This window comes from Collinsella aerofaciens (assembly GCF_040915545.1).
GTDB classification, from domain to species: domain Bacteria; phylum Actinomycetota; class Coriobacteriia; order Coriobacteriales; family Coriobacteriaceae; genus Collinsella; species Collinsella aerofaciens_BE.
Map to the genome: position 1 here is coordinate 1 of NZ_JBCPDH010000001.1, position 57,671 is coordinate 57,671.

47 protein-coding genes (1 of these 47 running past the window's edge) are annotated in these 57,671 nt (G+C 55.9%); 25 read left to right on the forward strand and 22 right to left on the reverse strand.

Annotated elements, in window-relative coordinates; genetic code table 11:
• Nucleotides 1-12 precede the first annotated feature (12 nt).
• From AB5202_RS00005 to AB5202_RS00015, 3 genes are all read right to left on the reverse strand, one after another.
• Nucleotides 13-651, reverse strand: coding sequence for a class I SAM-dependent methyltransferase (locus tag AB5202_RS00005; protein WP_368143473.1), 639 nt, complete (start codon nt 649-651; stop codon nt 13-15).
• On the reverse strand, nt 638-1,267 hold the full coding sequence (locus AB5202_RS00010; protein WP_368143472.1) for a class I SAM-dependent methyltransferase: 630 nt from the start codon (nt 1,265-1,267) through the stop codon (nt 638-640). The genes AB5202_RS00005 and AB5202_RS00010 overlap by 14 nt, the downstream gene beginning before the upstream one ends.
• An 872-nt stretch (nt 1,268-2,139) precedes the next feature.
• Nucleotides 2,140-2,559, reverse strand: a complete 420-nt coding sequence (locus AB5202_RS00015) for a YjdF family protein (RefSeq protein ID WP_289545766.1) — start codon at nt 2,557-2,559, stop codon at nt 2,140-2,142.
• Between the two features lie 388 nt (nt 2,560-2,947).
• Between AB5202_RS00015 and AB5202_RS00020 the strand changes: the two genes are divergently transcribed.
• Nucleotides 2,948-4,120 carry an ATP-binding protein gene (locus tag AB5202_RS00020; protein ID WP_368143471.1) on the forward strand — a complete coding sequence of 391 codons (1,173 nt, stop codon included), beginning with the start codon at nt 2,948-2,950 and terminating at the stop codon, nt 4,118-4,120.
• A gap of 172 nt (nt 4,121-4,292) precedes the next feature.
• On the opposite strand, the gene AB5202_RS00025 is transcribed toward AB5202_RS00020, so the two are convergent.
• Both AB5202_RS00025 and AB5202_RS00030 read right to left on the reverse strand, forming a co-directional pair.
• A complete protein-coding gene (locus AB5202_RS00025; RefSeq protein WP_368143470.1) occupies nt 4,293-4,661 on the reverse strand; it encodes an SIR2 family NAD-dependent protein deacylase in 369 nt (122 codons plus the stop codon).
• A 128-nt stretch (nt 4,662-4,789) separates the two neighbouring features.
• Nucleotides 4,790-5,671: a hypothetical protein gene (locus AB5202_RS00030; RefSeq protein WP_368143469.1), complete on the reverse strand. Its 882-nt coding sequence runs from the start codon at nt 5,669-5,671 to the stop codon at nt 4,790-4,792.
• Nucleotides 5,672-5,992: 321 nt separating this feature from the next.
• Between AB5202_RS00030 and AB5202_RS00035 the strand changes: the two genes are divergently transcribed.
• On the forward strand, nt 5,993-6,523 hold the full coding sequence (locus tag AB5202_RS00035; protein ID WP_368143468.1) for a flavodoxin family protein: 531 nt from the start codon (nt 5,993-5,995) through the stop codon (nt 6,521-6,523).
• 197 nt (nt 6,524-6,720) lie between these two features.
• On the opposite strand, the gene AB5202_RS00040 is transcribed toward AB5202_RS00035, so the two are convergent.
• Together AB5202_RS00040 and AB5202_RS00045 are read right to left on the reverse strand one after the other, a co-directional pair.
• Nucleotides 6,721-7,095 carry a DUF6508 domain-containing protein gene (locus tag AB5202_RS00040; RefSeq protein ID WP_368143467.1) on the reverse strand — a complete coding sequence of 125 codons (375 nt, stop codon included), beginning with the start codon at nt 7,093-7,095 and terminating at the stop codon, nt 6,721-6,723.
• Nucleotides 7,096-7,104: 9 nt separating this feature from the next.
• Nucleotides 7,105-8,838, reverse strand: coding sequence for a DUF262 domain-containing protein (locus tag AB5202_RS00045; RefSeq protein ID WP_368143465.1), 1,734 nt, complete (start codon nt 8,836-8,838; stop codon nt 7,105-7,107).
• A 270-nt stretch (nt 8,839-9,108) separates the two neighbouring features.
• Between AB5202_RS00045 and AB5202_RS00050 the strand changes: the two genes are divergently transcribed.
• Both AB5202_RS00050 and AB5202_RS00055 read left to right on the forward strand, forming a co-directional pair.
• Nucleotides 9,109-9,414: a flavodoxin family protein gene (locus tag AB5202_RS00050; RefSeq protein ID WP_368143464.1), complete on the forward strand. Its 306-nt coding sequence runs from the start codon at nt 9,109-9,111 to the stop codon at nt 9,412-9,414.
• A 180-nt stretch (nt 9,415-9,594) separates the two neighbouring features.
• Entirely contained in the window at nt 9,595-10,884 is a 1,290-nt protein-coding gene (locus AB5202_RS00055) for an ATP-binding protein (protein WP_368143463.1), read from the forward strand.
• A gap of 99 nt (nt 10,885-10,983) precedes the next feature.
• Here the strand turns inward: AB5202_RS00055 and AB5202_RS00060 are convergent, their stop codons facing one another.
• The 3 genes from AB5202_RS00060 to AB5202_RS00070 form a co-directional block, all read right to left on the reverse strand.
• Nucleotides 10,984-13,224: a DNA gyrase subunit A gene (locus AB5202_RS00060; protein ID WP_368143462.1), complete on the reverse strand. Its 2,241-nt coding sequence runs from the start codon at nt 13,222-13,224 to the stop codon at nt 10,984-10,986.
• Between the two features lie 45 nt (nt 13,225-13,269).
• Nucleotides 13,270-15,267: a DNA gyrase/topoisomerase IV subunit B gene (locus AB5202_RS00065; RefSeq protein WP_368143461.1), complete on the reverse strand. Its 1,998-nt coding sequence runs from the start codon at nt 15,265-15,267 to the stop codon at nt 13,270-13,272.
• A 153-nt stretch (nt 15,268-15,420) separates the two neighbouring features.
• Nucleotides 15,421-16,803: an ATP-binding protein gene (locus AB5202_RS00070; protein WP_368143460.1), complete on the reverse strand. Its 1,383-nt coding sequence runs from the start codon at nt 16,801-16,803 to the stop codon at nt 15,421-15,423.
• Between the two features lie 256 nt (nt 16,804-17,059).
• On the opposite strand from AB5202_RS00070, the gene AB5202_RS00075 reads away from it, so the two are divergent.
• Nucleotides 17,060-17,290, forward strand: a complete 231-nt coding sequence (locus AB5202_RS00075) for a helix-turn-helix transcriptional regulator (protein ID WP_195568536.1) — start codon at nt 17,060-17,062, stop codon at nt 17,288-17,290.
• A 9-nt stretch (nt 17,291-17,299) separates the two neighbouring features.
• Nucleotides 17,300-17,884, forward strand: coding sequence for a hypothetical protein (locus AB5202_RS00080; protein ID WP_368143459.1), 585 nt, complete (start codon nt 17,300-17,302; stop codon nt 17,882-17,884).
• A gap of 114 nt (nt 17,885-17,998) precedes the next feature.
• On the opposite strand, the gene AB5202_RS00085 is transcribed toward AB5202_RS00080, so the two are convergent.
• From AB5202_RS00085 to AB5202_RS00100, 4 genes are all read right to left on the reverse strand, one after another.
• Nucleotides 17,999-22,339 carry a hypothetical protein gene (locus AB5202_RS00085; RefSeq protein WP_368143458.1) on the reverse strand — a complete coding sequence of 1,447 codons (4,341 nt, stop codon included), beginning with the start codon at nt 22,337-22,339 and terminating at the stop codon, nt 17,999-18,001.
• Nucleotides 22,340-22,495: 156 nt separating this feature from the next.
• On the reverse strand, nt 22,496-23,500 hold the full coding sequence (locus AB5202_RS00090) for a helix-turn-helix domain-containing protein (protein ID WP_368143457.1): 1,005 nt from the start codon (nt 23,498-23,500) through the stop codon (nt 22,496-22,498).
• 68 nt (nt 23,501-23,568) lie between these two features.
• The gene (locus tag AB5202_RS00095) at nt 23,569-24,720 is read right to left on the reverse strand and encodes a HAMP domain-containing sensor histidine kinase (RefSeq protein ID WP_368143456.1); all 1,152 of its coding nucleotides are present in this window, start codon (nt 24,718-24,720) and stop codon (nt 23,569-23,571) included.
• Nucleotides 24,717-25,409: a response regulator transcription factor gene (locus tag AB5202_RS00100; protein ID WP_438265651.1), complete on the reverse strand. Its 693-nt coding sequence runs from the start codon at nt 25,407-25,409 to the stop codon at nt 24,717-24,719. The genes AB5202_RS00095 and AB5202_RS00100 overlap by 4 nt, the downstream gene beginning before the upstream one ends.
• A 147-nt stretch (nt 25,410-25,556) precedes the next feature.
• On the opposite strand from AB5202_RS00100, the gene AB5202_RS09975 reads away from it, so the two are divergent.
• From AB5202_RS09975 to AB5202_RS00125, 5 genes are all read left to right on the forward strand, one after another.
• Entirely contained in the window at nt 25,557-25,628 is a 72-nt protein-coding gene (locus tag AB5202_RS09975; protein WP_254179316.1) for a CD1871A family CXXC motif-containing protein, read from the forward strand.
• Nucleotides 25,629-25,653: 25 nt separating this feature from the next.
• A complete protein-coding gene (locus AB5202_RS00110; protein ID WP_438265657.1) occupies nt 25,654-26,523 on the forward strand; it encodes a 4Fe-4S binding protein in 870 nt (289 codons plus the stop codon).
• A gap of 29 nt (nt 26,524-26,552) precedes the next feature.
• Nucleotides 26,553-27,524 carry a TlpA family protein disulfide reductase gene (locus AB5202_RS00115; RefSeq protein ID WP_368143454.1) on the forward strand — a complete coding sequence of 324 codons (972 nt, stop codon included), beginning with the start codon at nt 26,553-26,555 and terminating at the stop codon, nt 27,522-27,524.
• Nucleotides 27,525-27,777: 253 nt separating this feature from the next.
• Nucleotides 27,778-31,032 (forward strand): ATP-binding cassette domain-containing protein, encoded by a 3,255-nt coding sequence (locus tag AB5202_RS00120; RefSeq protein ID WP_368143453.1) that lies wholly within the window; start codon nt 27,778-27,780, stop codon nt 31,030-31,032.
• A 232-nt stretch (nt 31,033-31,264) separates the two neighbouring features.
• Entirely contained in the window at nt 31,265-32,218 is a 954-nt protein-coding gene (locus AB5202_RS00125) for a tRNA dihydrouridine synthase (protein ID WP_368143452.1), read from the forward strand.
• Nucleotides 32,219-32,361: 143 nt separating this feature from the next.
• Here the strand turns inward: AB5202_RS00125 and AB5202_RS00130 are convergent, their stop codons facing one another.
• From AB5202_RS00130 to AB5202_RS00140, 3 genes are all read right to left on the reverse strand, one after another.
• Entirely contained in the window at nt 32,362-32,604 is a 243-nt protein-coding gene (locus AB5202_RS00130; protein ID WP_368143451.1) for a ribbon-helix-helix protein, CopG family, read from the reverse strand.
• An 862-nt stretch (nt 32,605-33,466) separates the two neighbouring features.
• Nucleotides 33,467-33,712 (reverse strand): glutaredoxin family protein, encoded by a 246-nt coding sequence (locus AB5202_RS00135; RefSeq protein ID WP_368143450.1) that lies wholly within the window; start codon nt 33,710-33,712, stop codon nt 33,467-33,469.
• A gap of 51 nt (nt 33,713-33,763) precedes the next feature.
• On the reverse strand, nt 33,764-34,591 hold the full coding sequence (locus AB5202_RS00140; RefSeq protein WP_368143448.1) for a TipAS antibiotic-recognition domain-containing protein: 828 nt from the start codon (nt 34,589-34,591) through the stop codon (nt 33,764-33,766).
• 141 nt (nt 34,592-34,732) lie between these two features.
• Between AB5202_RS00140 and AB5202_RS00145 the strand changes: the two genes are divergently transcribed.
• From AB5202_RS00145 to AB5202_RS00160, 4 genes are all read left to right on the forward strand, one after another.
• Nucleotides 34,733-35,470, forward strand: coding sequence for a tRNA (N6-threonylcarbamoyladenosine(37)-N6)-methyltransferase TrmO (locus tag AB5202_RS00145; RefSeq protein WP_368143446.1), 738 nt, complete (start codon nt 34,733-34,735; stop codon nt 35,468-35,470).
• 112 nt (nt 35,471-35,582) lie between these two features.
• Entirely contained in the window at nt 35,583-36,797 is a 1,215-nt protein-coding gene (locus tag AB5202_RS00150; protein ID WP_368143445.1) for a MalY/PatB family protein, read from the forward strand.
• Between the two features lie 144 nt (nt 36,798-36,941).
• Nucleotides 36,942-37,811: a substrate-binding periplasmic protein gene (locus tag AB5202_RS00155; protein ID WP_368143444.1), complete on the forward strand. Its 870-nt coding sequence runs from the start codon at nt 36,942-36,944 to the stop codon at nt 37,809-37,811.
• Nucleotides 37,808-40,000 carry a hybrid sensor histidine kinase/response regulator gene (locus tag AB5202_RS00160; RefSeq protein ID WP_368143443.1) on the forward strand — a complete coding sequence of 731 codons (2,193 nt, stop codon included), beginning with the start codon at nt 37,808-37,810 and terminating at the stop codon, nt 39,998-40,000. The genes AB5202_RS00155 and AB5202_RS00160 overlap by 4 nt, the downstream gene beginning before the upstream one ends.
• A gap of 69 nt (nt 40,001-40,069) precedes the next feature.
• On the opposite strand, the gene AB5202_RS00165 is transcribed toward AB5202_RS00160, so the two are convergent.
• Together AB5202_RS00165 and AB5202_RS00170 are read right to left on the reverse strand one after the other, a co-directional pair.
• Nucleotides 40,070-40,549, reverse strand: a complete 480-nt coding sequence (locus tag AB5202_RS00165; protein WP_250786950.1) for a pyridoxamine 5'-phosphate oxidase family protein — start codon at nt 40,547-40,549, stop codon at nt 40,070-40,072.
• Nucleotides 40,550-40,646: 97 nt separating this feature from the next.
• Nucleotides 40,647-43,397: an ATP-binding protein gene (locus AB5202_RS00170; RefSeq protein WP_368143442.1), complete on the reverse strand. Its 2,751-nt coding sequence runs from the start codon at nt 43,395-43,397 to the stop codon at nt 40,647-40,649.
• A 198-nt stretch (nt 43,398-43,595) separates the two neighbouring features.
• Here AB5202_RS00170 and AB5202_RS00175 point away from each other — a divergent pair, with 198 nt between their 5' ends.
• The 3 genes from AB5202_RS00175 (at nt 43,596) to AB5202_RS00185 (ending at nt 46,021) form a co-directional block, all read left to right on the forward strand.
• Complete coding sequence (locus tag AB5202_RS00175; protein ID WP_368143440.1) at nt 43,596-44,021, forward strand: potassium channel family protein; 426 nt, start codon at nt 43,596-43,598, stop codon at nt 44,019-44,021.
• Between the two features lie 36 nt (nt 44,022-44,057).
• Nucleotides 44,058-44,591, forward strand: a complete 534-nt coding sequence (locus AB5202_RS00180) for a TIGR00730 family Rossman fold protein (RefSeq protein WP_368143439.1) — start codon at nt 44,058-44,060, stop codon at nt 44,589-44,591.
• A 125-nt stretch (nt 44,592-44,716) separates the two neighbouring features.
• On the forward strand, nt 44,717-46,021 hold the full coding sequence (locus AB5202_RS00185) for a chloride channel protein (RefSeq protein ID WP_346969712.1): 1,305 nt from the start codon (nt 44,717-44,719) through the stop codon (nt 46,019-46,021).
• 463 nt (nt 46,022-46,484) lie between these two features.
• On the opposite strand, the gene AB5202_RS00190 is transcribed toward AB5202_RS00185, so the two are convergent.
• Nucleotides 46,485-46,811 (reverse strand): transposase, encoded by a 327-nt coding sequence (locus AB5202_RS00190; protein ID WP_346969711.1) that lies wholly within the window; start codon nt 46,809-46,811, stop codon nt 46,485-46,487.
• A gap of 402 nt (nt 46,812-47,213) precedes the next feature.
• The gene (locus AB5202_RS00195) at nt 47,214-47,408 is read right to left on the reverse strand and encodes a hypothetical protein (protein ID WP_368143438.1); all 195 of its coding nucleotides are present in this window, start codon (nt 47,406-47,408) and stop codon (nt 47,214-47,216) included.
• A gap of 280 nt (nt 47,409-47,688) precedes the next feature.
• Here AB5202_RS00195 and AB5202_RS00200 point away from each other — a divergent pair, with 280 nt between their 5' ends.
• Both AB5202_RS00200 and AB5202_RS00205 read left to right on the forward strand, forming a co-directional pair.
• Nucleotides 47,689-48,315, forward strand: a complete 627-nt coding sequence (locus tag AB5202_RS00200; RefSeq protein ID WP_346970198.1) for a hypothetical protein — start codon at nt 47,689-47,691, stop codon at nt 48,313-48,315.
• An 8-nt stretch (nt 48,316-48,323) separates the two neighbouring features.
• Nucleotides 48,324-48,605 (forward strand): helix-turn-helix domain-containing protein, encoded by a 282-nt coding sequence (locus tag AB5202_RS00205; RefSeq protein ID WP_346970200.1) that lies wholly within the window; start codon nt 48,324-48,326, stop codon nt 48,603-48,605.
• Nucleotides 48,606-49,678: 1,073 nt separating this feature from the next.
• On the opposite strand, the gene AB5202_RS00210 is transcribed toward AB5202_RS00205, so the two are convergent.
• Complete coding sequence (locus tag AB5202_RS00210) at nt 49,679-49,951, reverse strand: hypothetical protein (protein WP_346970201.1); 273 nt, start codon at nt 49,949-49,951, stop codon at nt 49,679-49,681.
• A 1,633-nt stretch (nt 49,952-51,584) separates the two neighbouring features.
• Here AB5202_RS00210 and lanKC point away from each other — a divergent pair.
• The 5 genes from lanKC to AB5202_RS00235 all read left to right on the forward strand — a co-directional run.
• Nucleotides 51,585-54,158: a class III lanthionine synthetase LanKC gene (gene lanKC, locus AB5202_RS00215; RefSeq protein WP_368143437.1), complete on the forward strand. Its 2,574-nt coding sequence runs from the start codon at nt 51,585-51,587 to the stop codon at nt 54,156-54,158.
• 35 nt (nt 54,159-54,193) lie between these two features.
• Nucleotides 54,194-54,325 carry a hypothetical protein gene (locus AB5202_RS00220; RefSeq protein WP_346969464.1) on the forward strand — a complete coding sequence of 44 codons (132 nt, stop codon included), beginning with the start codon at nt 54,194-54,196 and terminating at the stop codon, nt 54,323-54,325.
• A 286-nt stretch (nt 54,326-54,611) separates the two neighbouring features.
• Nucleotides 54,612-55,337 carry an ABC transporter ATP-binding protein gene (locus AB5202_RS00225; RefSeq protein WP_346969463.1) on the forward strand — a complete coding sequence of 242 codons (726 nt, stop codon included), beginning with the start codon at nt 54,612-54,614 and terminating at the stop codon, nt 55,335-55,337.
• Nucleotides 55,334-56,668, forward strand: coding sequence for an FtsX-like permease family protein (locus AB5202_RS00230; RefSeq protein WP_346969461.1), 1,335 nt, complete (start codon nt 55,334-55,336; stop codon nt 56,666-56,668). The genes AB5202_RS00225 and AB5202_RS00230 overlap by 4 nt, the downstream gene beginning before the upstream one ends.
• A gap of 19 nt (nt 56,669-56,687) precedes the next feature.
• Nucleotides 56,688-57,671: the 5' portion of an ABC transporter ATP-binding protein gene (locus tag AB5202_RS00235; RefSeq protein WP_368143436.1), read on the forward strand. The gene runs 723 nt beyond the window's last position; 984 of the gene's 1,707 nt are visible here — the first part of the coding sequence; its start codon is at nt 56,688-56,690; the stop codon falls past the right edge of the window.

The window sequence follows — 57,671 nt, forward strand, 5'->3', positions numbered from 1 at the left end:
CATCATCGCGGTCTACGGGGTCAACGATATGGCACCGTGGGGACACATGTATGTCAATCCTGGTCTAACAGAGCCTTTCTTTTTGTGTATCTGCACCTCGTGAAAACCCGCCTGCTCCAGACACGCCTTTAATTCAATGTCCTTGTAGATGGCCATGCCGCCGATGATCTGCGTCCACCTTTCGTCCTTGTCCGTATCGCCATTGCTCTCGTTGCAGATAAGAATTGTCCCGCCTGGCTTCAGCGTCCGCCGGACCTCACGGAAGCATTGGGGCAAATCAGGCCAAAAATAGACGGTCTCAAAGGCCGTGACAGCATCGAAACAGCTATCCTCAAACGCCATATCCGCCACACTGCCTTGCAGAACGGCGCAACGCCCCTCCTGAATTGCAGTTCGGTTGAGCTTTCTGGTCTTCTCCACACTGACGGGCGAATAGTCGATGCCCTTGACGACGCCATGCGGGCATTTTTTCAGCAGCCGTTTTATGTTCGCCCCGCCGCCGCAGCCGCAATCCAGCACCTTGGCATTTGGCGCAAGTCGTAGAAATTGAAGTCCCCACCGCGCCACAGGGCCGTGGCCCAGATTCATCATGGCAACCATAAGTTTTCCGCCGGGGCCCACGGGCTTGCGGGTGTTTTCAAAGAACGACATCTGGCCCCTCCGATTTCATGCATTCCGCATAGGTCAACGGGAACGAGGCCTTCAGCACCGCGCTTTTCTGCACCGCCCAGCCGTTTTGACGCAGGAAACGCAGGTATTCCTCGCTTGTCCACCTGCTGTGGAGGGGGAATCCCGCCATACTCATAAAAAAGGCTTTTGCCTTACCGGAAACCGAGCTCCCCGCGTGGGTGAAGGTTGGCGCGATGAGCACGCCGTCGTCCTTCAGCACCCGCCTGATTTCTTGCAGGGCCTTTTCCGGATGCGGCACTATGTGAAGCGCGTTGGACGCGATCACCACTTCGAAGGACTTCTGTGCATAGGGCAGGCGGAACATATCTTGTACGGAAAAGTGCAACTTTGCGGATTGATTGTCCCGCTTTGCTTCAAGGATCATCTTTGCAGAAGCGTCTGTAGCCTCGATGTGCGCCGCCGCATTCACGATGCTCTTTGCGATAAGCCCCGTGCCGGTGGCAACCTCCAGCACGGTTTTTGCTTTCACTACCGGCCGGATCAGCCCATACATCTTTTCATACGCCGCCCGGTCGTTTCGCATGAAACGGTCGTACCGACCGGCATTCTTGTCCCAGAAACCCTTGCGTTCGTGCATGGCTGTCGCCCCCAACAGTTAGAGCCATCTAACTATAACACACGAACCATGCGGTAAGATGAGGCTAACCTTCTTTTCTTGGCTAAGACGCATCTCTCCGGTTTTCGCTTATAACGGCGCGAGTTAGATACTAGGCTGGAGCTGAAGAAGGAGCTTGGCGGGCAGGTAGGTCGATACCGGTTCCCGGAACGGTGATCCAGCCAATTACACCAGGGCTCTAGTCATTGAGTGGGAATAGAAAATTCCTTAGTTATGGGGGTATAAATTTGATTCCCTTTAGGATAAACCCCCATGACTATATGAATTGACCTGCTGACTCCAATGAAGATTGGAGGGTAACGGCCAGGGGTGACGGCCCAGCGAGTGTTATTTTGCGAGCTATGCGCATTGAAAGCGACCTTTCGTGTTATAAACTACTTGCCGGAAGCCGCGGCTTTCAGAGTACGGCTTACGTGTACGTTTAACCTCCGTGGGCGACGGGGCGCCGCAAGGCGTAGAATATCGCCCACCTGTAGGGGCCCGCAGCGATGCGGGCCCCGCTTCGTATGAAGGGGGCGTAGCCGATGAAGATCGTATTCACCCCCAGGACTTCTTCGACCTCGTCGAGGGCAACCGCGAGCTCATGCTTAAGCGCGACCGCCCCTGCATCGTGGTGGTGAGGCTGCGTTTCCACGGAAAGCGCAGGGACTTCGCCGTGCCGCTGCGTTCCAACATCGCCCCTAACGTGCCCAAAGACCAGTACTTTGCGTTGCCACCCCGCCCCACGACGCGCCCCGGCTGCCGCCACGGCATCCACTACATCAAGATGTTCCCCATAACCAAGGCCTACCAGCGCCGCTGCTGTATATGGCTTGCCTTGCTGCAAATAGCGATCAATGCCCGCGATGTTTCTGCTTGCGCTTCAACTTTCGCTGCTCGAAGCGCGCCTCCGCCTCATCCGCGCGACGCTGGCTTCTTGCTTGAGCCGACTCCCGCTTCATCGCTTCCCGCTGTGCCGCGAGAGCCTGTTGTGCCTTGGTGCTCACCGCGGGCCGTTTAAGGGCTTTTGCTGCCTCGCGAGCGCGCCGCTTGGGGTTCTTCGCGGGCTTGCTTGTTTCAGTGGCCTTGTCGCCGAAGAACGAGAGCTTCTCCCATTCGCTTGTAACGAATCGCAGGATCTCCTCATCGGACGGCTCCGCGCCGAAGACGATGCGGGCGACGCCGTACCTTCCGCCCTCGACATGCTCCGCCAGCCCGACCCAGAATTGGCCGTCGTGATATACGGTCAGGGTGGACGACACGCTGATCTGCATGGCTGGTTCCTCCTTTATGTAGATGACCATGCAGAGAAGGGACAACCAAGGAGGCAGGTTACTGATGCGGACTAGCGCACGCCCACGACTACCCGACGGGGACTGTGTTTTCATCTCTGGTGCCCGCATTGTAGCACGCGCGGACGCGCCCTTCATCGCTGCCGACATGACGTGGCTGGGGCTTACCCCTCCGACGCGTCTTTGCGCATATTGCCTTCTCGGTTTCGAAACTAAGTGAGAATAAGTTATCGGTACGCTTTTTTATAAAATGTAAAAAAGTACCCCCATAACTGATAAAATGGACGCTGAAAAAAAGGGGTGCATCTTGCGTATATACCGACGTGAAAAGTATCTGAAGCGAATGCGTGGTTTCTACCACGATGACGGGATGATCAAGGTGATTACCGGTGTTCGCAGATGCGGTAAATCCTGTCTCATGCAATCAATCGCAGACGAGCTTGTGGAATCCGGTGTAGCGAGCGACCATATCATCTATATCGACCTCGACTCACGGGAGAACAGGAAGGTCAAGACGACCGATGAGCTCGAAAATCTGATTGACATGTCGACTCCAGCAGACACTGAGGGGACGAAGTATCTCTTCATCGATGAGATTCAGAACGTAGAGGAATTCGAGCTGCTCATCAACGGCTACCGGACAGATGGCGGTTGGTCCATCTTCATTACCGGTTCGAATTCATATCTGCTTTCTGGGCAGCTTGTTACAAAGCTGACTGGTCGCTATATCGAGTTCGAGGTGTTCCCACTCGACTTTGCGGAATATATCGATATGAAGCGTTTTCTCGGAAAGCCTGTCAATGACCTTCTCGTGGGAGAGTTTACTGAGTATCTGACCCTTGGAGGCTTTCCCAAAGCGCTGGAGTATGAGGGCGAGGATGAAAAGCGCGCCTATATCAAAAGTGTTATTCACGAGATCTTTGAAAAGGACGTCAAACATTCGAACAAGATTAAGAATGTCTCGGTTTTCGATGCCGTCCAGACGTATCTCATCAACAACTTTGGTGCGCCGACGAACCTGAAGAACCTCCTTGCGTACTTCAATGATGTCGAGAAGATTCCCATCAAACGCGAAACGCTCAATCGGTATATCCAGATTCTTGTTGACGCGAAGATCCTTTATCGCTGCTCGAGGTTCGATCTCAAGTCTCGGCGATCGCTTATCCGCGAAGAGAAGTACTACCTGGCTGATCCCGGCTTCTATTTCGCCATGAACACGGATGCGAGGATTAACTACGGGCCGGCGTTGGAGAACGTGCTCTACCTCTATCTTGCATCGCGCGGGTACGAGCTTTCTGTGGGCCGTATTGGGAAGCTCGAGTGTGACTTCATCGCTCGTAGGCGCAATGCTTACGCCTACATCCAGGTCTCTATGTCGATTGCCGACAGAGGCGTCGAGGAGCGCGAGTACAGGCCGTTCGGCCACATCAGGGATGGGTATCCGCGCTACTTGTTCACGCTTGATCCTCTATTGCAGGAGAGGGATGGCGTCAGGCACCTTAACATGGCGTCGTTTATGCAAGATGGCGGTGATCTTATTTGAGCAGCGGCCAGATTCCTTTGGCGGCGTTATCGAACGTGTGCGTTCTCGTAGGCTCCTTTGATCTCTTCCAGCAAATCGTCGGGAATCAGCGCCTTCACCCTATTCTCACTGCCATCTTGAATCGCCTGTTCGTAGTATCAGCATTTGAACCTCAGCATATCCAGCGCACGGTTCATGTCCGCGCCGCCGAGAGCAGTGCGCCCAAATCGGCCTGGATCGCCTCCGCCTTGCTCTCGAGCTGCAGCGGGACCGAGTCGCCCGAGATATTTACGCTCAACAGATGCGCATCCGGCAGCTTCGCGGTCATGCTCCAGAACGGGAGCGTGATGATGCCGGGGGTCATCTCGCCCACGCCAAGCTCCAGCAACAGCACGCGGCAATCGGTGCGCTCGCGCACGAAGCGCTCATATCGTTCGATGCTCTCGCGCCATGCCGCGCCCTGCAGAAATGTGTCATCGCGCACCCACGGCACAAGCTGCCAGCCGCAGTGCGGGCATCGGGGGACATCCTCGCTGCGGACCTCGATGCCCGCACTGCCCACGTGGTTGTAATGATTGGCGTGAAGGCGGCCGTTGGAAAGAAGCTCATTTCTGTGGGGAAGAATCTTCTCGGTGAGTAAAGCTCATCGGAGCGGGGATAGAGCTTTGTCTGCGAGGTACGAAATGCTGACTAGCGGTTGCGACGCCTTGTTGCGGAAATGCCAACTGCCGCGACTACACCACCGGCAACATTCAGGGCTGCCGCCATCGCGCTGTTGTCGCCCGTCGCGGGTAGGGTGGTCTCGGCTGGTTTAACTGCCGTTACTGCCTTGGTGGAAACGGGATTTGCCGTCGGCTTTTTTGCTTCGGGCTGCGGTGTGGGCTCGGGCTTGGTTTCCGGTTCGGGTTTGGAACCGCTCGTATCGGTTGCAATCAAGTGCATGTCGCTGTCGAAGACGTAACGGATGTAGTAATCGTGCCGCGTCTCGTGCATAATTCCCTGCCCGCTGTCGAAGTCACGGTCAACGTGTGTGCCAAGGTGGGTTGAGCTGACAAGGTTCAGTCTGTAAGGGATTTGGTCGTCGGCGTAACTGCCTGTAAAGACTACGGTTGCTCTAACGTGATTGTCGATCATGGTCAGGGCAATAGAGACGCTGGCCTCTTTGGGGTTCTCGGTTTTTATAAGGCTTTCGGTATCGGTGTCGATCTTGAAGAGATGGACGGTGTCGTTAAGCCCGTAGATGAAGTCCTCGGGTTTGTCGGGAAAATCGTATACAAATGCCTCATTCTGGACCAACATGAAGGCAGGAGGGAGCTCCAGGTCATAGTTATGGTCGACAACGGTGGTAGCTGTGAAGTTGCCGTCCGTGTTGGCTTCGCTGCGGGTAATGGGCGTTGCGGCATCGGGTTCGGGCGTTTCGGCCGCTTGTGACGAACCGGGTAGCAAGAGCTGCCCTGACACAAGAATAATCGCTCCGAAGGCGACTATTCTAACGCCCGCATGACGCTTGACGCTGCGGATAAACGAGCCGGTTCGATCGTTCTGGGTTTGTGGTGCATGCTGTCCATACATAAGGCGCTCCTTGTTCGTAGGCCTGTTTCCGCGGATCTATAATGCGCCTGGCCGATGCGGCTAGGCTCTTTCGCGCGAACGCTTACGCGAGCAGGGAGAAAGCTCAAGTTAATTTTCCCACAGTCGATACTTTGCGAGCAACGATTTGCTGTTTAATTCTCGGAGAGAGAATCAAGACAGTCGAGGAGTTATCAGGCAATGAGATTGTGTCTAGAGAACACGAACGAGAGATGTGGTCTGCGGACGACTGAATAGCTCCATCTGTTTTGGTTACAACGAAATGTGTGCTGCGCGCCTGCGGCATGAAGAAGGGAGATTCTTATGAATATCGTTGTATTGAGTGGTAGCCCGCGCAAGGGCGCCAATACCGACACCATGGTCGAGGCGTTTGCTGAGACCGCGCGCGAGGCCGGCCATACAGTCGAGGTCGTCCGCGTTGCCGGCAAGAAGATTGCTGGTTGTCTGGGATGCCAGTACTGCTTTACCCATGAGGGCACCTGTGTGCAGAAGGATGACATGGCCAACGTGATTGAGCCGCTGAAAGGCGCCGACATGGTTGTCTTCGCTTCGCCTATCTACTGGTTCGATATCACCGCGCAGGAGAAGGCCGTTATCGACCGCCTGTACGCCTTCGGCGCTACGGGCTTCCCGTTCACCAAGACGGCCCTTTTGCTCGATAGCCACAGCGAGGGCGTCTATGATGCGGCGATCGCTATGTACAAGTCGGCCTGCGCGTACTGCAAGTGGGAGGACCAGGGCATTGTCACCATCAGCGGCATGGCCGAGCGCGACAGCATGGCATCGTCGCCCAAGTTGGAAGAGGTGCGAGAGCTCGCTCGCAAACTCGCCTAAGGACAAGAAGAACGCATGGCAATCGGTGTTGGTGGAAATGCTTGCTGTCCTTACCAAGAGGGTTACTGATTGCCATGCATAGTTGCTGACATTTTCTTTTGCAACTTTTGCTATTTTTTTTGCAAGTTTTGCTATCAGCTGTAGCTGGCCTTTATCTGAGGAACGCTCCTTGATTTATTGCTTATCGTTGGTAACTGTCACGGTCGAAATGTCTTCGCGGCAGTCGATCGCCCCTCGTCGAGCTCCTTCAGCCGGGAGAGACAGCGGTCCAGAAACCCGCTCCTGGCTTGCGCGGCAAGGAATCCGTCGCAGAAGCGGTCGCCACGAACGCACCACGTGATGCATGCACGTATCAGGTCAATGTCCCCATGGTCGATGTCGCAGCTGTCTATGCCTTCCGAGGTGTCGATGCTATGGCGTTCAAGCGTCTCGAAGTAGCTGGTGTCCGCGAACCCGTCCAGTTCATAGAAATCGTCGACGAAATCTTCGAGTCCGAGCGTCCCGCCCCCAAGCATGACATTCATGTTTCTGTCCGCCAGCCTGCCAGCGTACTTGGTTAGTCTTTCGAACATGTTCGCTACTTAGCTCAAAAGTCCGTTGTCGCCCAGGTAGTCCACGAAGGCATCGATGATCCGTGCCGTGCGAGTCGCGATGTCTATTTCGGTGAAGTCTCCCATGACTTGTGTCAGGCGCTTGAGTTCCGCGATCTTTGTTCCGGCTTTTCGCTTGCCATTGCCGTCGGTGTATCCCTCATAGTACTTGCGCTTGTCGCAGAATCTGTAGTCGGCCGCGCGGATGTTTACACGCTTCTCGAGCAGCGCCTTGTTACCCAGCGCCTCCAGGTTGGATTGGTCGACGAGCGGGTCTATCTCGTTGCGCTTCTTGGCATAGATGTGCTCAATTTCGAGCGTGGTGTCCAGGTCCATGAGCGGTTGATCTGGGTCTGCGTACGCCCACCAAGTGAGCATGGACTTCGTTACAGGCCTGCCGTTAGTGAACACGTAGGTTCGGAATCGCTCAGTAATATTTGCGCGATTGAAGTGGTGGTTAGGAAACTCCACCGGGCGGTGCTCAACGATGTTGATCATCTCGGGATACACTGGCGAACGCAGCGCGTTCACGCCGGGACGCTCGATGGCGTAGGCGAAAATGAATGCCGTGATCTTGTTTAGAAAGCCGTAGAGTGCCTCGTCGTCGAGGACACCCTTGCTGTCGCTGTTGGCAAGGAACCAGACGCTTAGCAGATAGGTCCACATGCCGTTGGGGGCGTAGTTCAGCACGAAGAGCCTGCGGAGCACGCGCTCGCTGAATCCTTCCTGCGCGTCGACGCGTTTCCAGAAGCCGAGCAGGGCCTCAAGATCGCCGAGCGTGGCGTCCTCCTTGAGTATGGCGTAGCCATCGGCACCGAAGAAGTCGCGCAACGATGCGGTGGTCGTGTCGCGGATGCCTTTCTTCGCGCGGCGGTAGTACATATAGCGCGTAAATAGCTCATCGGTTGGTGTACCGCGCATGGGCCGGAAGATAGCGTTCGCTCCCTCCTCGAGCCCCTTCCAGCGACGGATGAACTCATCCTTGCGCCCCGTGTCGGAATAATGCTTGTAGAACTGGCTCTTGAAGATGTCGGCATCCGAGAGAGGCAACCCTCGGTCGTTTAGAGTCGAGAAGATGCGTAGCGCGGTGTCCTGCGACTCCGCTTCAATGGGCAACAGTATCACATTGTTGATGACGCGTGTGGCCATGTAGACGGTGTAGGTGGGCCACTCGCTCACCAGTTGCTCAATTTTTCTCTGGAAGAAAGCAAAGTTGCGGGCATAGGCGCTTTTCCAGCCATCGCCTACATTGCCCTCTCGTAAAATCTCGAGGAATTCATTTTTGTCGTTGTCCGATGCAACCTCGGAGTCGATCTTGAGACGCTCCATGTCGGGCTCGTCGAACTCGTCGGTCTTCCATACACAACGGGCGATTGCCTCGCGCATCTTCACAGACTGCTTATCCTTCATGTTGGTGAACTTGTCGTAGAACGCGCGGAGCAGCAGCATGATGGTGGTGAGGCGTTGCTGGCCGTCAATGATCTCGAGTTGGCCAGAGAGGTTCTTAAAGGTGACGATGGGTCCTAGGAAGTATTCGTCGTTCTCGCTGTCGAAACGCTCGTAGTCATCGCCTGGAAAAGCGAACGAGAACAGGTCATCCCACAGCGTTGCGCATTCATCCTCGCCCCAGGCGTAGGGCCTCTGGTAGTCGGGGATGAGGAAGTCTGATCGCTTATCGGTGAGAAGATCGCGAATCGATCGCTGGTCGATGTTGAGCTTGGACATGAGCTGTACCTTCCGCGCGGGAACAATCAAGATGACACGGATTATATCGCCGAAGTCGTCATTCGCTCTATTGCTGCGAGCTACTGAATCTAGCAACCTCTGGCCAACCCTCTTGGTTTCATGTCGTGATCCATATCGGCGCCGATCAATGCCCGTGATGCTTCTGCTTGCACCTTCTTTGGAGAGCGCGAACGAGAGATGCGATCTACAGACGACTGAATAGCTCCATCTGTTTTGGTTACAACAAAATGCGTGCCGAGCGCCTGCGGCATGAAGGAGGGAGTCTTCGCTTCGCCCATCTACTGGTTTGATATCACCGCTCAGGAGAAGGCCGCCATCGACCGCCTGTACGCCTTCGGTGCCACGGGCTTCCCGTTCACCAAGACGGCCCTCTTGCTCGATAGCCACAGCGAGGGCGTCTATGATGCGGCGATCGCTATGTACAAGTCGGCCTGCGCGTACTGCAAGTGGGAGGACCAGGGCATTGTCACCATCAGCGGTATGGCCGAGCGCGACAGCATGGCATCGTCGCCCAAGTTGGAAGAGGTGCGAGAGCTCGCTCGCAAACTCGCCTAAGGACAAGAAGAACGCATGGCAATCGGTGTTGGTGGAAATGCTTGCTGTCCTTACCAAGAGATAGGAGCGAATTCCCTCAAGTGCCGTATAGAACAATTTTTAAACGCAGAAAAATAACTGAAAACAAATTAATCAGCGTTAAAATATTGTCAAATAGAAGTTCATGAGGGAAGGTTGCGTATGCGTCGTAAGGCAGACGAGCTCCTTAGGGAATGGCGAGACAGGGCTGATAGAAAACCTTTGCTGGTCAAAGGCGTGCGCCAGTGTGGCAAGACCTATCTGCTCAGAACGTACGCCCAGGATCTTTTCGAATCGGTTGTCTACGTTAATCTTGAGAACGACCGGTCGGCGCGAGCGGATTTTTCGGGCGGTCTCGACCCTCATTCGATCGTACGCGCGATCGAGGCTCGTACGGGACAGCGTATCGTGCCTGGCAAAACCTTACTGTTCATTGACGAGATCCAGGCATGCGAGGAAGCGCTCACTTCCCTTAAATACTTTTGCGAAGATGCTCCTGAGTATTACGTTGCGGCTGCTGGGTCGCTTCTTGGGGTTGCCATTAACCATCAGTCGTATTCGTTCCCCGTTGGAAAGACCGACTTGATTGAGATGACTCCACTCGATTTCGAGGAGTTTCTCTGGGCGATGGGGCACGATCGGCTGGTCGACGAGATACGCTCGTCATTCGAGTTAATGGGTCCTCTTGCGCCAAGCCTTCATGAAAAGGCGCTTGGGCTCTATCGACAGTATCTTGTTGTTGGCGGAATGCCCGAGGCGGTCCAAACGTACATCGATGATCAGTCAATCATTGATGTGGCCGAAAAGCATCGGATTATTCTCGACGGATATTCCGCCGACACCAATAAATATGCTGATGAACGCTTGAGCGCAAAGACGCGTGCGTGCTTCGATTCCATTCCACAGCAGCTTGCCAAAGAGAATCGTAAATTTCAATACAAGGTAGTGCGAGCGGGGGGCAATGCGTCTCTCTTTGGAGATGCTCTCGACTGGCTTGTATTGTCGGGTACGGTGGCGCGCTGCAGCCTAGTCGGGCAGATCGAAAGCCCGTTAGAGGCCTTCGTTAACCCTTCTGCTTTTAAAATCTATCAGGCGGATACGGGGATGCTCGTCTCCAAGGCCGGTGCTCAACGCGCCGATATTCTTGCCGGCATCGGCGGCACATTCATGGGTGCACTTACCGAAAACTACGTTGCCCAACAGCTTTCAGCCATGGGCTATCCGCTGCATTATTGGGCGCGAGATAATCGTGCGGAAATCGACTTTGTAGTAGAGAAGCAGGGATGCTTGTCTGCGATTGAAGTCAAGGCGGGGGAGAACACAAGATCTCGAAGCCTGTCCTCACTTAAAAAGACCCATCCGGGCGTGCGTCTTATCAGGCTATCGACTAAGCCCTTTGGAATGAATGATGGACTTATGTCTGTTCCACTTTATGCGGCATTTTGTCTATAGGGATGATGTTGCTGTAATGCATGGGGCCCGGAGCGCGGCATTTACTGCGCTCCGGGCCCCGTTGGTTTGTAAAACCATGACGGTTTGGCCACTGTTGTTTTAGTCAAACAAGCTCGGCATGTCGTTTTCTTTCATGAGGGCACCGGCTGAGGGGAGGCTCTGCGCGGTGAACTTCTCGGCCGAGACACCGGCGCCAAGAATCTCCTCGGTTGTGCCGACAGTGGTGACCGAGCGGCCCTTCTTGGCCGTAAAGGCCTGGACGCCCTGCGTGTTGGTGGTCGTCTTGGTCTTGAGCAACGACGTGTTGAAGTTCATCAGGCGGTAGTCGCTCGAGACCAGCGCGATGTCGCGATCTTCCTTGAGCACCTGGGCATACTGCAGCTTGCTGCCGCCATAGATGGCGTTCTTGAGGCGCTTGCGGTTGGTCTTGGTGACGTATCCAGAAAGCGCGACGCGCACCACGCGGCCGTTCTCAAAGACGAATAGCACGTCGGCCTTGTAGTCCTCGGGGTCGATGACCCAGATGACGCTCTCGTCGGGTTCCATCTCAAGATCGGTCGGCAGGTACGAGCCCAGCTGGGCCGACTTGGTGTCCTCAAACGCTGCGACCTTGCACTTGTACACCTGGCTCTTGTTGGTAAAGACCAGCAGCTCGTGGGTGTTGGAGGACGGGAACTCGATAAAGGGTCTGTCGCCGTCCTTGTACTTGAGCGTGGTCGCCTTCTTGAGCACGCGGTTCGTCATCTTCTTAAGGTAGCCGTCGCGCGAGAGCATGATGGTGACCGGGTACTCCTCGACCTCGGGCTCCAAGCTTACCTCGATAACCTCATGGGGTTCGATTCTGCCCGTGCGGCGCGGCATCACGTACTTCTTGTTGACCGCGGCCAGCTCGTCGCTGATGACCTTCTTGATGTTCTCCTCGCTGGAGAGGATCTCCTCAAGCTCGGCAATCTCGCCCTCAAGCTTGGCAATGTCCTTGGTGCGGTTGAGGATGTACTCCTCGTTGATGTTGCGGAGCTTAAGCTCGGCAACAAACTCGGCCTGGGTCTCGTCGATGTCGAAACCCTTCATAAGGTTGGGCACGACCTCGGCTTCGAGCTTGGTGCCGCGGATGATGGCGATAGCCTTGTCGATATCGAGCAAGATCGCCTCGAGGCCGTGCAGCAGGTGCAGGCGCTCGGACTTTTTGCCCAGGTCAAAGTTAATGCGGCGACGCGTGGACTCAATACGCCACTTGACCCACTCGTGCAGAATCTGGCGCACACCCATAACGCGGGGATAGCCATCGACCAGCACGTTGAAGTTGCACGAGAACGAATCCTGCAACGTGGTCGAGCGATAGAGCTTGGCCATAAGCTTGTCGGGGTCGACGCCGCGCTTAAGGTCGATGGCGATGCGCAGACCCGAAAGGTCTGTCTCGTCGCGGATGTCTGCGATCTCCTTGACCTTGCCCTCCTTGGAGAGCTTGACGATGCGTTCGATGATGACATCGGTCTTGGTGGTGTAGGGGATCTCGTAGACCTCGATGATGCGCTCTTCGGGAATCCAGCGCCAGCGGGAGCGAATCTGGAAGCTGCCAAGGCCGGTCTCGACGATCTTCTCCATCTCCTCGCGGCGGTAGATGATCTCGCCGCCGGTCGAGAAGTCGGGCATGGGCATGTACTCGAGCAAATCGCAGTCAGGATCCTGCAGGTAGTGCATCGTGGCGGTGCAGACCTCGTTGAGGTTGAAACCACAGATGTCGGACGCCATGGCGACGCCGATGCCCTTGTTGGCCGAGACAAGGATGTTGGGGAACGTGGTGGGCAGCAGGCGCGGCTCCTTCATGGCACCGTCGTAGCTGTCGACGAAGTCGACCGGGTCCTTGTCGATGTCCTTGAAGATCTCGGCGCTGATGGGGGAGAGCTTGGCCTCGGTGTAACGCGAGGCGGCGTAGCTCAGGTCGCCCGAATAGTACTTGCCAAAGTTGCCCTTCGACTCCACGAAGGGCGCAAGCAGCGCTTCGTTGCCCGTCGCCAGGCGCACCATCGTCTCGTAGATCGCGGCATCGCCGTGCGGGTTGAGCTTCATGGTCTGGCCCACGATGTTGGCGCTCTTCTGGCGCTCGCCCTTGAGCAGACCCATCTTGTACATGGTGTAGAGCAGCTTGCGGTGCGAGGGCTTAAAGCCGTCGATCTCGGGGAACGCACGCGAGACGTTGACGCTCATGGCGTAGGGCATGTAGTTGACCTCGAGCGTCTGCGTGATCGGCTGGTCGGTGACCTCGGAGTGCAGGCCGATGACGTTTTCGGCGTTAACCTGCTTTTTCTTTGGCTGGTTCTTCGTCTTCTTCTTTGCCACGATATCCTCTTGAACTTCTTATGGGCCGTCGTTATCGATTTACTGCTACTGCAGGTCCAGCTGGTCCAGGTATTCCTTGCCGTGCTCGGAGATATGGCGCTTGCGGCCTGCCTCGTCGTTGCCCAGCAAAAGGTTGAACATAGTTTCCATCTTGGCGACGTCCTCGGGCTCCACCTTGATCAGGCGACGCGTCTCGGGGTTCATGGTGGTGAGCCACATCATGTCCGGATCGTTCTCACCAAGACCCTTGGAGCGGTTGATGGAGCACTTTTGGTCGCCGATCTCCTTAAGGATGCCGTTCTTCTCGAGCTCGGTGTAGGCAAAGTAGGTCTTCTCTTTGCAGTTGATCTCGTAGAGCGGCGACTCGGCGATATACACGTAACCCTCGTCGATAAGTGTGGGCACCAGGCGGTAGAGCATGGTGAGCACGAGCGTACGGATGTGATAACCGTCGACGTCGGCGTCCGTACAGATGATGACTTTGTCCCAGTTGAGGTTGTCCAGGTCGAAGGCGCCGAGGTTCTTGATGCGCTTGTCTTTGATCTCCACACCGCAGCCCAGCACGCGCATGAGGTCCATGATGATGTCGGACTTAAAGATGCGCGGATAATCCTCCTTCAGGCAGTTGAGGATCTTGCCTCGGACGGGCATGACACCCTGGAACTCGGCATCGCGCGAGGTGCGAATGGCGCCTGCTGCCGAGTCGCCCTCTACGATGTAGATCTCGCGGCGGCTCTTGTCCTTGGAGCGGCAGTCGATGAACTTCTGCACACGGTTGGCCATGTCGGTCTTCTGCTGCAGGTTGGTCTTGATGCTCTGACGCGTCTTCTCGGCGTTCTCGCGCGAGCGCTTGTTGATGAGCACCTGTTCCATGATCTTGTTGGCGGCGTCTTTGTTCTCGATCAGGTAGGTCGAGAGGCGCTCCTTAAAGAAGGCCGTCATGGCCTGCTGGATAAAGCGGTTATTGATGGCCTTCTTGGTCTGGTTTTCGTAGGACGTCTGGGTGGAGAAGCAGTTGGTCACCAGCACCAGACAGTCCTGGACGTCCTGCCACTTAATGCCGCTCTCGTTTTTGTTGTACTTGCCTTGTTGCTTGATGTAGGCATCGATGGCGCTGGTCAGAGCGCTACGGGCCGCCTTCTCGGGTGAGCCGCCGTTCTCGAGCCACGATGAGTTGTGGTAGTACTCCTGCATCATGAAGGTGCGCGAGAAGCACATGCACGCGGTGATTTTTACGTTGTAATCGGGCAGGTCCTCGCGATCGCGACCGCGACGGTCGGCCTCGATAAAGAAGGGCTCGGTAAGGTAGTCGGTACCGACCTTCTCGAGCACGTAGTCCTCGATGCCCTTGGGATAGCAAAAATCCTCTTCGGAAAACTCGCCATCGTCGCCCTCGATACGCAGGCGGAAGGTCACGTTAGCGTTGACCACGGCCTGACGGCGCATGGTTTCGCGATACCAATCGTGGGGAATGCTAATCGAGGTAAAGACCTCAAGATCGGGGCGCCACTTGATGGTGGTGCCGGTGCGGTTCTCGTCGCTGGGCTCAATCTCGAGTGCCTTCTTTTTGGCACCGACGACCTTGCCTTTTTTAAAGTGCAGGGAGTACTTGTTACCGTCACGCCAGACGGTGACGTCCATGTACTCGGAAGCGTACTGGGTCGCGCAGGAGCCCAGGCCGTTGGTGCCGAGCGAGAAGTCGTAGTCGCCGCCCTGGTTGTTGTTATACTTGCCACCGGCGTAGAGCTCGCAGAAGACGAGCTCCCAGTTAAAGCGCTTCTCGGAAGGGTTCCAGTCGAGCGGGCAGCCACGGCCATTGTCCTCTACCTGGATAGAGCCATCGCGAAAGGCGGTAAGGGTGATGAGCTTGCCGTAGCCCTGGCGTGCCTCGTCAACGGCGTTGGACAGGATCTCGAAGGCGGCATGCGCGCAGCCATCGAGTCCGTCCGAGCCAAAGATGACGGCGGGGCGCAGGCGTACGCGCTCCTCGTCCTTGAGCTGACGAATACTGTCGTTACCATAGTTTGCGGTGTTTTTTGCCATGCTCGCTCTCTTGGTACTTCCTCTTGTGTATTTAAGTCGTATAGATAGTCAAGGTAGCATAGCCCAGCCCGTGGGCGATTCCAACCAACACGAAATCCATCGAACAATCGTTCGATTAGATAATGAATGCTTGGAATGCGGGAGGGGCCTGTCCTATCCAAACATCTGCGGTAGGTCGATGAAGACGGTTCGATCGCTTTCGCCAGCTTCGAAGCCCGAACGGGAGAAGAATCCATAGCGATGGCACTTGAGCCCCGTTGCCTCGACTTGGATGATTTCCTCGTCGACCATTTTTTGCGTGACGGGGGATTTGCGGAACTTTGCTTCGTAGAATGCGTAACCCTCGGGGTCTTGCGTTACCACATCGAACTCGCCGCTCGTCTTGTTTGCGGGATCGTCGTACCAGTACTTGCCTATGGCGTCGAAAGCCGGTTCGATCTTGCCGGTCCTGTTCTGCCGCACGAGGTATTGACGGCAGACCTCCTCGAACATATGAGGAACGTAGTTTTCCTCGAAGTCTTGGGAGACGTGACGATCATAGAAGACTTCCGGGTCGAGCAGCTGACGCGCCGAGGCATTGCGGAAAACATAGCGATAGTAAAAGAGCGAAAGCGGATCCACTACAAAGTAGCCGGACTTACGCTTGTTCGTAGGGTCGTTGATGGGTGCACGCTTTTGGACGATTTCGAGTGACATGAGCTTGTCGAGCACGTCTGCCATGGCCGGACCGCTCGAGACGTGCGACTGTGCCAGCACGTCCCCCCAACGGGAGTAACCTTGTGCGAGAGCCCCGAAAACTTCGTTGGCGTTGGTCATCTTCGAGATCTCGGCGTTGAGATAGGACGGCACCTCGCTTTCTAAGCGGGCGCCAGGTTCCGTGACGAGCTCGATGATGTTGTCGCGTACGCTTTGGGATTGATCGATGAGGCGATTGTAAAAGGGGATGCCGCCAAAAACGCTATAGAGCCGCACCTTGTCCTCGGGCGAGAACGCGGGATAGAACTTCGCAGCGTCAAAGTAATCCATGGGCTTAAGCTCAAGCGCGAGATCAATTCGCCCGTAGAGGGGGCTTTCATGCTCGATGAGGGATTTCATAATCTCAACGTAGGAGCCGCACAGGACAATGTTTAAACGTGAGTCTTCCCTGTGAGCGTCGATTGAGGTCTGAAGAATGCTGTCTAAGCCCTTAACCGCATCTCTCAAGTAGGGGTATTCGTCGAGAACGAGGGTAATGTTCTTGTCTTTGGCTTGGGCAAACAGAAATTCGATGAGCTCGCGGATGCCTGTGAAGGCGAGCGGAGGAAAGCTCAGCGTTTCAGCAACAAGGGCGGACAGACTCTCGAGGTTGTCTGCCTCGGAGGTTTGGCGGCACTCGTAATAGACCGTTGCGACGTCCGACAAATCGGTTAGCGCCTGCTTGATGAGCTCACTTTTTCCGACGCGACGCCTGCCGTAAATGAGAACATTGCGCTGCTCAGGTGCTTTGAGCGTTTTCTTAATACGGGCGAGTTCACGCTCCCTGCCAATGAATTCCACTTACTCGGTTCCTTCCGACTCGGGTTTGTCCGAGTTAATTGTATCGCATGAATCAGTTTATGCTCGAGTTTACTCGGACAAAACCGAGTCGGTTCTGTCCGAGTAAGTTTGAATAGTGAACCGAAGTTGTAATGTCCGCATGGCGATGACGAACATGGTTTCCATAATGACAGATATAGTTGACATCTTCTGATAGATGCAATATATTTCTGCCATGTTGCAACGGATATCTGTCCATTACCACGAAAGGAACTCCATGCCGGGCAAAAAGAACCTACGCATGAAGGCGGCGCGCGCGGCGGTTGGCCTTTCGCAAGCTGACTTGGCCGAGGCCGTGGGCGTTACGCGCCAGACCATCGGCCTGATCGAGGCGGGCGGCTACAACCCCACGCTCAATTTGTGCGTGGCGATCTGCAAAGCGCTACGCGTTACGTTGAACGATCTGTTTTGGGAAGACGGGATCGACGTCGACCCTAACGCTCTTTAGGAGTTCGCTATGAAATTTGAAGATTTAAAACTCGTGCAAAAGTGGCGTGAATATGCCGGCCCAAAGGATGAGCGCCTGGAGGCTGAGAACGCGAAGATCTACAAGATTGGTTTCGTGCTGCTTTCGTTTGGCATGTTGATGATCTTTTTCTACCAGTTTATAGCTCGACAGGTTGCGTGGGTTCACAGCGACGCCAGTGAAATGCCGCATGGCTTTGCAACGCCGTTCGAGGCAGCCATGTATTTGTGGCTCGTTCTCGTGATGTTGATTTGCGCAGGACTGCAAACGCGGAAGGGCTATGTCGATACCAATCGTTTTGGGCAAACCGAGCATCTTCCTGTTGGATATTTCCTGCTTGTCAGCGGTCTTAGCGGCGCCGCGTTCGCTCTTGTTATTGCCGCAATGCGCTGTATCGCTGAGGCGCAGATCGTACCGCTCGAAAGCGTCTTTTGGTTGGCGAACCTGGCCACGGGCGTGTTCTGCGGTGCGACGATTTTCGCGGCCACGTTTGCTGCCCTGTGCGCAACGTTTTTCACGGCGAAAAGACGCCGTGCCAAGCTCGAGGCAGAACTCGACTCCTCTGACGACATCTAATGCGTAATGGGCTGGCTCTGGGTATTCAGAACCAGCCCATTTGATGTTCGATGAGCCGAGTCGGCGCCTCTCACAAAAGTAACTAGGAGCTAGCGAGGCCTATCCGAATTGGCCTCATTGGCGGTGTCGATCTCGAGCGCCGTGCGGCGGGCGCTGTAGGCGACAAGGCCAGCACCAGCCGCGGCGAGTGCTGCAGCGGCTGCCGTAAGGGGAGCGTTGACATCGCCCGTGCCCGCAAGCGCCCGCTTTTCCGGAGCGCTTGTTATTGCCGTGGTCCTTGCCACTGCCGGAGCTGCTTCCGCCGGAGCCGCCGCCCTTGTCAGTACCGCCGCCACTCGAGCCACCATCGCCGTCTGCTGTCATCGGGGCGTCGTGAAGTCCTATCGTATCCGCGCTGCCGCATACGCCGACCTGAACTTCCGAGCGCTCGCATGCTGCGTCGGGCACATGAAGTTCGTGCAGCACGGCACCCAGCGCCGAGTTTGCGCCCGGTCGAATTTCCTCGAGCGTTACAGGATCGAGCGCCACCAGATTACGCGCCTTCGCATACAGCGTTACGCGTTTGCCCACTTCGTCGCTCCAACTCTCGGGGATGGCGAAGCTCATACGGAACTGTGCCGTGCAACCCGGTGCCAGCACGGCGTTGCCGTTGTCGGCTACCAGCGGGTGCGTTGCAAAACGTGCGCCCAGCGTCTCGATCGCGTACTTCACGTGTGCCATATCGTTGGCCGAAGCGTCCTCGGCAAGCTCTGGATCGTAGATCGAAGCCATGCGTGTGTTCGCTCCGAATCCGATGGATGCGCTGGAGAACGGCTGGCTGGAGCCCTCTCGGTACAGATTGATCGTGCCGGCGGTCAGTAAGGTGTTGCCGTCGTTTCGCACCGTGACCATGAAGGATTCGCCTGCTGCTCCGGGCGCCACCGCGCCCGAGGTAGCAACGGCGCCCGTCGGAGTGGCACACGCCACCAAGGGCACTTCGATGTCGTGCAGCTCTGCCTCGCTCTTCTCCGCGCTCACAATGTGCGTGGCGAGCGCGGAGAGCATGCCTCCCGACGTCAAAAATGTCGTTATCTGATCGACGGGATGGTCCAGCTCGCACATCACAAACGGCTCCGTGAACAGATCGCCCGCCAAGGTGCTGGCGAAGATGCGGAAGTGCTTGCCCATCACTGCAACCGGGTTGCCTTCTTCGTCGTAGGTTTGTCCCACCTTGCCATCGGTGTTCTCTACATAGAGCACGCACCTGCCGTTGTTGCTTACGCTAAACGATGCCGGGCCACAGCCTGCGGCACCCACGGGCTGCGTTGCAAATGCCGATGCGCCTCGCGTCCACGTAACATGCTGCAGCTGCTCGTTGACAGTTGCCAAAAAGCCCGTGTGCTGCGGCCACGGCACCGCGTGGGGTACTGTGGCATCTGGCGACATAACGCCCCAGCCCGCGATGGACTGGCCGATCACGGCGTACGATGCGCAGCCGCAACCGTCTGCGGTCTCGTATGCAACGGGCACCACCATTTTGCCGTTGATATTCTCGGGCTCACCCAGCTCGATACTCGACGGTGCTTGCGGAAAGCGGAGAACTTGGCGGAACGTCAGGCTGTCGCCCGAAATGTCCGACCATAGGGTAAAGCACTCCAGCGCAACCTCAGCCTCGCTGCCGAGCGCCTTTTCTGCGGTGGTCCCGCGGCGGTGGAGGTAAGCGCCCGACAGACGTCCGTCGACCAGCGCCTTGCCCACCGTGATGCGTGGGCACTGCAGACAATGGTGGCCATCCTCCTGAAGGCGGCCGCGCGAGATGCTGCGCCACGACGTGTGCGATACCACGCGAACTCCGTCGTTGCTGATGCGCAGGCGCACAACGGACAGCATGCCGGATGTGCTCGCCGTATCGAAATGGGTGTTGTCGCCGGCGGGGCGCTCGCCCGAGACCAGCAGCACGTAGGCGTCTTGGTTTCCCCTCCCGTCTGTATATTCCACCACGTCGAAGTCGTAATCGAATATGCCGCTGCGCTCCACGTCGCCCTCGCCAAACCCAAGGGGGAAGTCCACGGGCGTGGGAGCGGACCACGTGCCGTTTGCCTTTGTGTGCACCACTAGGCGCGAGCGGCCATTGTCGCCGTAGCGCACCGAGGCGATACGGAACAGACATTCTACGCCGGCAATCATTGCCAGCTTCATGTGGGCTTCGCTGAGCACGCCAGCAAACAGCACGTTGTCGCTCGAGGGCTTGATGCCGCCACGCTCGTCCTCCGATACACCAGCAGAATTGGCGTTGGGGTCCGCAGCGGCGTCCTTCGCCTGCCCGATATAGGTGTACTTATACATCGGCGCGGCGTTTTCGTCGTTCTCTATCAGTACGTGGACGAAATGCTCGACCTGTCCCGTGTCGTCGCTTTCTGCATCCGCCTCGAGCTCAATGCGCGTGACCGCTTGATCCCAATCACGCACGACAGGCGAGACGTTTATCGCGGTGGCTGCAACCTCGGCGCGTGCGAGCAGCTTGGCGTTGGTGACGATGGTGGCCGACGCGATAAACTGCGGCACGCCACCTGCCTCGGCGTTGCCGGCCGAGCCGAAGCGGGCATCCAGCGTGTAAGGCGTATCTCCACCCAATGCGAGCTCAGAGCGCTGGAGCACATACTGGTTGCCATTGTTCACCGACATATTCCACGAATCGAGGAGTGTGGGCCACGACCCCGACCAAGCCTTGGTGGTCCACTTGAACATTACGAACTGGAGTATCACATCGACATCGACGTCTGCACCCACGCGCAGCCGCGGAAGCTGGTGCCCGTCCGCCTTCTCGTACCCAATGAACAGGGTGAGGGATGCGGCGCCACGCACGGCAGACGAAGCGACGCCTGTAACGCCGGCGCCAAAGGTGACGGCAAGCCCGATCTGGATAGTGAATGAGCCCGACGTGTTGGAATAGTCGAGCGAAATGTTTTTAAAAAACGCCGCGCCGCTGCCGTGCGTGTGGGCACCCACGGCGAGCGCCAGCTTCGCCAGCACCCAGGGGTTGACGTTTAGGAAAAACGGCACCGGTCCTAGGGTAAACTGCTCGGTCCAATTGAGGTCGGTTCTTACTTGAAAGAGTGCCTTAATATTGCCGTATGCGGGGTCGTTGTTGTTACCCCAGGTTTTGCCCACCCAATCGTAGGCGAGCGAGCCGTACAGCTGTGTGGCGATATCCATCGTGAACAGCAGCGTGCAATGGTGGCGAAGGAGCTTAGTGTTTCTTGGATCGGTTCCCGAACCGGCACTCATACTCTTGTACTGATTCCACTTCCCCTCCATCTCGTCGAGGTAGCGGTTTGCCTGCTTGGCACCCGACTCGCGCGGTGACTTCTTCCAGTACTCCGGATCCGGATTGCCCGAATCGTTCATGTAGCCGACCGGTTTGTATCCTCCGCCAAACAGCACGTATCCGGCAAACGAGAAATCGAACAAAATGGGGAACGAGGGCATCCAGCACGTGAACTTATTGCCGCCGATGCCGGGAAACGCCGCCGGGAAATCAAACGGAGTAATCTCTTGGTCCATGGTGGTGGGGACGATAGTGGTCGAGCCCGATTCCGCCTTTGCGGCCGGCGCGGTGACAACGGCCATGGGGGAGGAGAGCGTATAGGTTTTGCCCTGATAGTCGAGGACAAAGCGCAGCTTGCATCCTTCCTCCAGAAGGCCCGAAGCTGCATCGAGGAACGTGTCTTCAAGCGTGAACGTTGCCAGATTATCCGAACCCGATGCACTGGCCTTGACTTGGCCAATCTGCGTGACGGTTTCGGGTGAGCTGCTCGTGGAGGGCATTACCTTGTTGATGTGCAGCGTTGCCTGTCCACCCTGTGGCAGATGCGCCTGCACGGTAAAGGCATGCGTATCGGCCTGCTCGTTTGCCGTGTCGTCCTTCGGCATTGCCATAAACGTGGCATCGGCGTACTGGATGTCCCATTCGTCGAACGTGAGCTGTCGAAAGTACGGCTCGCCATCGGAGAGCGGACGCGTGGGCGCGGTTATGGCGGTGCCGCCCTGGATACGCGCAAGGGGAATCTCGACATCACGGTAGCCCGCCATGCTAATGGAGATGCCGCCGTTAAAGTCGTACGCGTCGAGAAGCGTCGCCTCGTCCACGTAGCCTTCCGAAAGCGGCGCGACCTCAAAGATGGCCGTGCCTTCGTCGTCGGTAGTGGCGGTGAGCTGCTTGTCTGCGGCATAGCGCGATATGAGCGTGACCTGGGCACCCGTGATGGGCGTATTCTTGTTGGCGACGTCGACCACGACCACACCGAACATGGTGCGCGAGAGAACGAGCACCCTGAAGGGGTCTTTTTCGTCGGCACGGGCTTCGGTGGGCGCGAACGGCAATATGAAGGCGTTTGCGCTTCCCGGCACGCGCGGCAACATAATGCTCGCTAACGAGGACGCTCCGGCAACAAGTAACGAACGGCGATCAAGCATCTTGGACTCCCATTCCGCAAATATCGGTGGAAATAATCCAATTTTGCGAGAAGGCGCCTCGTGGCGGTAGTGCCGTTCAAGGGTCAAAATGTCCAAATTGATTGAGCGAAGCGCCGGGGTTCCGGAGCGCTTTCGATGCGCTTGGCAGTCCGGTCGCTAACGCAACATATGCGCGACCAGCTCGGCGCGTGTGCCGATGCCAAGCTTTGCGTATACGCCGGATAGGCGGTTTTTGACGGTGCCCGGCGATACTCCCATATGGCGTGCGATTTCGGCGTTGGTCCACCCACGACAGGCGAGCATGGCCATGGTGAATTCCGTGGTCGTTAGATCGTCGGCCACGTCCTCGCCCGAATCGGGGTTGTGGATGCGCCGCCAGCCGTAGCTGAAGCGGTACGTGATCTCGATGATGCGCGCGAAGTCGTCAGGGTATTGCGTTTTTAGGCACGCCTCGATAAGCCCCTGTAAAAGGCCGTGATGCTCGCCAATGAGCTCAATAAGGCCGTCGGGACGCGCAATGTTCCAAGCAATTCCGAAGTGCGTTTTTGCGGCGTCGATGTCCTTGAGGCTCATGCATGCCATGGAAGCTGCCAGGTGAAGGAACAGTTCCGAGATCGGATAGCTTCCCTGTTTCATGATCAGGGCGTTTTCCGCCATGCCCAGACTGCGGCCATATTCGCCGCGCAGGTACAGGGCATGCGCCATCACGTAGCTGGCGAACAGGCGCAGGCCTTCGGGTAGATGCGCCGCAAGCGGATAAAACTCTTCGGCAGAATACGGGGAAGGCAAGTGTAGCAGGACGCTTGCGGCCGAGGCGAACAGGATACGCATGGCATGGACGGCGAGCGATTCTTCGTTGGTGGGCGTATCGAGGATGCCCGCAAGACAACGGCGGGCGTCGGCGATACGGTTGAGCGACAGACTGGCATATCCGCAGATAAAGCATGCGGAATAGCGCAGTGCGGGGTCGGTGGCGTCAAGATAGGGGCGCGCCGTCTTGGCAGCGAGGGCGGCCTGTCCGCGAAAGTACAGCGCTTCTGCCGTGGCGATGGTGCGTGAATCGGGGTCGGAAATGCCTGCAACCGCAGTGTCAATCTGCCCCGGCACAAAGGCAGTGCACATCAACGGCATGGGAACGCATGGGTAGCCATCGCAGTCCATCTTCCATCTCCCAACAGCTGGCAAAAATAGCAGCAATTGTACTCCTGTTGCTCGGGACCCCTTTCGTTTTACTGTTTGGTTGACGCTGCGGATCGTTTTGGAAGGCTTACGAGCATGGTGGTCCCGTTCTCGGAACTTGCTTCGACCTCTACCGTGCCACCATGAAGCGCTGCAATCTCCCAAACGAGCGCTAGTCCGAGTCCCGCGCCGCCGTATGCCCTGCTGCGGGATTTGTCTAGGCGAAAGAACGGTTGGAAGATGCTCTCACGGTACTGCTTGGGTATTCCCGGGCCCTCATCTTTGACTCGCAGGAGCACATGGCTGTCGCTGTCGCTGATGGAGACGTTGACAGTCGAGCCGGAGCGGCAGTAACGGATGGCGTTTTCGACCAGATTAAACACCAGCCGATAGAGGAGCGTGTCGCTCCCGATTACTAAAGCGTCTCCAGCACAATTGAGGGCTATGCCCTTATTCTCGGCAAGTGGCGCAAGGTCGGTGAGGACCTCTTCGGACAAGGGGCCAAGTTCAACATCGTCCTCGCAAGGAACGCTGCGGAGCTCACTCATCTCGAGCAATACCTTGGTCATTCGAGACATGCGCTCGGTTTGTTCTTGTAGCAAGCCGAGCAGCTCGGCTGTTTCGGGTTGCAAACCGGAGTGCTCGGAGATGAATAGCTCAATCTGTGCTTGCATAAGGGCGAGCGGGGTGCGCAGCTCGTGTGCGGCGTTGCCGGTAAACTGACGCTGTGCAGAGAACCCTTCGCCAAGACGGGCGATCATGTCGTTGAAAGAGGCGCTGCATCGTTGTAGCTCGGTGGGCACATCTTCACTGAGCCTGATTTCGCTTAGGTTGTCAGGCTGCACACGCTCAACCTGGGCTGCAAAAGCCCGTAGCGGTTTGAGCGCACGGCCGCTCACAAAGTATGCCAGCGCGCCGCCAAGGAGTGTGACTCCAGCCGTGATGTACCAGGCTGTCGTGCCAAAAGACTCTTGTGCGTCGTTTACGACGATTGTGACCTTGTCATCGAGGGCCGTTTTCGTTGGGTCGAACACCTGGGGCGAATCCGTGCCGGCAGCGTTAAAGGCCGAGATGTCGCTGCCGATGGCATCCATGTAGCGCATGCCCGTATAGCCGACCAGGCAGTTCGTCAGCACGCATGCTGCGCACGTGAGCAGTGCCGTCATGATCGTTATGCGCCATTGCAGCGAAAGCTCTTTCATTCTCCATCCTCCATAACGTAGCCCTCTCCAATCCGATTGCGAATCGGGTCGTATCCCAAATCGATGCGTAGCTTTTTGCGGAGTGACGAGATATGAACGCGGATTGCGTTGCTAAAGCTGTTCACGCTGCTATCCCAAACGTGCTCGATAAGCTCCTCTTGGCTTACCGGACGCCCCTGATTAAGCATCAGATATTCCAAGATTCCCGTTTCCTTGCGTGTAAGAGATAGAGCCTCACTGTCCACGGAGGCGATGCGCGCCTTGGTGTCAAAGCGGAGCTTTCCGCAGGTTAAAACTATGTCGCTTTGTGTAAAGCGTCTGAGGGTAAGGCTGCGGATCCTTGCCGCAAGCTCGTCCAGATGAAACGGCTTGGTGAGGTAATCGTTGGCGCCGGCATCGAGTCCGGCGACTTTATCGGATACTTCGCCGCGTGCGGACAGAATCAGCACCTTGGTCTCGCAGTCAGTTTTCCTAAGTTCCCTGAGTACGGTCATGCCGTCGATGCGGGGAAGGTTGAGGTCGAGTACCACGAGGTCGAAGGCCTCAACGTCCAGTAGGTCGAGCGCCTCCTGTCCGTCGTGACAGCAGTCGACGCTGTATGCCAAGTTTCGCAAGCTGCGCGCGATTGCGTCACACAGCGCCCGCTCGTCTTCGACGATCAAAATACGCATAACAGTCTCCTTGCACATTTCAAATCGCGCTTAACACGGATTTTATAGCCGATATGGTCCAATGGTCGCGTAACGAAAGGAGTGGTCAGGTTGTTCAAAGCGGTAAAACCCGTGGTACAGGTCGCTTTGTTGATCGTCGGAATTGCCATGGTGTGCTTTGGCGTTATGCGTGGCGAGGCGGATGCCGTGCTGGCCAAAGCGATTAGGCTGTGCTTGGAGTGTATCGGAATTGGATAAAAGAGAAAACACTGCGTCGCATGTTTTGGCTCGATTTCGCGGATTCATTCAGGCGGCGGCAACGCTCGTCACCAATATCCACCTGCCAAACTTTGCCAAAGGCGGCATCTATCAGGGCGCGGGAAAAACAGTCTGCGTACCTGGACTTAATTGCTATTCGTGTCCCGCGGCATCGGGTGCGTGCCCCATCGGGTCGTTCCAGTCGGTGGTAGGTTCATCCAGGTTCAACTTTTCTTACTATGTTACCGGTACGCTCATTTTGCTCGGCGTGCTGCTGGGACGCTTTGTATGCGGCTTTCTGTGCCCGTTTGGCTGGCTGCAGGAGCTGCTTCATAAGATCCCCGGCAAAAAGCTATCGACAAAAAAGCTCAAGGCGCTTACGTATATCAAATACTTCGTGCTGCTGTTTGCTGTGGTATTGCTGCCTGTGCTGGTGGTCAACGACCTGGGGATGGGAGATCCGTTCTTTTGCAAATACGTCTGTCCGCAGGGCGTGCTCGAGGGCGCCATTCCGCTGGCCATTGCCAACGCCGGCATTCGATCTGCGTTGGGACATCTCTTTACTTGGAAACTTGTCGTTCTCATTGCCGTGGTAGTGCTGAGTGTTTTGTTCTACCGCCCTTTCTGCAAATGGATTTGTCCACTCGGCGCATTCTGTGCGCTCATGAATAAGGTGTCCTTGTTGGGGATTCAGGTTGACGCGTGCAAATGCGTCTCGTGCGGCAAGTGTTCAAGGGTTTGTCAGATGGACGTTGATGTGGTCCGCGCGCCCAATCATGCCGAATGTATCCGGTGCGGAAAGTGCATCGGGGCCTGTCCTGTCGATGCCATCAGCTATCGCTATGGCCTGGATGTGTCGGCGGAAAAGCTTCCCTTGACCGCCGATAAAAAGTAAACAAGCTTCGACAAAACGGAGGAATGACTATGAAGCTTTCTAAGATTGCGGCCCTGTTTATGTTGCCGGTATTGGCCTTGTGCCTTGTGGCATGTTCGGCGCCCGGTGGCAATGCGAGCGAATCTGCGGGCTCCGATTCTAAGATCGCAGAACTCACTGCGCAGAAGCCGGCCAATGCCGACGAGGCCGCCGAGCTGTATGCGAAGCTCATGCAGAAGGAGAACGAGATCTTTTCGAGTGATAACGCGCTGTGGGAAAAGGTATTCAATGCGGCAAATAAAGACTCGGCAATGATTGAGGACGGCAGCAATTACGGCGATTTTCTGCTCAAGACCATCGACGGCGCCAAGGATGAGTTCACGGCGGATGAGCTTAAGACACTCAAGGCCGGTGCACAGCAGATCAAGGAGATCGAGGACAAGCTCGAGAGTCTGGAGAAGGAGTTCCCCGGCTGTGGAAGCACGCCGAGTGCGGGCGAGAGCGTCGACGCTTCGACCGCTGGCATGACGGCTGGTGCCAATGCTTCGAGCGAGACGACGAAGTTCCCCAGCTTTACGGGCAAGGACCTGGATGGCAACGACGTGAACAGCGACGAGCTGTTCTCTAAGAACAAGGTCACCGTCATGAACTTCTGGTTCACCACTTGCAAGCCGTGCGTGGGCGAGCTGGGCGATCTTGAGAAGCTGAATCAGGAGCTTGCCGAGAAGGGCGGTCAGGTCGTGGGCGTCAATTCCTTTACGCTCGATGGCAACAAGGGCGAGATCGCAGATGCCAAGGACGTGCTGAGCAAGAAGGGCGTGACATATAAGAACATCTGGTTCAAGTCGGATAGCGAGGCCGGTAAGTTTACGTCAAATTTGTTTTCGTTCCCGACAACGTATGTCATCGATCAGAATGGCAATATCGTAGGGGATCCAATCGTGGGAGCCATCAGCTCCGCCGAGCAACGCGCAGCACTCAACAAGCTTATCGACCAGGCGATTGCGAATAGCGAGCAGTAAAAAACGCGTAAAGCATAGCGTGGATCGTGTGCCGCTGTGCAAAGTAGTCCGCTACCTTTCAAGATAAGCTCCACCATATAGAGGTCCCGCTCGGGACCTCTTTTTTTGGGCACTGCCCCGTTCGTTTTTTGGCGCAGTTCGTTACATTCCTCACTGGCGCCGGCAAAAAATGGGGATAGAGTAGGACAAACGCGTCGAATACGAACGGCGGGGGAGAGCGGGCAGAGTGCCCGCGTGGGAGAGGTTGCCGTCCATGTTGGAGCTCAAAGGTATTTGCAAAAGGTACGTTACGCAGTCGTTTACGCAGGTGGCGCTCGACAGCGTGAGCCTGGCTTTTCGCGATAACGAGTTCGTGGCCATTCTGGGTCCCTCGGGCTCGGGTAAAACCACGATGCTCAACGTTATCGGCGGGCTTGATCATTTCGATTCCGGCGACCTACTGATCGACGGTATTTCGACCAAGGACTTTCACGATCGCGATTGGGATGCCTACCGCAACAACCGCATCGGCTTTGTGTTCCAAAGCTATAACCTCATTCCGCATCAGACCATTTTGGAAAACGTGGAGCTGGCGCTCACGCTCACGGGCGTGGGTCATGCCGAGCGCCGCCAGCGTGCGCGCGAGGCGTTGGAGAAAGTTGGCCTGGGCGAGCACGTTAACAAACGCCCGAGCCAGCTATCGGGCGGACAGATGCAGCGCGTGGCCATCGCCCGCGCCCTGATTAATGATCCCGAGATTGTGCTGGCAGACGAGCCGACCGGCGCCCTGGACTCCACGACGTCCGTGCAGGTCATGGACTTGCTCAAGGACGTTGCGCGCGACCGTCTGGTCATCATGGTCACGCACAATCCCGAGCTGGCGTACCAGTACGCCACGCGCATCGTTAACCTGGCGGACGGTAAAATCACCGACGATTCCGATCCTTTCGATGTTGCCGAAGCCACACGTCGCGAGGCCAAGCCTACGCGCAAAACCTCGATGAGCTTTGTGACGGCGTTGGGCCTTTCTGCCCGAAACCTTATGACCAAAAAAGGCCGCACGGCCATGACGGCCTTCGCGGGGTCCATCGGCATCATCGGTATCGCGGCGATCCTGGCGCTCTCCAACGGCGTAAACGACTACATCAAAAAGGTCGAGGAGGATACGCTGTCGAGCTACCCGCTCACTATCTCCAAGCAGGATTATGACCTGTCGTCCATGATGGGTGGGCAGGGGACCGCGGAGGACGACGCGTCCAAGAGTGATGATTCGTCCGATGACGGTGCCGGCGGCAAGGCTAAGGGAACCGATAAGATTCCCGTGGTCACGGCCGTAAAGGATATGTTTGCGAGCGTTAAGTCCAACGACATGACGAGCTTTAAGGCATGGCTCGATGCCGGTGGCGACGGCATCGATAAAGAGGTCAACGCCATTCAGTACGGCTACGGTGTATCGCCGGTTGTCTATCGTGCGGGTAAGGGCGACAAGAAGCCCGTTCGGCTTGTTCCCAACGCCATGACCGAGACCATGAGTGGAGGCGCGAGTTCGGCGGCAACGGTGAGCATGGAATCCATGGGAACCTCGGTCTTTAACGAGATGATTGACGACCAGAGCCTGCTCGACAGCCAGTACGATGTCGTCGCCGGTCATTGGCCCACGTCTGCCAACGAAGCCGTGATGGTGCTTTCGAGCCGTGGCACGGTGGGCGACTACACGCTCTACAGCATCGGCGCGCTGGATATCGATGAGCTCAACGATCTGGTAAACAGTGCCATGACGGCTGACGGTGGGGTCGAAACGCCCGAGACCGGCACCGACTTTACCTACGACGATGCGCTGTCCACGACGTTTAAGGTGCTGTCGCCGGTCGATGCGTATCGCAAAAACGAAGAGACTGGCATGTGGACCGATATGTCTGGCGACACCGACTTTATGGCCGCCAAGGTTGCCGACGGTATCGATGTGCACATTGTGGGCGTGGTACGACCCAACGAGACCGCCAACGCGAGCGCGTTGTCCCCGGGCATTGCCTACACGCATGCGCTGACTCGCCAGCTTATGGAGCGCGCCGCCGATTCACAGATTGTGCAGGAGCAGCTCGCCCACCCCGAGATGGATGTCTTTACGGGCAAAACCTTCGACGAACTGCAAGGCGAGGCCAAACAAGGCGTGGATCTGAGCAGCATGTTCAGCGTGGACGAGGCGGCGCTCAAGAGCGCGTTCTCGTTTGATGCGTCTGCACTCTCGGGTGCGGCCGGCGGTATGGACCTTTCTGGTATCGACTTATCCGGGTTGGACATTGACCTCTCGGACGTTGGCAAGGACATCGACTTCAGCGACATCATGGCACAAGCACCGGCTCCAGATTTCTCGGGCATCTTTGACGGTCTGGAGCTCACGCCCGAGCAAATGCAGCAGGTGGGAACTCTTGCCAACCAACTGTTTGAGGGCTTTTTACGGTCTGATCAGTTTAAGGCGCTGACACCCGATGATCTTAAGGACGCGTCAAAGTTCGCCGATGCATTCTCGGCGTATCTTGAGAATGATGCCGCAGCGCAGCAATGCCTGGCTCAGCTCAAAGCGCTCGGCGGCGATGCCCTGGCCGAGCGCCTGCAACAGGCGATGACCGACTATGTGCAAAAGCAGCTGGCTCCGTATCTGCAGCAGGCTATGGATCAGGTGATGAAGGTAATCAGCGAGCAGATAGCGTCGACGGTATCGTCCCAGCTCAAGGCGGGCACAGCGGGGCTTATGGACCAGATGGCGACGCAGATGTCTTCGAGTTTTGCCAACCTGGCGAGCGCCATGCACGTGGATGCGAGCGCCTTTGCTCGTGCCATCCATTTCAACATGGACGCCGAGGACCTGAGTTCGCTCATGATGAGCTATGCCAAGGCTTCGAAGCTCACCTACGACAACAATCTGACCACGTTGGGTTATGCGGACGAGGCGGACCCCATCTCGGTCAAGATTTTCCCGCGCGACTTTGAGGCCAAGGAGCGCGTACTCGATCACATCGATGCGTACAACAAGCAGGTCAAAGCCGCTGGCCACGATGATCGGGCAATTTCGTACACCGACTACATGGGCATCATCATGGGTTCGGTGACCGACATCGTGAACACCATCAGCTTGGTGCTCATCGCATTCGTGAGTATCAGCCTGGTGGTGAGCTCCATCATGATCGGCATCATCACGTACATCAGCGTGCTGGAGCGCAAAAAGGAGATTGGCATTCTGCGTGCGATTGGCGCGTCGAAGCGTAACGTGGCAAACGTGTTCAACGCCGAGACCTTTATCGAGGGCCTCATTGCCGGCGTCTTTGCTGTTGTCGTCGTGGTGGCCGTGAGCTTCCCGGTCAATGCTTGGGCGCTTGCGGCCAAACAGGTCCCCAACCTAATGAGTCTGCCCGTGCAGGATGCGCTGGTGCTCATTGCAATTTCGGTGCTGCTGACGGTCGTCGCCGGTCTGCTGCCGGCCCGCAGTGCATCCAAAAAGGACCCCGTGGAAGCCCTGCGCTCTGAATAATGCGACAAAGGGACAGTTCCTTTGTCGCATTGAACGGCATGTAAATCGAGATCTATTACTTTTCATTTGTTCACTTCCCGGGAAAGTATTCACTTTTGTTGTATGGGGTGCGGCTGGAGGATGGTCATCGTCCAGTAGTCACCTCTATCTTGTGAATCGCCTGAAGCACAAGGCATAATGCATGTGACAAGGGGGCAGTCCCTTTGCCGCATTGATCTGAGAGTAGATGTTGATGATTCTATCGTTGGCCCCTATGGAGGGGATTACCGGGCATGTGTTCCGTCGCGTGCATGCGGAGTGCTTCGGTGCGCTCGATTGCTATTACACGCCGTTCTTGCCGCCGCCGCGGGTGGGAAACCGCTTTGGCGGCAAGGCGTTTAAGGAGATCGATTCTGCCAACAACCAGGGGCTCAACGTGGTGCCCCAGCTCATGTCCAAGAACGCGGACGAGTTTGTATGGGCGGCACAGGTGCTCGCCGACATGGGCTACCGCGAGGTCAATCTCAACCTGGGTTGCCCCTCGGGGACGGTTGTCGCCAAGGGCAAGGGTTCGGGTTTCTTGCGCAATCTCGACGAGCTCGAGGTGTTCTTGAGTGATGTGTGCGAGCGGTCGCCGTTGCCGGTATCGGTAAAGACCAGGCTGGGGCTGGAGAGCGACGACGAATACGAGCGCGTGCTCGATCTGTATTGCCGCATGCCGCTGGCAGAGCTGATTGTGCACCCGCGCGTGCAAAAGGACCGTTATACGGGCTCGCCGCGCAAGGAGTTCTATGGCGAAACGCTGGAGCGTGCGCCGTTTCCGGTCGTCTATAACGGTGACATTTTTGATCTTGAGGATATGGATGCGCTGGTGGAGGCCTATCCCGGCACGCGCCATGTAATGCTGGGGCGCGGCCTCCTCGCGAACCCCGCGCTGGCTCGCATGGTCAAGGGCGGCCCTGCTGCCACGGCTGCTGAGCTGCAGCGCTTCCACGACACGCTGTTTGCGGCCTATGCAGAAGAGATTGGCGGTAACGCGGTCTTTCGTATGAAGGAGTGGTGGTTCTACGCCAAGTGCGCTTTCGCCGACCCCGCTACCGTTCACAAGCTCGTACGCAAGACTAAAAAGGTCGACGAATATCGCGCCGCCGTCGAGCGCGTTTTTCGCGAGCAGCCACTTGCACCCATAGCCCGCTTCCACGGCTAGTTAGTCATTGGGGACGTTCTTTAACGACTAGTCATTTAAGAACGTCCCCAATGACTAGCCACAAAAAGCTGTACGTCAGCATCCAAAGATGTCGAAAAATGTCGACTTTGGATGCTGACGTGCATGTTTGGGTCGGCGGGGGGCTAGGCAATCATTGCATCGAGCGTGATGAGCTCCCTGAGTCGCTCTGTGCGTGTTTGCCCATGGCGCTTTGCCTTCTCGTCAAACGCTTCAAGAACCGATTCACCCACACGTGCCGATAAAACAACGCTTGGCTCATCGGAGATCGACGGCCTTCCCAGCTTGATGGTGCGGCCCTTCGGCCACTCATCTTTTTCGTATGCCTCCGCGGCTTTCTCCAACTCTCCGGGAGCAAACCCCATCATCTTTTCGAGCTGCTTAGCGTCTATAGCGCCTCCTATCGATCGGCATATTGTCGAGCGTCGGTTCTCGGATTCTCTTTTTGTATACAATTTTGTAGACAAAAATACAAGCAGTTTATCGGGCTAATTAGCTTGTTTTGACCCGCCTGTTCGATAGGAAATGAGCATTGACGGCTTCGCTACTCCTTTGCTTTTCAGCTTGGAATTTGGATGCTCATTGAACTTCCGGAGGGGAGCGCTTTATTAAGCTATCGAGATTCTGGGCAGGAACTCTCACTGGTCTTCGGTAATGGGACCAGCTTAATTCGCGACACAGTGTGTCGCGAATGGGAGTAGTCGTTAGGTGTCCTTCAATGGCTACTCATATAAGAACGTCTAAGTGTCGGATTTTGTCATTTAGTGTCGTTCTCAGCGACTATTCTGGAGGGTCGTGGTCAAAAAGGGCAAATATGAGTACTGTTGCCATTATGGTTGCATTTATTTTGCTATAAATAGCAGCTCCTGATGAGATTTGTTCCCATTAGTAGCTACTTTTATTGAACATATGAGGAGAAATAACGTCGTCTGCGGACGAGTGGAACGTTGAATAGTTCCTGAAGTGATCAAAATCGCTGCTACTAAACAGGTAGCAGTACTCATATTTGCCCTTTTTTGACCACAGCCCTCTCGGAAACCTTTCCAGAGGCGTCAAACAGCCATAATCCAAAGGTCGCCTCAAACAATTAGCTGGCTAAGAGCGTCCATGGCTACCCAAAAGCTGTACACCAGCATCCAAAGATGTCGAAAAATGTCGACTTTGGATGCTGGCGTACATGTTTGTGCCGTATTGGTTTGTGCGTTGGGGCGGGCCGACCGCAATGGCACACTAGAGCAGATTCTCCTGCACCCATGCGATGATGTCGCTTGACTCGTAGAGCGGTTCGCCATCGATGAATAGACAGGGAACCTGGCGCTTTCCGCCGACGGCGATGAGTGTCTGTTCGGCATCGGAGTCGGTTGAGATGTTGCGCTCGGGAATGGTTACGCCGTTATCGGCCAAAAAGCGCTTGACCTTTAAGCAATACGGGCAGCCAGTCATAACGTAGAGCACGAGCTCATGATCAGTAGCCATAGGTCTCCAATCGGTTGAAGTTTCGATTGAAATACCCAAAGCCGCCGCGGTCTATGCGCGCGTCAACGACGACTCGATGGTCTGAACCAGAAACGCCGTGGCTCCGGTGCCGCAGGGCTTGTCGTAGTAGTCAACAAAGCGCTGGTCGGCAAGATAACCGTGGGCGAGGCCCAGGTATACTTCGTCTTGGGGCTCGTGTCCCCAGTTAAGGGCAATCCATCGACGGTGCATCGCGACAAGCTTGCGAGCCTCGCTTCCATTCGCATCGCCATCGCCCATGGCAATCGAGAGTTGGCCCAGAATAGCGCGTTCAAGTTCTTTCATGTCGTTCCATGTCTCGGGGTCCATGTCCAGCAGTACTTCGTTTGCTGCGTCGATCGCCTCGTCGCCGTAGCGCTTCCGGGCCTCGGCGCCGTAGCGCTCCTCGTTTTCCTGCACTGTGCGCCAGCGCTCCAGTTGCGGCAGGACGGCGCCCATGAGCGAGACGGCTTCGTCGAGCGACATGCCGGTGTTTTGCGCCAGCCGCGGGGCACAATCCTCGATCATCGCCTCCATGGTGGTGTCGTAGGTGTACTTGCCGCGGTCGTAGCACCACTTGCAGTAATGGTCGGTCGTGGCGCCCGTGGTATCGGTGCCGCAGTCGTCGGGCGTGAGTATCATGCCGCAGCTCTGGCAATAATGCTCGGGCATTTCGAGCAGATGAGACAGCGGCTCTCCGGTTACGGCGGCAATGAGCTTCATCATATCGATGCCCGGCGTGACCTCGCCGCGCTCCCAGCGGCTGACGGCTTGGCGCGTGACGTAGAGCTTGGCGGCGAGCTGTTCTTGGGTGAGATTGTTGGCGCGGCGGACGGCGATGAGTTTTTCTGCAAAGGCCATGACGGCTCCTTTCTGCCGGTTGATGGCTTAAGCATACGCGGCGGCCAGCGCCCTTCCAAGCAACCGTTGGTTGCACGTCCGGCGGCTGCGGTGGGGAATTGCGCGCAGCGCCCCACACGCCCTTGCCGTACAATGACCGGCATGGAACCTATTGCACACATACATACCGACCTGCCGCAGAAGTTCGGCATTCCGCGCAACAGCTTTTTGGCGCCCCATCTGCAGGGACGCATCGTCTTTGAGCTGGAATTTGCCTCCAACGCAGCAGTTGAGGGCCTGGACTCCTTCTCTCACCTATGGCTGCTGTGGCGCTTCGAAAACGGAACGCCCGGCGGCACGGCTAAGGACATAGCCGCCGATGCCAAAACGCAGGACAGGTCCGGTACCAACGCAAAATGGTCGAAGACCGTGCGTCCGCCGCGCCTGGGTGGAGCCGAGCGTGTGGGCGTCTTTGCCACGCGCAGCCCGTTTCGCCCTAATCCCATCGGTCTCACCTGCGTCAAGCTCGATCGTGTCGAGTTCACCGACGATGGCCCCATCATCCATGTGCTGGGGGTCGACCTGCGTGACGGCACGCCCATCTACGAAATTAAGCCCTACATCCCGTTTGCGGATTGCCACTTGGATGCGACCGGCGGCTGGATTGAGGATGCTCCGTGGCAAGAGCTCGATGTTGAGTTTCCGCAAGCTCTGCAGGATATGGTCCCGCCCGCAAAGATTTCTGGCTTGGTCGAGGTCCTTCGCCAAGATCCACGCCGCGCGGGCAGCAAGCACGAGCCGCACCGCGTTTACCACTTGGCCTACGCCGGGCTCGACATATCGTTTACGGTCGACGAAACCCAGCTAACCGTAGTCGCCGTCAACGACGCGCGAGACTAACCAACCATTCGTCCGCACCCGTCAAATTAAGCGCCAAACCCCGCTCCAAAACCGCCCACGCTGGTGGACAATAACGCCTATCGAAACAATCAACTATGCACGGGGGCTCAGCATGAAATATGACTTTAGCTCGCTTATCGACCGCCACGGCATGGACTCCATCGCCGTTGATTCTTGGGGCGAGATCCCCGGTATGGCTCCGAACGCACCCGATGAGGGCTTCGACCGCATTCCCATGTGGGTGGCCGACATGAATTTTGCCACGGTGCCCACGGTCCAGGAGCACATCATTCAGCGTGCGCAGCATCCCATGTTTGGCTACTTCAATCCGCGCCCCGAGTACTTCGATCGCATTATCGAATGGCAGAGCCGCCGCAATGGCGTCGAGGGCCTGGCGCCTGAGCATATCGGCTACGAAAACGGCGTGCTGGGCGGTGTCGTGTCGACGCTGCGCGCGTATGTCCAGCCGGGCGATGCGGTGTTGGTCCACAGCCCTACCTACATCGGCTTTACCAAGTCCATCGAGGCCGCGGGCTATCGTATTGTCCACAGCCCGCTTAAGCTCGATGATCAGGGCGTGTGGCGCATGGACTTTGAGGACATGGAGCGCAAGCTCGCCCAAAACCACATCCATGCCGCGGTGTTCTGCTCGCCGCACAATCCCTGCGGCCGTGTATGGGAGCGTGACGAGATTGAGCGCGCCATGGACATCTATCGCCAGCACGATTGCGTGGTGATCTCGGACGAGATTTGGTCCGATATCATCCTGCCGGGGCACAAGCACATCCCGACGCAGTCGGTGAGCGAGGATGCCCGCATGCGCACGGTTGCCCTCTACGCGCCCAGCAAGACGTTCAACCTGGCGGGTCTGGTCGGCAGCTATCACATCATCTATAACGAGACGCTGTGCGACCGCGTGTGCGCCGTGTCCAACAAGACCCACTACAACGAGATGAACGTCCTCTCGATGCACGCGCTCATCGGCGCCTACCAGCCACAGGGGTACGAGTGGGTGGATGAGCTTAACGAGGTCATCAAGGGCAACGTCGACTACTTTTGCGATTACGTGGACGAGCATTTTGAGGGCGTGTCCTATTCGCGTCCGCAGGGCACGTACATGGTGTTTCTGGACTGCACCGAGTGGTGCCGAGAGCATGGCCGCGATATTCAGTGGTTGCTCGACGAGGGGGCACGCGTGGGCGTGGGGTATCAGGACGGCCGCCCGTTCCACGGACCCTGCCACATTCGCGTGAATCTGGCGCTGCCGCTTTCGCGCGTAAGGGAGGCGTGCGACCGCCTGGACCGCTACGTTTTTAATGCACGGTAAGTGAGCACTGCATGCGGGGCCTTCTGCCAAGTCGGCTGGAAGGCCCCGCATGGTAAAACGTCTGCAACCATTGGGCACTCGTGTGGTTTTGTTTGCTATTATTTTTTACCATTTCAGTCTGTAAACAGGATCGTCTGGAGCTTGATGAAAAGACCCCGTCGCTCGGTTGCCATTTCGTTGTTTGTTGCGCTTGCAGTGGCGAGCGCCTTTGTCGTAGCGATAGCCGGCTGTTCCGGGTCGAATGACGGAGCCTCGACGTCTGCATTAGAAGGTCTGGACGCCTCACAGGCCAAAGACGACGACCTTAAGACGCTCGACGTCGGAAGCGACCTCTATCCACCGTTTGTGTATACCGACGAGTATGGCGACATTGTTGGCCTGGATGTCGAGATATTAACCGAGGCTTTGGCTCGCATTGGTTACAAGCCAAAATACCAGCTGATCGATTGGGAAAAGAAGAAAGAGCTGCTGGCGAGCGGCGAGCTCGATTGCGTCATGGGCAGCTTTAGCATGACGGGTCGCGAAAACGAGTATCGTTGGGCCGGCCCGTACCTTGCGAGCTGCCAGGTGGTCGCGGTCGATCCCCAGAGCGATATCTACACGCTTGCCGATCTTGAGGATAAGGTCGTGGCGGTCCAGTCCACCACCAAGCCCGAGGGCATTTTGCTCAATCGTACCAATGAAAACGTTCCGCAGATCAAGGAGCTCTACAGCTTCTCGGACCGTTCATACCTGAACCCGGCGCTCGTCGAGGGTCTGGTCGACGCTATCGCCGCGCATGAGTCCTCGCTGCTCACCTACGAAAAAGACTATGGTGTGACGTATCGCATTTTGGATGAGCCGCTGCTCGAGGTTGGTTTGGGCACCGCTTTCGATATCAATGATACGCGCGGCATCGACGTTAAACTCACCCGTGCCTACCAAGAAATGCTTGCCGATGGCACCATGGAACGTCTGGTGTCAAAGTACTTTGATGACCCTTCGCCATTTTTGAATATGGAGGGCCTGTCATGATCGATGCGCTCGACCACGCCGTAGAGGAGCGGGGCAATCGTTCGACAGGGGCATGGCTCCTTGTCGCCCTGCTGGGGATAGCGCTCTCGGTTGCTGCCGGCATGATGAGCTACGGCTACACGGCAGCTCAGGCCGAGCAGCGCTTTGCCGACGTTGTCGATTACGTGGCGACGCAGAGCCTTTCCTACGATGCATTCAATAGCGCCTATACGACCAAAAACCTGATTCGCGTTATGGAGATCGCCGGAGAGACAGCGCGCGATATGGAGCGCGACGGTTCGGTGGATAACGCCATGCTGGAGCAATATGCCGACCAGTTCAACGTGAGCGCACTGATCGTGACGGACGCATCGGGCAATTTGGTGTCCGAGTCCTCGACGGATGGCGTGGGCTATGAGTCACTCGCTACGTATCTCAAGGAAGCACCCGTGCTGGAGGTGGCAGCCCATCCGCTTAAGTCCTATACCGCCCGCATTACGCTTTCGGATGATTCGGTTGCAGACATTGGTTGCGTGACCCGGCAAGATGGCGAGGGCATCGTTATCGCGGTCAGGCATCAGAGCGCGAAGGCAGTTGCAAGCAATACGCTCAAACTGCAGAGCTTGCTCGGTGGTTATGAGACCATCGACAGTGGCAATATCGTAATCGAAAGCGATGGCAAAGTCGTTGCGACCAATGCCGTTGAACCCACCATATTGGGCGTGTTCGATCTGCCTGCGACGGATGTCTTTATTGTCGACGGTATTACGGATCGATGCCTGGCTGGTAAGGTCAGATTGGTTAACGCCGACGGCGAGTGGTATTTGGGCACATTTGGAAAAGCGCACAAATTCTATGTGTACACCTATGCCTCGGCGCAGCGCTACTTTGAGGTCGTCGCGGCTGTTGCTGCCGGCGTGCTGGTGCTCTACAGCGGTGTTATAGCCGTTGTTGTGATGGTGCGTCGCCGCGCTGATCGTCGACGTTTGACGGACTTGCTGCAGCAGGAGCGCGACTATGGCGACAAGCTGGCAAAGGCAGCGCGTGAGGCCTCGTCTGCCAACTCGGCAAAGACGGAGTTTTTGCGTCGCATGAGCCACGATCTGCGCACGCCCATCAACGGCATTCGCGGCATGGTCGAGGTCGGCGATGCCAATGCGGACGATCTGCAAAAGCAGACCGAGTGCCGCTCAAAGATCTGGACGGCATCGGGACTGCTGCTCGACCTTGCCAACGAGGCCCTGGATATGAGTCGCCTGGAGAGCGGGCAGATCGATCTGGAGCTTGTTCCCACAAACTTGGCGACCCTCAACCACGAGGTGCGCGATATTCTGGAGCGCCAGGCCGAGGAGCGTCTGGTGACAATTATCTGCGACCAGCAGACGCTTAATCATCCCTATGCGCGGGTGAGCGTGACGCACCTCAAGCGTTTGTTGCTCAATATTGCCGGCAATGCCGTCAAGTACAACCGCCAGGGCGGCTATGTTTGCCTGGTGTGCCGCGAGGTGGAGCCAGCGGATGGCATCCCCGTCTATGAATACACGATCGCCGACAACGGTATTGGCATGAGCGAGGAGTTCCAACAGCGCCTCTACGAGCCGTTTTGCCGTGAGGGGCAACAGGTGGAAGGCGCTTCATCGGGAACTGGCCTGGGCGCGCCTATCGCAAAACAGTTGGTCGAGCTTATGGGCGGAACCATGAGTTTTACGAGCGTCTTGGGGCAGGGGACGACGTTTACCATCCGCCTGCCGTTCGAGAAATGCAAGCGCTCCGAGATTCCTCAGGCTGTGCGCGTGGACGCGGGAGACGGCGATGCACTCCAGGGCTTGCGCGTTTTGCTCGTAGAGGATAACGATCTGAATGCCGAGATCGCGCAGTTTACGCTCAGCCGTGCCGGTGCCGTCGTGACGCATGCTAAGGATGGTGAGTCTGCCGTCGAGATGTTTGCCGCGAGCGTGCCGCACGAGTACGACGTGGTGTTGATGGACATCATGATGCCGGGTATCGATGGCCTTGAGGCCACACGTCAGATTCGAGCACTCGATCGCGAGGATGCCGCGACCACGCCGATTATCGCCGTGAGCGCCAACGCCTTTGCCGACGACCGCAGGCTTTCGCGTGAGGCGGGCATGAACGCGCACCTGAGTAAACCCGTGAGCTCGCAGGAGCTCATTGAGGCGCTTGCGCACATAGCCGCCGACGCTCTATAAGCATATGGCCCGGTTCCAAGGTGGGTTGGAACCGGGCCATATTGTTATTGATGAGGCCTGCTGAGGGGCTTACTTTTCCTGAATCTGCTTGCCGCAGAGATGCTCAATCGTAATCTCGTAGAGCTGGACGCCCTTAATGTCCTTGGCGATTTCCTCTTCGACTTCCTCGGCGGAAGGGTAGTACTTAAGGGCGAGTTGGCGGACTTTGTCTTCGATAAACGCGGGAGTGTCGTTCGCCAGGCGACAGCGGCCAAAGACCACGGTACTCATAACGTAGGGAGCCCAGTCACCGTCCTTGTGCCACTCGTTGCCGTAAACGGTAAAGCAGACCTTGTCATCGCGCTTGAGTGCGTCGACCTTGTGGCCGGCTTTGGCGCCATGGAAATAAATCTTGTCGTGCTCGGCGTCAAAGAAGTAGTTGACGGGAATGGCGTACGGGTAGCCATCGTCGCCGTTGACGGCAAAGACGCCGCGCTTGCAGGTAGCGAGCAGTTCGCGCGCTTCCTCGTCAGTGATGGCGCGTTTCTTTCGACGTAAGGGCCTAAACATCGTTGGCTTCCTTTCTGGTCGTGCGTGGTGGTTGAGCACAAACTATAGCGAAACGGATCCGTTTTTCTTGATGCGGGCGAGTATGTTTTTGAGCTTGTTAAAGTCGAGCGGTTTGGACAGATGGGCGTTCATGCCGGCGTCGTGTGCCGCCTTTGGCGTCCTCGGCAAAGGCATTGGCAGTGAGCGCGATGATGGGGATATCGGCTGCATCGACCTTCTCGCTCAGGCGAATCGCGCGGGTTGCCTCGTAACCGTCCATGTCCGGCATCATAATGTCCATCAGGATCGCATCGAAGCTGCCGGCGGGATGAGACAGGTACAGATCGACGACTTCGTTGCCGTTGACGGCGCGGGTGACCACGACGCCCTCGGATTCTAGCAGCGTCTGGGCAATCTCGGCATTCAATTCGTTGTCTTCGGCGAGCAGCACGTTCATGTCGGCGAGCGAGCAGTCGAGCGCCCTCTCGACCGTATTCGCCCGCGCCCGGGGGTTCTTGTCGATATCGAGCGGAATTTCCACGTAGAACGTGGTGCCCACATGGAGTTCGCTGCTGACTTCGATGGTGCCGCCCATCAGTTCAATAAGCGACTTGACGATTGGCATGCCCATGCCGGTTCCTTGGAACTTGCTGCGCGCATCGTCACCTTCTTGGGCAAACGGCTCATAGATATGCTTTAAAAACTCGGGAGCCATGCCAATGCCGGTATCCGAAACGCTAAAGCAAAAGAGCGCGCGCCCGTTATCGAGTGGCTTGGTCTTTGAACTAAAGGTGACGGAGCCGCCGTGCTTGTTGTACTTAATGCTGTTGTCTAACAGGTTGATCATGATCTGTCGGATATGGGTGGGACTGCCGATCATGTATGGCCCCGTGGCGTACGGCAGACTATTGTCCTGCATTGTGATGCCGTTACTGGACGCGCGGAGCTTGCACAGCACCAGCGTATCGTCACAAAGCTCTTTGAGGTTAAAAGGCGCATGTTCCAGTGTTAGCTTGCGGTCTTCGATTTTTCCCATCTCGAGGATGTCGTTGATCAGCGAGAGCAGGTGATTGGCGGCAACGCGCGCCTTGGCACGGCTCTCGCGGGCGACTTGCATATCGCCTTCCTTCAATTCTTCAATTTCGATAAGGCCCAGGATACCGTTGAGCGGCGTACGGATGTCGTGGCTCATGCGCGTGAGGAATGCCGTCTTAGCGGCGTTGGCAGCATCGGCTTTTTTGCGCTCGGTTCGAGCGCGCACGAGCGCCCAGATGAGCAGGACGATGCCGACCGACAACATACCGATGAGGGTAGCTGCAATGGCGGTGCGGTTGCGATAAAGGAATTGAAGCGTGTTGGATTCCTGGGCCGTGTACGACGTGGAGGAGTAATTACTTGCGGAGAGCGATTCTCCGGCATTGATGATGCCCTTGTTGATGATTCCCAGCAGTTCGGGCTTGCCGCGCGACATCAAGCACGCGAGGTCACAGGTGTCAGGGAGCTCGACCGTCTCGCAGTCCTCGAGATCATAACGGTCACCGATGGTTTTTACGCGTGAACTGGGAGCGACGATGCAGCGCGCCGTTCCCTTCCTGAGGGCGTCGAACGCTTCATCGTCGGATTGGTATTCGGTTACGGTCGCTGTGGGGAATAGACTTTCAAGTGCATTTTTGTTGACAAACGATGATTTGGTACAGGCGATGTTCTGAAGGTCTTTTTTCAGGTTACTGCCGGTGTGGATGGCGGTGAGGGACATGGTCCCCAACGATACCGACTGCATAACGCCTGATTGCTCGGCAAACCAGTAATCTCGGTATGCCGGCAGCGCAACGTCTATGCTTCCCTCTGACAGGGCCTTTGACATCATCTTGTAGCTATCAAAGGCGACGGTTTTGACCGTAATGCCAAATTTATCGTGTAGCGTCGTCGCAAGCGATGCGAGCGAGCCTTCCATTTTGCCGTCTTCGTCTTCGTTGCAGTAGGGGAGTTTGCCCGTAATGTAGCCGAGCGTGATGGTGTTGTTGTTTGCTTTGAGCCAGGAACATTCGGGGCTGTTGAGCGATGATGAACCGCTGTTTTGGGCCGAGTAGTGAGATTTGACTTCGTCGTTATAGCGTGGGTTGACGCGGGCGATTGCTGTCATGGCGGCATTGATGTCGTCCATCAGGTCGGGGCGGCTTTTGGGGACGGCAAAATAGTAGTCGCTCGACCCAATGTAGAACATGGGGGAGGCACTGGGCGACGAGGTCGTGTCGTTCATGATGACGGCATCGACCTCGCCGTTTGCCAGCGCATCAAAGAGAACGGAGTTTCCGTCATACTCCTTGTATGTGCAGGCGATTCCTTCGTTGGCGAGCCATTGCTGGCCAACGAAGGTTTGCATAACGCCGGGGTTGCAGCCGATGGTAAGGCCTTGGAGCGCTCGGGGGTCACCCTTGGCCAGATCGTCGCGCTCGGGCCTGGCATAGATGTAGTAGCGCTCGGTGCCCTCGGGGTTCGATGAGAAGAGCAGTTTTTGGGCGCGTTCTTCGGAGTAGGAGATGTTTGGCATGAGGTCAATCTCGCCGGCTTCGAGCTTCTCCATAAGCTCGGTGAAGGTGCCGGAGACGTATTCGTACTGCCAGCCGGGTGTGTAGTACGAGAGGGTCTGGAGGTACTCGTAGCCCCATCCCGAGAGACGCTCGCCGGGGGTGCCGTCCTGGAAGCCCTCGTTGTTGACGAGCCAACCAACGCGGACCGTTTTGACCTGCTGATCGGTATTGGCGGCATAGGCGGGGGCGGGCATGATGGTGCTCAGTATGGCGAGTGCGGCAAGCGCGACGGCCAAGGTGCGATATATAACTGAACGAAGGACAGCGGAAGCTCTCACATGCAATCCTAACGAATCGAGACATTACCGCATAAGGATACCAGCTCAGCCTGCCCAGTCGGCAGCTGCACCGCTAAACGGTCCCGCCCGGCAGTTGGGGACAGTCCCTTTCTGCCGGCGCAAAAGGAACGTCCCTAGCTGCCGGTTGTGGGACAATACCGGGCGAACGTGATTGGGCGTCTGGGAAAAGGGGTCGCGATGAACAAGTTGAGGACGCTTGCCGATGTGCTGCGACAGGCTGGCTTTGCGCACATCACGGGTCTGTTTCTTATCTTTTACCTGCTGTGCTCGACGGCTGTCTGGCTGTCCGAGCCTACGACCCTCACCTTTGGCGATGGGCTTTGGTTTAGCTTCGAGACTGTCTCGACCATCGGCTTTGGCGACATTCCGGCCGAAACACCGGTTGCCCGCGCTATTACCGTCATTCTGAGCGTTATTAGCATCTTCTACATCGCCATGCTCACGGGCGTGGCGGTGAACTACTGCAATACGCTCATCAAGATGCGTCAAAAGGACACCATGGCGCGCTTTATGGACGATCTTGAGCATTTGGAAGAGCTCGATCGCGACGAGCTTGCCGATCTTTCGCGTCGCGTGCGCGAGTATCGTCGACGCCAGCGCTAGAACGGGCGCCGTGCGTCACGATGAGGGGGACTGAATATGAATATCACCGTGTATCTGGGTGCCAGTGTCGGTAACGACCCAGCATTTCTGTCTGCGGTACAGGAGCTGGGCAACTGGATTGGCGCCAACGGCCACGCGCTGGTATACGGCGGGTCCAAGTCGGGACTGATGGGCGCGCTCGCCGATAGCGTGCTCGAGGCAGGCGGACACGTGACGGGTGTTGAGCCGAGCTTTTTTATCGAGGCCGAGTTTCAACATGACGGTATCGACGATCTTATCGTGACGGGTGATATGGCCGAGCGCAAGGCCAAGATGATCGAGCTCGGCGATGCATTCATTGCCTTTCCGGGCGGTACGGGCACGCTCGAGGAGATTGCCGAGGTCATGTCCGCGGTGTCGTTGGGGCACCTGAGTGCTCCGTGCATCCTGTATAACCTGGATGGGTACTACAACGACCTTAAGGCGCTGCTCGGGCACATGATTGATAAGGGGCTTTCGAGCCCGAGGCGCCAGCAAGGCATCTACTTTGCCGACGATTTGCGCGAGATTGCCTCGATTATCAACGGATGAGTCTTGAGCCTGCCCCACTACGACTCCCAATGGTGCCGTTTGCGGCGCAGATGGTTGGCTCGTTCGGGCAACGCTCGCTCTACAATAAAACGTATCTATGTCGACTTTGACCGCGGGAGGACCCGATGGATAACCGTGCCAAGCCCACAAACCGCGCGCTGTTTTTAGTTAGCGTTGCTGTGACCGGTGCGTTCGCAGGTGCCGCGGTCTGGCTGTTCTTCTTTGCGATGGAGCACGGTATCGACTATCTATGGACCGAGATTCCGCACGCGCTGGGCGTCGCTTCGCCCGAGCTCGCGAGCGGCCCGTTCGGTTTTTTGCCGTACCCGTTTTTTGTCTGCCTGCTGGGCGGCCTGCTGATTGGCCTGTACGAAAAGATGACAGGCACCAAGACCGATGACCTTAACCAAGTGATGGCCAAGGTAAAGCGCGATGGACGCTACCCGTACGACAACCTGGGCAAACTGTCGCTTGCCGCGCTGCTGCCGCTGCTGTTTGGCGGCAGTATTGGACCGGAGGCCGGCCTGACCGGCGTCATTGCGGGGCTGTGCAGCTGGGTCGGCGACCGCATGCGCCGTTTTGGAGCCGAGTTTAGGGAGCTCACGCTGTTGGGTACCCAGGCCGCCCTGACGGCGCTCTTTACCGCGCCCGTGTTTGGCTTTGTGGCGCCGCTTGCCGGAAGCGCTGACGGCCAGGGTGCCGGCGATGGCGATGATTCCGAATCCGGTGAGATAACCATCAGGCTGCCCAAGGCGCAAAAGACCGTGGTTTACGGCATCGCGATTGCCGGCGGCCTGGGCACCTACCTGCTGCTCGGACAGCTCATGGGCGGCGGCATGGGCATGCCGAGGTTCGAGGCTGCCGTGGTGGGCAACCTGGAGCTTACCTGGCTCATTCCCCTGTCGTTGATCGGAACAGTCTGCGGCTGGCTATACTTTGTCTCTGAGCACGCGAGCGAAGCGCTTGCCCATGCAATAGGGGAGCGTCCTGTCGTCAAGGCGATGCTGGCTGGTTTGGCGCTCGCGATCTGCGGCACGGTCCTGCCCTACACCATGTTTGCCGGCGAGACACAAGCCGATGTGCTCATGGAAACCTACCTGACCATTCCCGCTGGCGTGCTTATCGCGATCGGTCTTGTCAAGGCCATGTTGACGCCTGCCCTCATCAACCTTGGCTGGCGTGGCGGCCACTTCTTCCCGGTTATCTTCTCGGGTGTGAGCCTGGGCTACGGCCTTGCCATCCTCACCGGCGCCGATCCGGTCTTTTGCGTCGCCGTTTGCACCGCCTCGACAATGGGCGCCGTCATGCGTCAACCCGTCATGGTCGTGGGCCTGCTGCTCATGTGCTTCCCACTCAAGGGTATCGTCTGCATGATCATCGCGGCCGCCATCGCCGCTGGCATTCCGCTGCCCAAGCCGCTGCGCAAGTAACGTGGTGGTGCGCGGCCAATACAGGCATCCCAGGCCCGGCGTGAGAATGTGGCGTCTGCTGGGCTGCTGTTCCAACAGTCATGAAGAAAGAATCCGCGCGAGATACCGAGCGAATCAAAGAACGCGCGGCTTTCCTGTGGGTCGCTCTACAGATTGACAGCGTACGAGTCCAACCCGTATTCGCGGGCAAGCAGGACACTGGTAATACCGGTACCCGACCCAAGGTCGTAGACGCGGACGCCGCAGGGGACAGGCGCATCGCGAAGCAGCTCTTCGGATCGCGTCGGGAAAGTTGGCGTAAGAATCCCTTCGGGAGGGCGGCCCACCGCAGAATCACATCGCCATCCTACGCCGTCTCTAGCATGTCCGCAAGCTCCAGGCTCGACATGATGGTGCGTTCCACGACCAGCCTCAGCTCCTCGTCGGACCTCGGCTCGGCGGCGGCCGCGCCGCCCGCGTGCAGCTACGCCATCTTGGCCTCGGAGAAGTAGCGCGCATGCGACCACTCCTCGTCCTCGTCGCACATCACCGCCCCGGCCAGGCGCTCGAGCGACTCGACCGAGGGGAAGGTCTCCGCGACCCTGGCGACCTTGCGGGTGCTGGCGCCGGTGGCGTACATCACCGCCATCGCGGCCACGAACGCCCGGTCAACCCGCTGGTAGCGCTCGACAATGTCGTCGGGGAAGAAGCTGCCAGTCCGCAGCTTGGGATGCGCATGGTGATCGTGCCCGCACAGGTCTCCAGCCTCCGCTCGTGGTAGCCGTTGCGGCTGTTCGTCCCTCCAGCGCACAGCTGGTCGACCACCGCGTCAACGATCTGGTTGACGAGGACTTCGGCGAGCGCGCGCACGAGCTCATGGAGGTTCACCATCCCGTCGTCGAAGCGGGGCGAACCCTCGGCGCCGGGGCCTCGATCTGGTTTACACTCTGCATCGCGGTCATTTCCTTGCATCGAATCCGTTTGTCGCAGCTACAGATTCTAAGGCGGTGGCCGCTCCTTTGCTTCAGGCCCTTACACCGACATTTCCGACATGATCGACATTTTCGAATGACTTTGGATGAAATCAATGGAACGGCAGCTTGAGATTGCCTCTAGCTTGCGGCTACTAGACTGCAATGGCGACGAGATTCCGGATATTGGAAAGGCGTTTTGCTGAACAAGAGGGTTCGGCGAGCCGTACATTGATAGGCGGTTAAGGATTGAGAGCGACGGTCTCTGTTCGATATTCACGTTCGACGACGCTGGCGGTCTGGGAGAGGCGATTGAAGGGGGGGGTCTTGCGCGAGGACTTGGAAACCAAGCATTCGACCTGTATGGACTTCAGCGACGAGTCTTGTTTGGCGCGGTTGAAGGTTGAGGTGTTATCCATGCTGAAGGGGATACGCATTGGACGAGCGGCTCCTTTTGTCCGATAAGCTGATGCGAGTTTCCCGAACTCTTGCTGAATTGCCCGGGTGAACTTGCAGCTGGCCAGATGTTGTCATCGTTGTTTCCGCAAAGCTATTGCTCAATAACATCAAACCGTAATAAAATAGAAAGAGACCATTAAAAGAATTAAAGGAATCTGATACCTAAGGAGGAAAAATGATTTTCACTAACGATGCTAGTTCGTATACCTATTGCTCTGTAATCGGTTGGGGAAACGTTTGCTTTAAGATTGGGTTCTAATGGCCGGCAGCCAATCATGGCGCGCCATCAAGGTGAAACTGGATAGATATCAAATGGACACTGCTTCGAATGCGGCGAACCGATACATGACGAACGATGAGGAGAAAATCTACCAATCTCTGGGGCGCCTAAAATCCGTGAGCCGAGTCGCGGGCCGATTGCTTAGAGTTCTATTTTATATTTATATAGTTGCTATCTTGGTGATTTGTGCGGCGATGTTCTTGTGGATTGTCTCTTTGGATTATTCAATCGGGGATATCCTGTCAACAATCCAGCGGTTTTTGCCCAATTTGATTATGGTCGCTATTGTAACGCTTCTGTTTCGACTGTTCATACGTGTGTTTGAGGATATGTCACGAGGTGAGTCTCCTTTCTCGGACATACAGTCTTTACGATGGAAGACAGTTGGTTGGCTGCTTTTGGGTAAAATGCTATTTGAGCTAATGATCTCATTTGCTCCCTTTTCTATTGAGTCCGTTGGAGACATGTTTGTCGGGCTGTCCGTTCAACCCATTATTGTGAATGTTGATGTGGCTTCTGTGCTTTGGGCGATTGTCTCGTTTTGCCTATCATATGTTTTTAAGTATGGAGCCTTGCTTCAGAGGCTATCCGATGAAACGCTCTGAGGTGCCTTATGGCGATTATTTTTAATCTGGATAAGATGTTAGCCTCCCGTAAAATGCAATCGAACGATCTTGCTGATGAGTTTGGCTGCAGCGTCCAGACGATTTCCAAACTTAAAAACGGCAAGGTAAGGGCATTGAGGATCGAGACGCTTAATCGGCTTTGCGAGATATTCGACTGCCAGCCCGGAGACCTAATTGAATATATGAGCGCGGAAGAGGCACGTAAGAATTTCGGAGAGAAATTCATGGAAGATTACCTGGCGTTCTATCGTGAACAAAGCGCAGACTAGAGTGGATAAACAACATATTAGCCGAATCAATTGCCTCGAGAAATTTACTTTAAATTGAGAAAGTGGCCCCCCATTTATGTACCGTTAATATCCGGTTCAGTATTAACGGTGCCGAAAAGACCTTATAGGATAAATATCGTGTTTGACATGGGGCTGTTAACGCGGGCAGAGTTGTGGACATTTTGATATCAACATCGCATTGCCAACGCGATTCGTGGCTTGTCGCGCGTGAACCAGCTGAGAGCTTGCGTAATGCGACCCGAACGGAGCCGCGGTATTCAGATATCAGGCTCGGACATGAGCTCGGCGACACCCGCGCCGATCCAGGCTTTTTGGTGGAAGAGTTTTTGTTTGAGCGGTCGAAGAACCCTTCGGAGTAGCCCTTGTTGCCAGTGCGGCCTGCGGGACATGCAGCGCACACCCCGAACTTCAATGCCTGTTTATCCATCGCAGTGTTGAGCAGTCCCTCCAGCAGCGGCTTTACCGCGACGCTGATGTCGATCGTTCCGTCCTCACGGTTCCGACGTCGGAGAGTGCCTTTTCGCGTGTGGTTTTCATAACTGCCGTTTCTTTCTCAAGAGCCATTCGTTGCGAGTTCTTTGAGGCTCTGAAGAAAGCATATGCAAGCTGGGGGCAGGTCGACCCTCAACTCGCAATGCCTAGCCGAGTTTGACATATTTCACCTCAGCACCGTGGATGGGGCGGAGCCTGTTACCCATAAGTCGTCCAGCACAGCCTTGAACGGGATGCTTCCCCATTGCCGCGTAGTGGGTGGCCCCTTCGTCGGTGTTCGATGCGCTCACCCCATGGTCCGGGTCTCTGAGCCGGATTCTGCCTGGGAAACAAGCGAGAGGAAGTTTGTCCCGTCTGGTTGGCCATCATAGTCCTCAAAGCGCCGGCGAGCCCGACAGTCTCCGAAGACGGCATGTTCTCGGCTAGCGCGCAGAGAGCAAGCTCAACCGCCTCATGTCGTACGCGCATACTTACCGTCTGGAGCGGTCCCGCCGGACCAAATTCGTCCTCAGTGAATTACATACCGAAAACACACCGAAGCATTCAGAGATGGCCGGCTATCAAGCGGTATATGATTCTCGGAATGCCGGCGCACGCTTCCTTGCGGCCTGCGTTTTCGGCTGGAGCGGTATGGCGTTGTTCACTATGGCGTAGTGTACTGTACCGCCGAGCTTATTGATCCTGATGCGGGGTCGTCCGACCTCGTCGCGCCTGTCGCGCTTGGATAGTGACAGGATGTTCGTGTATGAGACGTAGGCCTGTAGCTGCATCGAGCCTGAGTCAAGAATGAATCCGATCAGCTTCCCTGCCTCCGAGTTGACCTCCGCCTCCATGTTTTCTAATCGCTCCTGCGTGCCCAAAGGGTACTTCTATAGCTCTATCGATCGATTTCCAGGAGTTGACGCATCGAAAAGCCGCATAATGACGCCGGGTGTTTCCGCGTGGCATCCCTAGGTCGTCGAGGGACGGGGCATAAGGTAGTCCGTGCGCGCTCGATGGGCTGTTGCTTGGAACGTGTGGCAATCCTACGCCGCCGTGGCGTCGGGGGTTACCGCTGCATCGTCGGCTTCGCTGTGATTCGGACTGCAATGGGTTTGTGCCTCGGCGTAATACGGCGGCATGCGAACCAAGTCGGTGGGATATTGCCAGGTACGTCAGTGCACTGCGGCCGGGAAGGAGATGGCTGTCCAGCCGGAAGGGGTCGACTGCTGCGCCCGCTCAGGCCGCGTTCGGTGATCGGGCGATACTTCGAGTCGTCGTCGCGTTCGGAGTTCGAAGGGCAGCACGCACGGCACGCAGATTCCTCTTCAAGGGATACGTCATCTCAATTTCCATCCCACCAAGAGAGCGGCTTGGAGCTGAGCGCTCCTACGATGCAGGTGAGCTCATTAGCGAGCTCCTGGAAGATCGGAAGTTCGCACGGCTCGCTTGGGTCGTCCGTTTTCGCCGCTTGGTCTTTCGGCCTGCAGGGCTCAGGCCCGGGTAGAGAGAATCGTGTAGCCGTGGTGCTCCGCAGTCTCTAGGCAGCAGCGGTTTGTCCATCGGGCCCCTTGCGTTTCCGCTGACTACGGTGATTCAGTTGTCCGGGACGATGGTACACGGGGAGCACATGTCTTTTTCGAAGGTACGGTCGCCCGCCGCGATCCGGGAATGTGCCTCCATGTCGGGGAGACTCTTGGCGCATATCCATCTCGAACGGGGGAGGGCGATGGACAAGTGCGCCGGTGGCCTCACTCCGAGACGGGGGCGTGGACCGAGGCGGCGACGTCGGCTCAGGCCGGACGCGTTCAATCCTTACGGACGGGTTGTGGGTGGGGTATAGGCGTTGACCTCGCGGGAGAATGCCGAATGTCTGCAGGGGTGCTTCCCACCGGGGATCTCGAGGCAGTGTGCTCGATGCGGAACAAGCGGTATATTCGGGATTCCTCCAAGTCGGCCACAGGAGCGCGCGAATGGTCGGACCCGAGATGCTCTTCACACACCTGAAAAGGACGTCGATGAAGAGCCTCAAGAGATTGGCACCCAGTATCAGAAAAAGGCGGTCAGCGTCGACGTTTTCCTCGTAAGTGCGCTTCGTAAGATGGTCTTGAGGCCCTGTCGTCGACGCCTCGGTACCGTTTCAGCCCCTTTTTTTGCGAGCTTGTGTACGATGTTCCTCCTTGCGGACATATGGGCCCTTTCGACGCGAGGTGTCTCTCATGGAAAATGAAACCAGACACGGTTCGAGGGCGATGTTGTATTCGGGGAGCGGGCGTACCACTTGTTCGAAGTATCGATGCAGACTATTGCAAGCATACGATCCGGTGGCTATCACGTTCTAGGCAGGAAGCTGTTTTGATTCATAAAGCAAAGCCATAAGAAATCGAGAAATTCTTAAACAAATAGTTTAACTTTTGGTCTATTATCTATATCTGTAAGAAGTCTTCGAATGCCGTGCAGTAAAGTCCGGAGAGGGAGGGGTTGGAGTTGGATAATAAGAAGTCAGCATTACCGTATAAAAATCTGACTGAGTATAGATTCAAACATGTGTTCCCAAGCTCTCCGTTTTATGAAAAGACGAGTTTCAAGGTAGGACGAGAGTATCGAGTTGATTTGCCGGAAAGCTGGTCAACAACGGAGGATGATACTTGGAGATACTGTTTCCCCGATCGCTATGAGCTTCCTTTGCAAGGATGGAAGATACACATTAGCGTTCGTCCGGGAATGGAAGATTTCGTCTTGGATAACATATCCAACTTCTTGCTCGAAAAGGGTGTCCCATTTAAATTTAGAGCGACTACAACTGCTTTCTATCAATCGAATATGAAGTACGCAGATCGATCGGGATCCGGTAAATTTATTACTGTGTATCCTAGAGACGATGAGCAGTTTTGCTATCTGCTAGATAGCCTCAATGAATTGACCGAGAACGTTGAGGGCCCGTATATTCTTTCCGATACAAAATATGGAAACGGCTCAGTGTATTTTCGCTATGGTGGCTTTTACTATCGCAAGCAAGTGCTTGAAGGTGGCAAGAATGTCATGGTGATTGCCACTCCAGATGGAAACACGATTGAGGACAAGCGGGTACCGTTTTTCGTTCTCCCGGATTTCGTAAAAGTACCGCAAAAAATCGAAGCAGAAGTTTTCGAGAGATTGAATCCCGATGCTGACTCTCTAGCAAGAGAACTCGCGCCGTATTCGATTCTCGATAGCCTTCATTTCAGCAATGGTGGAGGGGTATATCTCGGAAGGAATGAGGCAACCGGCAAAAGCGTGGTTTTGAAGGAAGCACGTCCCTTTGCTGGTTACACGGGTGAGGAAGACGCCATTGCCAGGCTGCGGAGAGAAAAGGAGGCATTGATACAATTACAGGGCATTGGCGGTATTCCCGAGTACCTTGGATATAAGGTGATCGATGGGCATGAATTTCTGATTGAGGAATTCGTCGAAGGAGTATCGCTCCAAACATGGCTTGCGTCTAATTATCCATTTTCCCTCGAAATGGCTCTTGTTGAAAAGTTTGAAAAAAGAGCTCTGCGAATCGCGAGGGCCATCATCAGGCTCGTAAACGAGGTCCATTCTCGGGGCATAGCGATAATGGACATAAATCTGAAGAACTTCATTGTTGGGCCTGATGAAAGCGTTTCGGTAATCGATTTCGAAGGAGTCCGACACGTTGAGGGCGATGATTCGGGCGTTCTGGGTACTCCAGGATTCATTCCCTACGAGAGGTGTGGTAATGCTGATCGCGACGCATTCGCTCTCACAAATTTGCTGTTTTATATCTTCTGGCCCTCTTGGTCCACGGCATTCAGTCCTAGAGCGCTGGAGACAAGCCTTGTTCACGTGGAGAGTCTATTCTCTGAAGAGACGATGAATCTGCTGTCAGACGCCAGGGCCAATGTACCTTCGAGCTTGCTACGAGACAGATTTGACTATTCCCCGTATGTGGCAACTGATATTAATTGCGGTGAGCTGATAAATCGGCTTGCCGCGGGCATCAGAATGTCATCGCAGATGTTGATTGAATCCGGGGATGAAAGAAGATATCCGGGCGATGCTTCGCAATTCTTGCATGACGACTCCGGTTCACTGGACATCGAGACTGGAGCAGCAGGAATAATGCTAATGATGTCTCGTGCAGGAATGAACGTTCAAGAAGATGTGGAATGGATAAAGAGGAAGCTCGATGCAGGAACGTCTATTGGATTTCACGGCCTCTTGCGTGGGGTGTCAGGAATCGCAAGTGCATTGTCACAATCTGGGTATACGCGGGAGGCGCTTGCGCTTGTGCCGTCTGAACTGCCCGCTATCAACCGACATGACCTTTCGATTCGAACCGGCCTTTCCGGGACAATTCTTGCGCTCTGCCAGCTTGAAGAAGACACCGAAGAGCCACGACTATCTCGCCTCATTGAATCTGCGGCAGAACAGCTGAAGACGGCGATCCAGTCTCATGAATGTTTGGTGAGCCCAGGCTCGGAAACCGGAAATGCTGTGGGCCTATTTGATGGCTGGTCAGGGGCTGCCATTGCGTGCAAGCGTTTGATGGAGTATTTTCACGGCAGCTCAGACTGGTTAGCAATGATGCAAGATTGCCTTAAATTCGAGATGGACCTTCTGAGCTTCGGGGAAAACGGTTACTTTGTTAATTATGATGGCGTCAACTTCGGCTATCTCTCTGAGGGGACGGCGGGAGTGTTCTTCGCCTTGACGTATTGCACTCCTAACAGCTGGACTGATGAGCTGGAAAAGATGAGTTTGAATATAGAAGAGCCCATCTCGTTAAACGGCGGACTATTTTGTGGGATTTGTGGAAAAGCTGCTGCCCTGCTCTGTTCGCCAAACCCAAAAGATGAGGCGCCCCTTCGGTTGATGATCAGGAACGTCGCGAATGGATTCCTATTTGCGCGCGATGAGGATGAATCCATATTCATGGTTGGGAACGGAGGAGCCTGTTTATCTGCGGATTATTCCACTGGGTCAGCAGGCTTGATCGGATTCCTATTGTCCTTTCAGTCGCGCAGATGCGAATGGTTCCCCGTTCCTCTTCATTAGTTTCGCATTTATGAAAAAAGGAAAGGAGGTTAGAAATGAGTGCATTGCTTCAACTCCAGGCGATGAAGTCGTCCGGCGCTGAGATCGATCCTCGCGGTTCGGGCTTGAGCTTCTTCTGCGATGGCGACAACAGCGCTGCAAGCCTGTGGTGCGGAGGCCACCACTAAGTCCGCGGCCCACAGGGTTTTAATAGACCCTGTGGGCCTCTTACCTACTTGATTTTTTTGAGGGGAGGTGTGGTGCGGGTGAACGCGCTGCTCCAACTTCAGGCAATGACTCCGGCAGAGCCAGATGTCGATCTTTGCGCTTCTGGATGGAGCTGGGGTTGTGATGGAAAGCAGAGCAATCTAAGTTTCTTCTGTGACATCTTCGGATAGTTGCTCATAAGAAATGGAAGGCTTCACGCCTTTCATTTCTTATGAGTTGGGAGCTTGAAGCAATTGGGGGACAAGAATGTGTGAACCGATTGTCGCATACGGAGTTCGCAAAACGTTTGCGCAGAAAGGAGGGAAACCCGTAGAGGTGTTGAAAGGGGTTGACATCCATGTTGGCACTAAAGAAATGGTGGCAATAGTGGGACCGAGTGGTTCCGGAAAGTCAACGCTGCTTCATTGCCTTTCCGGGTTGGAGTCTCCCACAGAAGGGACGATAAAACTTGCAGGTCATGATATCGTGGGCATATCTCCAAATCAACTATCTAAGATTCGCAGGGCGCACGCGGGTTTTATTTTTCAATCGTATAATCTCATTTCATCTTTATCAGCAATAGAGAACGTATCTGTTGCGGCTCGTCTTTCGGGGGCTGCGGTAGCTGAGCAGGATCTGCAACACCTGTTTGCAAAGATGGGGTTAGCTGAAAAGCAAAAACTGAAGCCTGTTCAACTTTCTGGCGGTGAGCAGCAGCGCGTTTCTATAGCCCGTGCGCTTGCGACGAACGCCGATATCATTTTTGCGGATGAGCCAACAGGTGCCCTAGATGCGGAAAACACTCAACATGTCTTGAAAATTCTTCGCAACCTGGTTGATGTCGAAGGACGTTCAGTCCTTTTGGTTACCCATGACTTGGAGGCAGCGGCTCTTGCGGACCGGGTGCTAGTTTTTATTGATGGAACTATCAAACGTGAGATGGACGGTCCTAGCCCTAAAGAAATACTGGCTGCATTTGAGGTGGCCAAATGATTCGCTTGGTATTCGCTGACCTAACGAGCACAAAGGCCGTATGGGGTGGATTGCTTGCAATTGCGGTGGTTTTCGGATATCTCGGCAGCTGGGCAGTTTCGATCGAGTCAACTGCAAGTCAATTCGATAATCTCAAAAACCTCGGTACTGTAGTGGTTCTCTTCTCGTCGATAGCCGCCGTCTCCTTGTTGGTGCCTTTGGCGCAGCAGGCGGTTTCGTTGAAGGCGAAAACTTATGCACTGTGGCAGATTGTTGGAGCCAGCCCTCGGACAATTCGATTGATTGTGTTGATGCAACTGTTCGCGATTGCTATTGTCGGAGCGGCTGGTGGATCGGCGTTGGAAGTGTTATCTTACCCCCTGTTGTTTCCATTGGTTTTTAGCTCATATAATCCTCCGAGCAATATTACCCTTGATCTGGGTTTATTCAACATGCCTGCTGTCTGGTTTGGCGCGGGAATCTTGTTTGTTGTTGGTGGTTGCCGAGCCGCGAGGCGAGCGGCGAATATTCCCCCAGTCACAGTCGTGCGGGAGACCGAGATGCCTACAAAATGGAGGTCTCCCTTAAGGGCCGCAATTGGGTTCCTGCTTGTGGTGGCATTATCTTTATACCTGTGCGACCTTCCGGATCAATTGCGAGAAGGATATTTCGACTATGCGATGATGGTACCGCTTTTTGCGACTAGCATCTTCGCCGTTGCATCTCCTTGGCTGTTAACTGCGGTGTTGAAACTATTAAATAAGGGAGTTTCTGTCAGCAACATTCCAGGTTTTATCGCGGCTCGAAATGCCTTGCATCAGATTGAAATAGCGGGTTCATCGGAAGTGTCCATTATGGTTGGATATGGAATCCTATCCTCTTTTAATGTGATGACCGATGTCTTGACAGGCTACATCAACCGAATTGGATTAACCGGCCTCAATACATCTTTGGATTGGACAAGCTCAATAATACTATTTGGTGGTCCTGTAATACTAAGTTGCACCGGTGCGGCTGTATCCTCCTTTCTTTCTTTTGATAGTCGGAAAAAAGATGCCGCACAATACCTGTCGCTTGGGATTCGGCGCAGCAGCCTCTTGGTAGCCTGCCTCATTGAAGCAGCTGTTCACGTTGTGGCTGCTGCGGCGATTGGAGCAATGCCGGCAATGTTGACCGGCTATCTTATCGGTATTCCAATCGGAATCGCCCCATCATTCTGGAGACCGCTTGTTGGTGGGGGCGTTGTGTTAGGGGCAGGATTCATTCTCGTTGCGCTCTCAATACTCATACAAACGCTGTACGGCGTGAGGCATAGCGAAGGAGTCGGTCTCGTCAACGGGCTGTCGGAATAGTTTGCAATCGGTGAAGATCATGAAGACATTGCTTAAAGTGCTGGGACGAAGTATCTCCCATCATCGGTTCCTATATATTTTATGCCTTTTCCTCGGGGGGATCAGTGAGCTGCTGGTACTAGTTCAACCCCAGCTTGGAGGCAAGCTAATCGAAGGTGTTCAGAGCGGGCAGCTCTCCGGGTCTATTGTTGCTGCATTGGTGTTTATACTCGCTTCCAATGCCCTGGTAACAATGTGCCAGCAACTAGTGCTGGGTAAGATATGTGAAGACTCGGCATATGAGTTGCGCTGTGGGCTTGTTGAACGTTTTTTCAGTCTGCCAATTCTTGAGCAAGAATCTAAGGCTCCGGGATGGTATTCCCAGAGAATAGTAAGCGATGTAGATTTAACTAAAGCATTGCCAGGACAGAGTATCGCGTTGTTCCAAGCGACAATTATTCTGATTGGTTCGACGATAGCTCTATTGTGTATCGAGCCAATCACGTTCTTTGTTGGTGCTTCCTTCGGAGTCCTTTCTCTTGTGTTTGCTGTTATGGCGTCCAGACCCCTCGTAAAACTGAGAGAGGGGATTCAAGATGCGTATACCGGAATAACGGCTGGCGCGCAAGAGAGCATGAGAACAGGCAGAGTGCTCCGTGCATATGGAGCGTGGAATGCTTCGCGTAAGGAGTTGGAGCTCGAAGTTTCTAGGGCACATGAGGATGGGTTGCGACTGTCAGTAATCAACAGTTGCTTGTTTCCAATTGCTTCGATATTGATGCAGCTAGCAAATATTGGAACCATACTGTTCGGCGCCTTTCGTGTGGCAGACGGAGCAATTTCATTCTCCGGTCTCGTCATGTTTTTAATGTATTTTTCGGCGTTTTCCTCATCCGTATCTCAGCTGTCAGGATCGATATCAAGGATGCGCGAAGCGGAAGCGGGGGAGCGTCGTCTCACCGAACTCGAGACAATGAACGTTGAGAGAAGCATTCGATATAATCATCAGATTCCAAATATAATT

Excerpts from the sequence above, each read along its gene's own strand:
- AB5202_RS00005 (WP_368143473.1), bottom strand. The coding sequence starts at position 651 with ATGTCGTTCTTTGAAAACACCCGCAAGCCCGTGGGCCCCGGCGGAAAA.
- AB5202_RS00010 (WP_368143472.1), bottom strand. The coding sequence starts at position 1,267 with ATGCACGAACGCAAGGGTTTCTGGGACAAGAATGCCGGTCGGTACGAC.
- AB5202_RS00015 (WP_289545766.1), bottom strand. The coding sequence starts at position 2,559 with ATGCAGATCAGCGTGTCGTCCACCCTGACCGTATATCACGACGGCCAA.
- AB5202_RS00020 (WP_368143471.1), top strand. The coding sequence starts at position 2,948 with ATGATCAAGGTGATTACCGGTGTTCGCAGATGCGGTAAATCCTGTCTC.
- AB5202_RS00030 (WP_368143469.1), bottom strand. The coding sequence starts at position 5,671 with ATGTATGGACAGCATGCACCACAAACCCAGAACGATCGAACCGGCTCG.
- AB5202_RS00035 (WP_368143468.1), top strand. The coding sequence starts at position 5,993 with ATGAATATCGTTGTATTGAGTGGTAGCCCGCGCAAGGGCGCCAATACC.
- AB5202_RS00040 (WP_368143467.1), bottom strand. The coding sequence starts at position 7,095 with ATGTTCGAAAGACTAACCAAGTACGCTGGCAGGCTGGCGGACAGAAAC.
- AB5202_RS00045 (WP_368143465.1), bottom strand. The coding sequence starts at position 8,838 with ATGTCCAAGCTCAACATCGACCAGCGATCGATTCGCGATCTTCTCACC.
- AB5202_RS00050 (WP_368143464.1), top strand. The coding sequence starts at position 9,109 with ATGAAGGAGGGAGTCTTCGCTTCGCCCATCTACTGGTTTGATATCACC.
- AB5202_RS00055 (WP_368143463.1), top strand. The coding sequence starts at position 9,595 with ATGCGTCGTAAGGCAGACGAGCTCCTTAGGGAATGGCGAGACAGGGCT.
- AB5202_RS00065 (WP_368143461.1), bottom strand. The coding sequence starts at position 15,267 with ATGGCAAAAAACACCGCAAACTATGGTAACGACAGTATTCGTCAGCTC.
- AB5202_RS00075 (WP_195568536.1), top strand. The coding sequence starts at position 17,060 with ATGCCGGGCAAAAAGAACCTACGCATGAAGGCGGCGCGCGCGGCGGTT.
- AB5202_RS00080 (WP_368143459.1), top strand. The coding sequence starts at position 17,300 with ATGAAATTTGAAGATTTAAAACTCGTGCAAAAGTGGCGTGAATATGCC.
- AB5202_RS00085 (WP_368143458.1), bottom strand. The coding sequence starts at position 22,339 with ATGCTTGATCGCCGTTCGTTACTTGTTGCCGGAGCGTCCTCGTTAGCG.
- AB5202_RS00090 (WP_368143457.1), bottom strand. The coding sequence starts at position 23,500 with ATGGACTGCGATGGCTACCCATGCGTTCCCATGCCGTTGATGTGCACT.
- AB5202_RS00095 (WP_368143456.1), bottom strand. The coding sequence starts at position 24,720 with ATGAAAGAGCTTTCGCTGCAATGGCGCATAACGATCATGACGGCACTG.
- AB5202_RS00100 (WP_438265651.1), bottom strand. The coding sequence starts at position 25,409 with ATGTGCAAGGAGACTGTTATGCGTATTTTGATCGTCGAAGACGAGCGG.
- AB5202_RS00115 (WP_368143454.1), top strand. The coding sequence starts at position 26,553 with ATGAAGCTTTCTAAGATTGCGGCCCTGTTTATGTTGCCGGTATTGGCC.
- AB5202_RS00120 (WP_368143453.1), top strand. The coding sequence starts at position 27,778 with ATGTTGGAGCTCAAAGGTATTTGCAAAAGGTACGTTACGCAGTCGTTT.
- AB5202_RS00125 (WP_368143452.1), top strand. The coding sequence starts at position 31,265 with ATGATTCTATCGTTGGCCCCTATGGAGGGGATTACCGGGCATGTGTTC.
- AB5202_RS00130 (WP_368143451.1), bottom strand. The coding sequence starts at position 32,604 with ATGATGGGGTTTGCTCCCGGAGAGTTGGAGAAAGCCGCGGAGGCATAC.
- AB5202_RS00135 (WP_368143450.1), bottom strand. The coding sequence starts at position 33,712 with ATGGCTACTGATCATGAGCTCGTGCTCTACGTTATGACTGGCTGCCCG.
- AB5202_RS00140 (WP_368143448.1), bottom strand. The coding sequence starts at position 34,591 with ATGGCCTTTGCAGAAAAACTCATCGCCGTCCGCCGCGCCAACAATCTC.
- AB5202_RS00145 (WP_368143446.1), top strand. The coding sequence starts at position 34,733 with ATGGAACCTATTGCACACATACATACCGACCTGCCGCAGAAGTTCGGC.
- AB5202_RS00150 (WP_368143445.1), top strand. The coding sequence starts at position 35,583 with ATGAAATATGACTTTAGCTCGCTTATCGACCGCCACGGCATGGACTCC.
- AB5202_RS00155 (WP_368143444.1), top strand. The coding sequence starts at position 36,942 with ATGAAAAGACCCCGTCGCTCGGTTGCCATTTCGTTGTTTGTTGCGCTT.
- AB5202_RS00160 (WP_368143443.1), top strand. The coding sequence starts at position 37,808 with ATGATCGATGCGCTCGACCACGCCGTAGAGGAGCGGGGCAATCGTTCG.
- AB5202_RS00165 (WP_250786950.1), bottom strand. The coding sequence starts at position 40,549 with ATGTTTAGGCCCTTACGTCGAAAGAAACGCGCCATCACTGACGAGGAA.
- AB5202_RS00175 (WP_368143440.1), top strand. The coding sequence starts at position 43,596 with ATGAACAAGTTGAGGACGCTTGCCGATGTGCTGCGACAGGCTGGCTTT.
- AB5202_RS00180 (WP_368143439.1), top strand. The coding sequence starts at position 44,058 with ATGAATATCACCGTGTATCTGGGTGCCAGTGTCGGTAACGACCCAGCA.
- AB5202_RS00185 (WP_346969712.1), top strand. The coding sequence starts at position 44,717 with ATGGATAACCGTGCCAAGCCCACAAACCGCGCGCTGTTTTTAGTTAGC.
- AB5202_RS00195 (WP_368143438.1), bottom strand. The coding sequence starts at position 47,408 with ATGCGTATCCCCTTCAGCATGGATAACACCTCAACCTTCAACCGCGCC.
- AB5202_RS00200 (WP_346970198.1), top strand. The coding sequence starts at position 47,689 with ATGGCCGGCAGCCAATCATGGCGCGCCATCAAGGTGAAACTGGATAGA.
- AB5202_RS00205 (WP_346970200.1), top strand. The coding sequence starts at position 48,324 with ATGGCGATTATTTTTAATCTGGATAAGATGTTAGCCTCCCGTAAAATG.
- AB5202_RS00210 (WP_346970201.1), bottom strand. The coding sequence starts at position 49,951 with ATGGAGGCGGAGGTCAACTCGGAGGCAGGGAAGCTGATCGGATTCATT.
- AB5202_RS00220 (WP_346969464.1), top strand. The coding sequence starts at position 54,194 with ATGAGTGCATTGCTTCAACTCCAGGCGATGAAGTCGTCCGGCGCTGAG.
- AB5202_RS00225 (WP_346969463.1), top strand. The coding sequence starts at position 54,612 with ATGTGTGAACCGATTGTCGCATACGGAGTTCGCAAAACGTTTGCGCAG.
- AB5202_RS00230 (WP_346969461.1), top strand. The coding sequence starts at position 55,334 with ATGATTCGCTTGGTATTCGCTGACCTAACGAGCACAAAGGCCGTATGG.